The organism is Olsenella massiliensis (assembly GCF_001457795.1).
Lineage (GTDB): Bacteria > Actinomycetota > Coriobacteriia > Coriobacteriales > Atopobiaceae > Olsenella_F > Olsenella_F massiliensis.
This window is the reverse complement of record NZ_LN898211.1, coordinates 519,045-575,580: the sequence shown is the minus strand read 5'-3', so window position 1 is coordinate 575,580 and position 56,536 is coordinate 519,045. Positions and strand designations below refer to the sequence as shown.

Here is a 56,536-nt window from a genome sequence, read left to right as displayed (position 1 = left end):
ACCAGACGTTTTTGTACGTAACGCCCTTCTTCGACAGGACGTCCTTGGCATCCGATATCTCGCCCTGGTTGCCGTCGAGCGTAAAGGAGTTAACTCCCACGACCTGGCCGCCCTTTTCGGCAAGCTTCTTGTTAAGCGCCTCCAGCTCCCCAAGCTCCTCCACGCACGGCTTGCAGCTCGTGAACCAGAAGTTCATCACGGTCACCTTGCTCTTTGAGAAAAGCTCGTCGCTGCTCACGTCGTTGCCATCAAGATCCTTGCCCTTGAAGCTGGGAAACTTGGTGGACTTGCCTGCGTCGCCCGTCATGCCCGCGCTCGCGGCGTCAACGCTCTCGCCCGCGCCGGACGTGCTTGCGCAGTCGGGAAACTCCTTCTTGAGCGCCGCGAGCTTGTCCTCGATCTTCTTGATCTTCTCGGCCCCTGTCTTGAGCACGTTGAACTCGTCGGCCGAGAACGTATCCTTGGCGCCCTCCACGGTGGCAAGCAGGAAGTCGCCGTAGTTCGAGCCGTCCCCTATCATCGAGGAGTCCTTGTTTGCCCCAGCAAACACCTTTTCCCATAGGCTCTTGTCGCTTGAAAGAATGTCGTTCTCCTTCTGCATGAGCCTGTTGTACAGGTCGGTCGCCTCCTCGGCGTTCTTGGGCTGCTCCGCAATCAAGGCCTCGATGCTCGCATCGTCTGGTGCCGGCTTTTCCTTGTCGCCCCCGGGCGTCGAACAGGCCGCGAGGCAGAGCACCAGCGCGGACATCATCAGCGCGGCCACAATCTTCATAATCTTCGGTAGCTTCGTAACGCTCATACCATTCCTCCGTTTTCCTGAATCCTGAATCCTCGCTCTTACGTGCTACTTGTCCTCACACGGCTGAGAAGGCTGCTTGCTCGGCAGACTAAAGCCGTAGCGGAACCTGACGGCGTCAACGGGACAGACGCTTATGCACTTGCCGCAGCGAATGCACTCGGCATGGTCGGGCGAGCGCGTGACGTCGACGTCCATCTCGCACGCCCTCGCGCACCTGCCGCACGAGACGCACGTGCGCCGGTCAACCTGCATTCCCAGCAGAGACACCTTGTTCATGAGCGCGTACCATGCACCAAGCGGGCAGATCCATTTGCAGAAGGGGCGATAGAAGAGCACGCTCAGCACGACCACCGTCACCAAGATAATGAGCTTCCAGGTAAACAGCCGGCCGAGGGCGGAGCGTATGCCGGTGTTGACGACGGCCAGCGGAATCGCGCCCTCAAGCACCCCCTGCGGGCAAACGTACTTGCAAAAGAAGGGATCGCCCATTCCCGTGTCGCTTACGACCAGCGCGGGAAGCAATACGACGGCAAGCAACAGCACGGCATACTTCACATACCTGAGCGGCTTGAGCTGTTTCGTCGACAGCTTCTTGCCGGGGATCTTGTGCAGCAGCTCCTGCAGCCAGCCAAACGGGCACAAAAACCCGCACACGAAGCGCCCCAGCAACACGCCGATCAGGATCAGCGTTCCGGTCACGTAATAGGAAAAATTGAACTTTGAGGAGCCCACCACCGCCTGGAACGAGCCTATGGGGCACGCGCCCGAGGCCGCCGGGCACGAATAGCAGTTGAGGCCAGGCACGCAGACCGTTTTTCCCGCACCTTGATAGATGCCGCCTTTGACGAAGTTGGGCAGATGGACATTGGTGAGCAGCGTCGCCGCCGCCTGCACCCAACCACGAAGGCGGCTCAAACGATGTGAGGCAGGGTTTTTTCTCTTATCCAATTCCGATACACTCCAAGCAAAGTCTGATCGCCTTGGCCAGCACGGCGTCTGCCTCGCCGCGCATGGCGCCAAAGCACACCATGGTTATCCCGACGACCAGCAGGGCAGACTGGGCTATGGGTTTTATCGCTTTGATCAATGTGCTCGCTCCTTTCATCTCGCGTCCCATTGGACCACACCGGCCATAAAATCCGTGTTAAGCGTGAGAGGGCCCGCACGAGGAGGGTGCCATGCGTATTTTGGTTGTCGAAGACGAGCGGGCGCTGTGCGATGCGATCGCGCGCAGTCTGCGAAAGCTTGCCTATAGCGTTGACTGCAGCCACGATGGGCGCCAGGCCCTGGACATGCTCGCCGTCGATAGCTTTGACCTCGTCGTGCTCGACCTCAACCTTCCCCATGCCGACGGCATGACGGTGCTCAAGGCCCTCAGGAAGGACGACCGAGAGACCAAGGTGCTCATCTTGTCGGCCCGCTGCGAGGTTGCCGACAAGGTGGCGGGCCTGGACGCGGGGGCAAACGACTATCTGACCAAGCCGTTTCATCTGGACGAGCTCGCGGCGCGGGTCCGCAGTCTGACGCTCAGACGCTTTACGCAAGACGATGTCGTGCTGACCTGCGGAAGTCTTAGCTTCAACACCAAGTTGCGCACGGCGGCCGTCGGCGATGCGGTCCTGTCTCTGACCCGCAAGGAAACGGGAATCCTGGAGTACCTCATGCTCAACCAAGGGCGCCCGATAAGTCAGGAGGAGCTCATCGAGCATGTGTGGGACAGCAGCGTGAACAGCTTCAGCAATTCGGCGAGGGTGCACATCTCGTCGCTCAGAAAGAAGCTGCGCGGCGCCTTGGGGCACGACCCCATCCGCAACCGCATCGGAGAGGGCTATGTAATGGAGGAGGCCTAAGTGAGGCGACTCTCGCTGCAATGGCGCATCACGCTTATGACGGCGCTGCTTCTGTGCCTGACCTGCGTGCTCATGAACTGCCTGATCGGCTACTTGGGCATGCGCTCCATGGAGTCGATCGGCACCGGCCTGGCGGCCCACGGCGACGTCAACGGGGGCGACCCCACGTCGTTTGACCCGGCGAGCGAGGAGATAGACCACGAGCTCACGATCGTCGTGAGCGATGCGCAGGAGTCCTTTGGCACGGCCAGCTGGTATATAACGGCGGCGATGACGCTGCTCGGGGGCGTCCTGGCGTATTTCGTGAGCGGGTGTGCGCTCAGGCCGCTGAGGTCCTTTGCGGCCCAGGTCGAAAACGTGCGGCCCGACAACCTGGCTGACATGAAGATCACCGAGGACGTGCCGTTGGAGCTTGCGCGTTGCAGCGCATCGTTCAACGACATGATCGACCGCCTTGACGAGGGCTTTGCCGCGCAGCGGCAGTTCACGGGCAACGCCGCGCACGAGCTGCGGACGCCGCTGGCGCTGATGCAGGCACAGATAGAACTGTTTTGCTCCGAGCATCCCGACGCGCAGCCCGACACGGCCGACCTGCTTGGCCTGCTGCAGGAGCAGACCGAGCGAATGTCTCAGATGACACGGACGCTGCTCGAGATGAGCGAGCTTCGCAGCGTCCCCTGCAACGACATCATCGAGCTTGCGCCCATGGTCGAGGAGGTTCTCGCCGACCTCGCGCCCCTTGCCGAGCAGAGGGGCATCGCCCTCGCGTGCGACGGAGATGCCCAGGTACTTGGCAGCGACACCCTGCTGTATCGCATGCTGTTCAACCTGACCGAAAACGCCATACGATACAGCCGCGCCGACACCACCGTCAGCGTCTCCGTCAGCGCAGAGGACGATCGCGCTTGCGTGCGGGTGAAAGACAGCGGCCCCGGGATACCCAGCCAGTACCAAAAGAGCGTCTTTCAGCCCTTCTTCCGTATTGACACGTCGCGCAGCAGGGCATATGGCGGCGTCGGCCTTGGCCTTTCGCTGGTCTGGGAGATCGTCTCCCTTCATGGCGGCACGATAGAGGTTGAAAGGAGCTCCGAGGACGGGACCACCATGCTTGTGACGCTCCCGCGCGGGTAAGGGCCGCTGCGTGGGGCCATTGCGTGAGGCCACGCTCGCGACCTCGCCCGGGCATTCGACACCGACGACCGCGACATCGGGAGAAGGCCGTGTCGGCGCGTGCCGCGCAGGCGGTCCCATGGGCTCGGACGCCGCGACGTGTCGCGCCTATAGGTTTGAGGGCTACGGCATACCGCGCGTATAAGTTTGAGAGCCGCATCACCATTCACCTATAGGTTTGAGAGGCCGAAGGACACAGACTGATAGGTTTGAGGAAGCCGGTGGCGCGTACCAATAGGTTTGAGAGCCCAAAAAGAACGAACTAATAAGTTTGCGAAATTGCTGCGGCGTTTGCCCAGGTAGAAGCTCCCCCTTTTTCTCAAACTTATAGCTCTGCTTGGGAGAGACCCTCAAACCCATAGGAATCCGCGTGCGTCGCCACCGATGCGCGAGACCTTCCACAGACACTATCGACAGCCCGCATCCTTGCTTGCGGTGGGCTCAGCCCGCGCCCCCTACCGACGCCGGGTCAGCCGTCGTGCGCCGACGGCTGCCTGCCCCGAGACGGCCTGGCAGCTAGCATCCTCCTGGTGGGTCGCCCCGGCGACGCCGGTACCTGACCTCATGCGAGACGAGCTCGTGTTCATGCTGAAGAGTCGCAGGCGAAAAACCTGCCAACCTACGGGGTGACAGTCCCGGCGCCATTTCGAGGCTCTGCATAGGTGGGCGGGTCTACGTCATGCCCTGAGTCTGCGCCCCGTCGAGCCGCTCTTCGACCGTCGCCCCCCTGATCACACCATCCATTGGACCACCTTTCGTCTACGCAGAGTGACGCGAAAAGAAAAACACCCGTCTAGATTTTTCATACGAAAAATCTATGCTTGCGTCACAAACGCCATTTCCGATGGGCTGGTACGTGCACCTCTCGGCTTGCAATCTTGTCGGACCTCTGTCGAACCTTGTCGGACCTCAGGTACCGGGGTCACTCGAAATGCTCATCTTGGTCCGTAGGGTTGTCGAACCTCCACCAGACCTTGTCAGACCCGAACGACCAGTCACACGGAGCCCAAATTCGGAGCCATCCCAACAGCCTGTAAATTCCCAAGCAGCGAACTGCACCAGGGTGATCATGCAAATAACATTCAGGCGTCTTCCGCCATCACCGTGAGACAGCCGCCCTCGAGCAGAACGGGCGCGCCGAGACCCGCCGCAGCTCAAAGAGCTCGGCGACCGAGGCGACCGTGACCCTCCACTCCTCGACCCAGACTTGGGCTCGATCATCTCGATCCCTCCGAACGCCCTAGAAGCAAGCCGCCTTTCGCAACCTGCGATGTCCACGTCCCATGCGATAATGACCGCGAGACGCGGTGCGCGTGAAATCCAAGGCCGCGCGACCAGATGCGATGCTTGCCGTGGGCGGAGTGTCCGGCTTCGACCCGACGAGCTCGACTTCCGATCAGCTACAGCATCATCCAAGAAAGGCGGAAAGAGGGTGGACGACGAGGCGCTTGGCCTGCCTAGGCCAAAGAAATGCGAAGGCGAGCAATTCACCGTCCTCGATTATGAAACGGAAGAATACGCGAATGCTCGGACGCTCGAGGAGGCCATCGCCATCCGGAGCGCCAGGGCGTTCCTCAGGGACGTGGCCCCGGACGATTTCTCCGACGACCTGCCGGGTGTCAAAAAAAATTGGAATCGCGGAGCTTTGGGCTCTTGGCAGAGGCTCAAGATAGGTAGTGACTATAATGACCAGCGCACAATTCGCTTGGATTAACTTTTATGAAGAGTTGGCCGACAAGCTGTTGGCCTGTCGAAGCAGGCGCGACGTCCTGATAAACAAGCTGACATCAGTCTACGAATCGATTGGAATGAGTCTTCCCAAGCTTGAGGCGGATGAGCTACACGACATCGACCCATTCACCGTCTTCGGCCTCTTCAACAAGGGCATCACGGACGCAAACCGGCAAAAGATCATCGCTGGCATCGCCGGGGTTTTCGGCGTCGGGGCAGACCAGCCCACGGATTTCGAGGGTATTCCCGTGCTCAACAACCTCAACGCGACCTTCTATGCCTTCGCCGAAGACGACCGGCGCGGCGAGCACGACATCGACAACCTCTGGTGCGTGTTCGAGGCCGAGGTTGCACTGACCGCCGACGACAACGAGGAGAACCGGAGGGCCTTCGTAGAGGCATTCGATGCCGCCGTCACCCAGTTCACGCTTGGCTGGAAGCTCACCATGGGCCTCTACTGGGCGAGGCCCTACAACTTTATCAGCTTGGACTCGCGCAACCGCTGGTTCATGGCCGATGTTGCAAAGGCTGGCACCGCCATCGCCGATATTGTCCCGAAGGAGAAGGATGCACCTATTCATGATGGCGAACGCTACCTCGCCATATGTGATGCCATCAAGTCAAGGCTCGGAAGCGACGAGTGCCCGTATGCAGACTTCCCCTCGCTGACGGCTGCCGCTTTTGTGGAGTCCGAGCGCGTCAATCAGGAGAGGAAGGCTGCCGAGAAGGCCGCTTCCGAAAGGGCGGAGGAGAACGCCCTCGGAGACGGGGGAATCGAGACTACGCACTACTGGACCTACTCTCCGGGAGATGGCGCTGCGAAGTGGGACGACTTCTACGCACGTGGCGTGATGGCCCTTGGCTGGAGCAAGCTAGGCGATGCCGAACGATACGCCAGCAAGGAAGACATCCGGAAGAGTCTGCGTACCCTGTACAGCGGCAAGACCTCACAGAAGAACTCCGCGCTCGCGCTCTGGCAGTTTTCACGCGAGCTGAAGCCGGGCGACATCATCTTCGCGAAGCGAGGGTGGGACGAGATCCTTGGGCGTGGCATTGTTGAAGGGGACTACGAGTTCGATGAGAGCGACGACTCCTATCCGAACATACGTAGGGTGCGCTGGACGCACAGTGGTAAGTGGCGCAGCGAGTACCACGTCGCCACGAAACCTCTAACGGATATCACGGCGTATCCCAATCTCGTTGCGCAGCTCAATTCGCTCTTCGAGGACGAGGACAGTGAAACCGAGGAAGACTCAGGCGTAGTCGAATACCCGGCGTACACGCCCGAGGACTTCCTCTCGGAGGTCTACATGGACGCCAAGCGCTACAGGACCCTCGTCAACGTCCTGCGCGCGAAGAAGAACATCATCCTGCAGGGCGCCCCGGGCGTGGGCAAGACCTTCGCCGCCAAGCGCCTGGCCTACTCCATGATGGGCGTGAAGGACGCCGAGCGCGTGATGATGGTGCAGTTCCATCAGAGCTACAGCTACGAGGACTTCATAGAGGGTTTCCGCCCGAACGCGCAAGGTTTCGACCTCGAGAAGGGCGCGTTCTACAACTTCTGCAAGAGGGCCCAGGACGACTCGGACAACGACTACTTCTTCATCATCGACGAGATCAACCGCGGCAACCTCTCAAAGATCTTTGGGGAGCTGTTCATGCTCATCGAGAACGACAAGCGCGGGCCCAGAAACACGCTGCAGCTCCTCTACTCGCACGAGTTGTTCTACGTCCCAGGCAACGTCTACCTCATAGGCATGATGAACACGGCTGACCGCTCGCTCGCCATGCTCGACTACGCCCTGCGCCGCCGCTTTGCGTTCTTCGAGCTCCGACCAGCTTTCGACACGGAGAGCTTCACCGCATACCAAGAAGCGCTGAACAGCGAGAAATTCGACAGGCTCATCGCCTGTGTCGTGAGACTGAACGAGGCGATCGCGTCCGACGAATCGCTCGGCAACGACTTCTGCATCGGTCACAGCTACTTCTGTCGCATGTCCCCGGACGACGTGACGGACGAAAGGCTCTCGGCAACCGTCGACTACGAGCTCGTGCCGATGCTGCGCGAGTACTGGTTCGACGAGCCTTCTAAGGTCGATGAGTGGGCGGGCAAGTTGCGCAGGTCCATCCAGTGATTCGGATTCAGAACATCTACCACATGCTCGCCTATGCGTTCCAGACGCTGCAGGGGCAGGGCTACCGCGACATCGGCACAGAGGAGTTCGGAAACACCGCCGACCTTCTCGCCGAGATACTGGCGCGGGGCGTGAGCCTGCAGCTCAAGCGCGGCCTTGGCCGGGAATACGTCGACCGAGAGGAGGCGCTCTCCTCCCCGAGGGGAAAGATAGAGCTGTCCGAGTCCCTTAAGACGCGCTCGATTCTTCGCAGACAGCTGGTCTGCAGCTATGACGAGTTCAGCACGGACACGCGCATGAACCGCATCCTCAAGGCGACGATCATGCTCTTGATTCGCTCGGACATCGACAAGGCGCGCAAGAAGGCACTCAGGCGGCTGCTCCCGTACTTCGCGGATGTGGACGACGTAGACCTTGTGCATGAGGACTGGCACATGCGCTTCGACCGGAACAACCAGACCTACCGCATGCTCATTAACGTGTGCTGGCTGGTCGTGAAGGGCCTTCTCCAGACACAGGAGGACGGGAGCCTCCGTATGGTGGACTTCCTCGACGAGCAGCGCATGAGCCACCTATACGAGAAGTTCATCCTCGAGTACTACAGGCGCGAGCATCCTGAGCTTTCCGCAGGGGCGCCGTACATTAGCTGGGCGCTCGATGACGGCTTCGATGACATGCTCCCCACCATGCACACCGACATAACGCTCGCACAAGGCAGAACTGTTCTCATCATCGACGCAAAGTACTACAGCCGCACAATGCAACAGCAGTTCGACAAGCGAAGCGCCCACTCGGGCAACCTGTACCAGATCTTCACCTATGTGAAGAACAAGGAAGCGGGGCTGGCTGACACGACTGAGCCGCATGGCGTGTCAGGCATGCTGCTCTATGCCAAGACGGATGAAGAAATCCAGCCGGACGGCGTGTACCAGATGAGTGGCAACCAGATAAGCGTACGGACGCTGGATCTGAACCAGCCCTTTGAGACGATATGTTCGCAACTCGATGAAATTGCCGAGGCGCATTTCTCGAAAGAGGCAGCTCATGTTTGAGAGCCTGACGAAACATCTGTCCGCAATTGAGAATACCGAGGAATTTGGCAACTGGGTCGTAGACCGAGAGAGCAAGGGCACCATGGATGACCCAATCAAGATGCCCTACGTGAACTACGGAACGATGGTTACCGACACTGAGCAGGCAATTTACGACTTCGTCGACAAGCATCCCGAATACGGACTCACGCATTACCGCGACATACTCGAGCGCAACGGGCTCGAGTGGGGTAGCCAAGCAATGTCCGAGGCCGATGTGTCGGAGCTCGACGGCCAGGTGGTGATGGCGCTTCTACTGGAGGCCGTAAGGGCAGAACGCTTCTGTGAGGGAGCTCTGCTCGCCCTCTTTGAAGACGGCAGCATGAGACGCTGGCTTCTGCGGCTGCGCGAGATTGACAGTGGAGGCCGTAATGAGTGATAACTTGAGCTTCACTATAGAGATACCTAGCGATGAAGACGGGTTCGTTTTGCTGCAATGCCCGCAATGCGGCGAGCTCTTCAAGCTGAGGCCGGGCGATTACGAGTCGGATGACGTATTGGAAGTCTGCTGCCCTGCCTGTGGTATCGCATCCGAAAACTATCTGACCGAGGACGTCATAGACCTTGCGGCGGCTATATGCAAGAACAAGACGTTCGATGCAATACATAAAGAGATGAAGAAGCTCGAGAGACAGACCAGGGGAAAGGCCATGTCGTTCAAGGCAGGCAAACAACCAAGACCAGACAACGAGCCCGTCTTACAGCCTTCTATAGATGCACTTGCTATTACGACCTGCAAGCACTGCGGAAAGCAGTCGAAAGTATCGCGGCTCCTTTCAATGTCGAAGTACGTATGTCCGTTATGTGGGGTGAGCAATTTCAATGACCGATAAGACCGCCTTTAAGAAGACCCTCTACCGCTTCAGCCATGAGGCGAACGTACTTTTGCGCTCGAGTTGGGAGGAATCACCAGCGCCTTTCAAGCGTTTTCTTGACCGCATTGAAGCAGAGCCGGACATAAAGGCGTATCTCGACGATTGCATTGATAACCATATCCCTGAAGGTTTCAATGCAGGAGAAGACGTCCGGGAGGTAGCGGGGGACCTCGGAACCACCTTCATTAATTTCAGTACCATACCCGAGGAAGAGAGCGCAGAAGTGTATCTCATCCTCAAGGAAATGATTGCCCAGAACATTCACGGTAGAAGCTATTTCTACTACACCTTTGCAAGCGGAAACAGATTCGAAGATATGTACAAAGGTTTCTTGGACAAAGTTGTGCGGCGTCTCGTCGCAAACATAACCGAGCATCTGACCATGATTGGAATCGAAATGGGACTCGATAGCGGAGATTCAGTGACAAACAATTTCGAGTCTGTGCACAACCTGCAAATGAACCAAGCAACTGACAACTCAACTATCAATGCAACTCAAAACATCGGCATAGACGAGCACGCCTCGAATAAATTGATTGATGCGATTCTTAGCGCTGCAGAGACAGAGATTGATGATGCTGAAACGATTGAAGACGTGCGCGATAACGCTGAAATTGTCCGTACACAGATAGAGAGCGGCGAACCCAAGCGGGGAGTTCTCAAGAGTACGCTTGGTTTCTTGCGAGGAGTCAACGGTGGAGCCCAGTTCGCAGCTGCTGTTACTCAGCTTATCCAGTTCATGAATAACAGCGGCTTTCAATTCCCGTTACCTGGCTAAGGCGTGCACTCGTCAATTTAGCATTGTGAACGGTTGCGACCAGCGCCCCCGAGATCCGAAGCTCCCGGAGGTGCCCTGCGCTTAGAGCGTGCCGAGCGCGTTGAGGTGGCGGCGGAGAAGCGCCCGGCTCTCGCCGACGATGAGCATGCTCACGACGGCGAGCCTGACCAGGACGTCCTCGAAGTCCAGGTGCTCGGCAAGGTAGGCAGCTGCCAGCCGTTCGAGCGCCGCGCGGTCCGCATCCTCCTCGGGGAATCCCTCGCCGCCGTTCTGCGTGACTTGGCAGAAGACGAAGACCAGGTCGTCCACGTCACGGGTGAGGAATTCGGCTACGTCGCCACCGTGTGCCCAGCCCTCCTCCAGAATCTCGAAGCCCCTGCGCTCGAGATAGACCCTGACGCCCTTCTTGGCCCTGGTGTCGATGGCTTCCATAACGTCCTCCTTAGCTCCCGGCCCACCCCGGTGGCGCGCTTTGTGGCTCGCATGCCGGCGGGGTTCGCGCAGGTGCAAGGAGGAAAGCAAACCCGGAGGGCTTGAGTTTTCGCGAGGGCGTCCTGTGCCCAGCGAAAAGTTTTTGCGACCCTTGCGGCCGCAAGCGGTTCCCGGCGAGGCCGCAAGGGTCCAAGGAGAGCCCCTGGAGGCGGGCAAGGTGCAAGGAGGCATTGGATGCCCACACGGGGCGTAAAGGAGCGCCAGGGTACGTCGCGGCAGTGTCTCGAACTCTGGAGGATGCGCGAGCTAGCACCATTGTCTTCATCGCCACGGGGGCCGGCGTTTCTGCTCTCTGCCAGGTATGCAGGCCTATCGGCGGCTCATCTCGAGGATGTCGTGGCCCTCAGTGTTGACTGTGGCAACGTCCGCCTCCCCGCGCAGGTCGACGAACTCCTTGGTCAGGCGCTCCACCTCGGCGTGCAGCTACTCGTCGACGGCGCCGCCGGCGCGTATCCACGACAGCTCCTGCAGCAGCTCCAGCAAGCTCTCGCGCAAGGCATGGTACACCCGGATGTTTGGCACCACGGTGATTGCCTCGTCGTGCAGCCTTGCCATGGTGAAGTCCTGCTTGTTCATGCCGCTTTCGGCCGCCACCCGATAGAGCCAGAGCTTCTGCTCAGGCGTCATCCGGACACGTCACCAGATTTCCACCCTGGTCGCGGCGAGGGCGCGTACCATCTCTCCCTGCTTGTCGGGGAAGAGATGCGCGTAGCGGAAGGTAACGTCCGAGCTCTCGTAACCCAGCCGCTCGGCTATGGACACGGCGGAGAAGCCCATCTCTATGAGCAGCAAGACATGGCTGTGGCGCAGGTCAGTGAAACGGGTGCGCTTAACGTGAGGGCGCTTGCAGCCGCGGTCGAGCTCATGGTGGGGCTTGGCCTTAGCGAAGGTGAAGATACGTTCGTCTACGCCGATGGGAAGCGAGTCCACTCACTGCTCGAGCTCGTCGGCAAGGAACTGGGCATTACGATGGTGCGGACGGCCTTGTGCGTCTTGGGCGGCGTCACCACGTCGCGCCCATGCAGACGCTGGTAGGATTTCGTCACTTTGAGCTCTGAGTGGGAGAAGTCGAAGTCTTCTGGCGTGAGCGCCAGGAGCTTGCCTAGGTGCAGGCCGCACCAGTAGAGCAGCTCGAAGGCATAGTGGCTCTCCGGCTTGCCGGAGACCGCGTCGGCGAAGCGCCGGTACTCCTTGCGCGTCCAGAAGAGCATCTCGCCGCCCTTGGGCGCGCCCATGCGCGTGGTCCTTGCGCAGGGGTTGCTCTTGAGGCCGTAGTAGCGCACGGCGTGGTTGAAGATGGCGAAGAGCTGATTGTGCGCTAGGGCGTGAATCATTGGTAATGCGGTTACATGCACGCATGTTAAGACCCGTTGCTGGCGGCAACGGGGCTGTGCGGCATATAAAAAGGGCGCCGAACAGCTGGAAAGGAGGTCGTTCGCATGTTGAACGAGAACATCAAGGCTCTCAGGAGGGCAAAGGGCCTTTCCCAGGAAGAGCTCGCCATCAAGCTGAACGTCGTCCGTCAAACCGTATCCAAGTGGGAGCAGGGCAGGTCGGTGCCTGATGCCGACATGCTCATCGCCCTCTCGGAAACACTTGAAACTCCCGTGAGCGCCCTGCTTGGCGAAGCCATCGTTGAGGAAGCCCCTGACGGCGTCAAGGCGATTTCGGAAAGACTGGAGGCTATCAACTTGCGGCTGGCACGGGCGAAGGAGTCCAGGAGGAGGGCCCTGCACTGGTCCTTCGTGGCCCTGGGCGCGATCGTCGTCCTTGCGCTCGTCGCCCTGTCCCTCTGGGGAAGCCCCTATCTGGATTGGGGCTTCTCCGACCCTGAGATGGCGGTTGTTGGCACCTTCCTGCATGGCTTCGAGTTCGTTTTCGTCAGGCTTGCCCCCGTGGTCTTCGTTGGGGCGATGGCGGGCGCGTTCGCAACCAGAAGAAAAGGCTAAGCAGGCACACTGAGCGCATGCTTGCCCTGGAGGGGAGGCGGTGGCACAACTGGGACGATTTACTCCCTCGACAAACCTTTTACTCCCCGTCCGCAGAGTGTCGCCCTGTGCCGCTGCATACGGCAATTGGGGGTAAATCAGCACAAGCATACCCCTGAAATGTCGATTTCGGGGGTGTTGGCCATGCTTGGCGGCATACATGGCGACACGCCGCGATGTGCCACGGACGGCTTGGTCCGACAAGAGTCGGGGTCGGCTACTCCCACTCTTGCACGCGCGTTTACTGCCACGCTATTCCACCGGGTCGTCGGCTTAGACCGTCCTACCGCCAAATCCCGCCGCGTGTCGTCGCGTGGGCGTTTGAGACAAACCCCCGGGACGGGTCAAACCCGGAGAATACGCGGACTGGAAGACGTTGCTGTGGCGTCTTCGTTCCGCTTTGCAGGCGGCGCGATTGAATGGAGCGGAAACGCCCCCGCAACGGCCGGTGGCTTAAGGCTTAGGCCCAATAAATCGAATTGCCAGTCTCGACGGACGCCACAAGCAGGGATCTGATTCGCTCGGCAGTGTAGTAATGCCCCTCGTCCATAAACGGGGCTCCCCACTGTTCGACCCAGAACTCTCGCGCCACCTTGGGCGCCCCATAGGGCCCAATCGAGTCAAACACACGGATGCGCTCACCGGTCTCGGAGAGGACCACGTCCATAAGCTGACCGCCTCCATCCCTTGCGCACCCCACGGGCTCCTGCTTGAACCTCTTGCTCGTAAGCGTGCGCCCGTCAACGATGAAGTATACGGAGTCGGCATCCATGCCAATCACACAGCTCGTTCAACGACGCCATGGCACGCAACGTCATGACTATTTTAATGGCCCAAAACACGAAAGAAGCAGCCTTTTCGCCACACGGCAAGCGCGATCTGCGCACAGAGAACGATGGGGGCATCAACACCGGCACAGCGATAATCGGAGCGTGACTGCTTTCGTATGCATCTCTACCTAGCTTCCTTCTTGCCAAATCGGAATACCGCCAGAAAGAGGAAGACCACAAGAAGCAGCGCTGCGCACAGGACGAAGGGGAAGGGTCGAAATGAGGTCGATGTCGCCCCGGCGGTGAAGTCGTGAAGCGAGCAGGAGACGAGGTAGCCGCTATAGCAGTATGGATAGGCTATCCATGCCGGGGTGTTCGCGACGAGGACGCCTGGGATGACGAGCAGAAGATTGAGCCCGATGGCAGAGAGGGGCTTCTCGAACGTCACCGTTATTGCCCACATGGCGGCGACGGAGGGGAGCATCGTGAGGAAAAGCCCGGCGCATGACTTCAACAGGTACGCAAAGGGCAGCGTTTCGCGGACCCCCGTCGCCTGAGTGACGGCAAGGCCGGCAAGCACGAAGACGGCAAAGAAGACGGCGACTTCCATCAGCAGGAAGAAGACGACCACCAGGAACTTCGCCACGGAGAGCTTGTGGCGACTGACGGGGAGCGCGAGCATTTTCAATATGCCGTTGTGCGACGTCTCGCAGCCCGCAATCATCACGCACACGACGATCATGCTGAGCGGGAGCAGATAGTATGCGTACACGAGCGCGCTTTGGACGAACATGGCAGACCACGCGTTCGTGTACTCAGGCGTGAGATAGCGGCCCAGGCTCGCCACGCCCGAGATGATCACGAGGATTGGCGCAATGAAGATGAGGGGCACTATCTTCGATCTCCGCACTTTAACAAGCTCGATTCCGATAAGGCCCAAAAGGCTCATGACCGCCTCCTACTCATAGTGACCACGCCCAGAGAGCCAGACGCCAGCCGCGAGAAAAACGGCCGTATGAGCCGCCGATGCCGCAAGGACCGCGATGTCCGGCTGAGCGCTCATGGCGATTGCCGGCTTCAGCATCACGACGAAGGGGTGCACCAGCGTCAGCGGAAGATCGACGCCGGCGAGCGCCACGGCGCTCAGAAAGCCCGCCACGCCCATTCCGAGGGGAATCCACATGTTCTCAAACCGTGACGACACGAGCAGCATGAACGTGAGCACGGGCATGGAGGTGGCGAGGGAGTATCCGGCGAACACAAGCACCTGGCCCATATCACAAGAGGAGGGGGGCAGGCTGCTCGAGCCGATCAGGGCGAGCGCCCCGTTCTGCATCGCGACGGCGAGAAGAAGGCCTACCGCGAGGACGAGGAGCTTGCTCGCATATATCTTGGCCATGCTCAGGGGCATCACGAGCATTTTTTTGATGGCCCCACCTCTGAACTCCAGGCCATAGACCGTGCACGTTGCGACGATGGCGCCAAACATGTTGAGAACGACTATCATTCCATAGAGCTGCGTAAGCAGGATATCCATGGGGTCAAGTGGCAGGCTGAGCAGCGTCTCCCCGCGCACGAGAAAATTGGCGAATGCGTACAGGCTCCCCATGAGACCGACGGCCGGCAGCACGATGGCGGCCCCTGTCCTGCGCTCCTTGCGCAGCTCGATCGATATCGCGCTCATAGGAGGGCCTTCTGCTTCCTCGCGAGGTTGTCCTGCTCGATTATCGCGAGAAAGAGCTCCTCCAGATTGTCGGCCGCGTAACCCGAGGAGAGCGCTTGGGACCGCAGATTGTCAAGACTTCCCTCGTAGAGCATCCTCCCGTGATTGAGGATGCCGATGTCGTCAGCCATGAGCTCTATCTCGGACAGCATGTGGGACGAGACAAGAATCGTGCAGTCGTACGTCGTCGGAAGGGACTTTATGAGGTTTCGTATCTCGTGGATGCCAACCGGGTCCAGCCCGTTCGTCGGCTCGTCGAGGATGAGGATCGGGGGCCTTCCAAGAAGCGCGCCGGCAAGCCCCAGCCGCTGCTTCATTCCAAGAGAGTACTTTTTTGCAAGACGGCCTCCAAACTCTGCCAACCCGACAAGTTCCAAGGCCTCGTCAATCGAGCTTTGGGGTAGGCCCAGTATCCTTCGAATGACGTCGAGATTCTCCCTGCCCGTCAGGTTCGCGTAGAAGGAAGGTGACTCGATGAAGGAGCCTGTCTTCTTGAGGATTGCCGTCTTGTCGCCTGGAAAGCGCATGCCGTCAATTTTGAACTCTCCCGCCGTAGGGGCGGTGAGCCCAAGGAGCATCTTCATGGTTGTTGACTTTCCCGCTCCGTTGGGTCCGAGGAACCCGTAGACGCTTCCCTTCCTCACATGCATGGAGACGCCGTCTACGGCGACGAAATCCTTATAGCGCTTCGTCAGGTCGCGCGTCTCGATGATGAGGGGAGGATGATGTGCCTGCTTGAAATGCGCGCGCTTCATCGCGGCTCCTTTCGTCATAAAAACAAGGTATCCGCCCCATCTGACATTCTGCGGTCGGACGCGTGACTTTTTCCTTACTTTTGCCGACAGCCCTAACGAGGGCCTGTATCCTGTTCGAAGGGAGGCTTTGCATGGACAACTCTCCTTGGCATGGAAAAAGGCTGCTGCTCGTCGACGACGAGCCAGAGCTGCTAGCATTTGTTTCTGACATACTGACCGACGCCGGGTTCACGCACGTGTTTGTCGCCTCCAATGTGGCAGATGCGCTCGACCGCTTTGGTGAAGCACGGCCGGACCTGCTGCTTCTGGATGTGATGCTCCCCGACGGCGACGGCTTTTCGCTCATGCGGAAGGTGCGCAAGACGTCGGATGTTCCGGTGATATTTCTCACGGCAAAGGACGAGCCTATCGACAGGGTCTCAGGGCTTGGGCTGGGAGCCGATGACTATATCCCCAAGCCCTTTCTTCCCCAAGAGCTTTTGCTGCGCCTCTATGCGGTGCTCAGAAGGACGTATCCTGCAGGTGCCGCCCGGGTCCGGCTGGACTTTTGTGTGATCGACTTCGACAAGGCCGAGGTTGTCAGGGATGACGGGCCGGTTGCGCTGACGGCAAAGGAGTACGCCCTGCTGGAAGTCCTTGCTCGAAACCAGGGCAACGTGGTTACGACTGACGTGATCTGCGAGGCGTTATGGGGAGGCAACGCCTTCGGATACGAGAACCCCCTCAACGCTCACGTTCGACGCGTGCGCGAGAAGATCGAGCGCGACCCCTCGCGTCCGGTATCGCTCGTTACCTTCAAGGGCCTCGGATACAAGCTGAATACGTGCGGGTGACGCCATGAAGACCCTCCATTCGTATATCGCGAGGAACCTCGCCTCGTTCGCCGCCCTCATAGTCGGCCTGGTCGTGATGAACGCCCTGGTTTTTGGGCTCTTCTTCTTTGATGCGATCGCAGGCAAGACGAGAGAGGCATCGCCGATAACCCTGCTCGATTCCGTCGAGGGCGCCTCCGATGCTTCGGGGATATCCTCAGAGGCCGAGCGGGAGCTGCGGAGCCGGAGGATATGGGCGATGTTCATCGAGGCGGGTGGGGACTGCGCATGGTCGGTGGACTTGCCCGAAGAGGTCCCCCGTCATTACGGCCTGCAAGACGTGGCGCGCTTCTCCAAGGGGTATATCGCCGATTACCCTGTCTTTGTGCGCACTACCGGCGATGGTCTGTTGGTCGTGGGCTATCCCCAAGACAGCTTCATGAAAATCATTAGTAACTACATCCCCATCTGGGCCGTAAGGGCGCTTCCTGCCTTTGCGACAACGATGGTCGTCCTCGATGTGACCTGCCTCTTCCTTGTCTTTTGGTTCTCTAAGAGGCGCATCTTGTCCGGCCTGGAACCCATCGCGGATGCGGTCGAGGCGTTAGGGACGGGCAAGGCGGCGGGCCCCCTGCCGAAAGGGGTGCTTACCAGCCTGTCTGAGAGCGTCGCTCGCGCGTCCGAGCTCATCGTCAAACAGAACGAGGCACGAGTCGACTGGATAGCCGGAATATCCCATGACATTCGGACGCCGCTCACCCTCATCATGGGGAATGCGCAGATCATCGCCCAGGACGGCTCCATCGCCCCTGAGACGGCCGATCGCGCCTCCGTCATCAGCGCTCAGAGCGCGAAGATCGACGGCCTCGTCAACGACCTCAACTTGGCCTCACGGCTGGAATATGACGCACAGCCTTTCCACATGGCGCAATCGAGACTGGCGGAGGTCATCCGAAAGACGGCCGCCGACGCAATCAACGCATCCAAGGGAAGGGATTTCGCGATAGAGATAGAGGCAGACGGAGCGGCCGAGGGAGCGATCGTCGAGTGCGATGAGCGCTTGATCGGACGGGCAATGGGCAATGTCATCCAGAACAGCATCGTGCACAACCCGCAGGGTTGCCGGGTGCGCATCAATCTGAGCACGACCGATACAGATGCTCGTATCATCATCGAGGACGACGGGGTCGGGATGGCGGCACGCGAGCTGCAGGCCCTTTCTGAAAGACAGAAGCGCTCAAGCAGAGTGGACGAGAGCCTCGACCGTAGGCACGGGCTGGGCTTGCAGATTGCCTCACGGGTGGTGAGAGCCCATGGCGGAAGGATATCCTTTTCCTCTGCTGCCGGCGGTGGTTTCAAGACGACGATAACGCTTCCCCTCCGTTGAGGAGACGTACGAGCGTGGGGCCTGATGCGGTCGTCGTTACGTAACGGACCATGGGCAAAAGCTGGGGCAGGGCCGCTTTCGCAGTCCCGCCGTCGACCTCAATATCGTTGGTGAGAACTATGTCCGCAAAATCCACTTCTACAAAGGAGAGAGCTGATGGTTGACCACAACTACCTCATCCCTAACGAGGACAGGGCTATCCTCGGGACCCTTCGCGGGAAGACGCTCGAGAGCATCGAGGGCTACAGATACGACCTCGCCCTCTCCCCAGAAAAGACGACGTTCTATTCCGTGGCCCGGCTTCATATGGAGGACGGAAGCGCATACTGCAAGGAGGCTCCTGCTCACCTTGCCCGTCGCCCTGTGGCGGCGGGCTTTCCTTTGCTGATGACGCCGCTTGGTTTGTGACCACTCGCGAAGATGTACGGCGTTACTTTCTTGCAACCAGATGCGCGCGGAACCCCTTCTGGGCAACGAGCTTCTCGATCGCGAAGCCCGCTGCCTCCACGAGCTCTCGGTATTCTCCCATCTTCAGAATGCGCACGTCGCCGTGGCCCACCAGACGCGCAAGTGGCATCTCGAAGGTGTTCATGAGCCAAACCACAACATCGTTTGAGGTATAGTCGCGCAGGATGAGCTTGCCGCCGGGGCGCAGCACGCGATGGGCCTCGCGCAGAAAGGCGCCCGGATTGGGATAGTGGTGGAAGCTGTTGGAGCATAAGACCGCATCGAAGCCCTCGTCTCCGAAGGGCAGGCTCTCGGCGTCGCCCACCACGAACTCTGCGTTTGAAAGCCCTTTCGACCGGGCGGCCTCAATCATCGCCGGCGTGATATCGAGGCCTACGAAGTGTTTTTCGGGGTACTTCTTGGCGAGTAGCTCGATAACAGGGCCCGTGCCGCAGCCTACGTCGAGCACGTTATCGAACGGATCAGTCTCGAGTTCCGCCAGCATGGGTGGGTAGTCATCCCTGCACATCTCATAGATGCCCGCATGATCGGTCTCATAGGCTTTTGCCGCTTTGGTGAACTCCCTGATAGAGAGTCGCTTGTACTGTTCGGGCGTCATAGAGCGTCTCCCTCAGTAAAAAAGTTAGCCTGTCATAACATTATAGAAGAGCGTGCGGACAATGTCGCTGGCTCTGTTCTCTGCCCTAGGCAACGCAGGTCGGCTCCATTGCCCGGAGCCACTCGAGAGCGCGCGGCATGGATGTCGGGAAGGCCCCAAGTCACACAGGCCAAGGCGACGAACCTCACCCCGGCTGCGGTAAGCAGGTACGTCAACGGCAAACGAGTGCCGAGGGCGATCACGATTGCCGCTTTGGCCAAGGCCCTGGGAGTGAAGCCCGCGGACATCACCGGGACCGCCAATGAGCAGGAAACGGACGAGGCCATCCGTCTCATCGCCCGCAATGCGAGCAGCCTCACGGAAACACAGCGCGCCGAGCTCATCGCGGCGCTTGCGAAGCGTTAAGAGAACGGTTGGTCGCTCGGGAAAGGAAAATTGAAATCGACGCGTCCATACCGCCAAACGTTACCAAGGTCCGCGCCCCACCCAAAGTGCGGACCTTTTCCTGCCCGCCGTCAAATGCCCCGCAGCCCCACCAGAACCTCGGGGCTGCTCTCGCAATCGTCCAGCGATTGCCACGCGCGCTCCGTCAGATTGGGCCTGTCCGAATGCGTCTCCAAGAACATGTTCACGATGTCCTTTCTCGACCTAGGGCACAGCGGCAGATCCACGACCGGCACCTCGGCCATGCCAGAGCCCCTAAACGCCCGCTGAAGGCTTAGCGCCTTCGGCTCCGTTAGCGCCTTCGGCTCCGCCGCATCCAGTTGCTGTGGCGCAGCTTCGTCGGGGACTTCGGCCCCCATGCGGCCGGCAAGGGCTCGCGCACACATCAAATTGCCCACACGGAAACCGCCTGGACTTCCCGAGTGATGAAATATGAATCCGGGGTCTGACAGACCACATGCCCAAAACCGACTTCGTAGCCAGACGGGCTGTCGAGGCAGGAGAAGTTCCTCACGGCATCCTCCCCCACCGTCGCGGACGTTTTCACTTCGACAGGATGCAAGACGTGACCCTCTTGAATGAGCAGGTCTATCTCACGCTTTTTTGAGTCGCGGTAAAACCACACGTCACGCAGGCTTCTCTTGGGGAAACTCAAAAGGAGTGTCTCAGCCGTTTGCGGTGCCTCCCTCATTACTTCTGTGCAAACTCGCAATGCTTTTGGGATAGTTCAATTTGTGGGCGCTCCAGACGGCGACACCGCCACTGCGTGGGGGAGCAGCCGAACATTCGGCGAAATGCCTCGTCGAACGCCGAGGTGCGCGCGTATCCCACCGCGCGCGCTACGCGCGCCACGTCCGTCTCCCCGGAGCCGAGCAGGCTGCAGGCGGCGCTCATGCGCTCCGCCCGAAGGCGCTCTGCCACGCCCGTCCCGCGTACACTCCTGAAAGCGTCGTAGAGGCGCGAGCGGCTCACGAAAAGCTCATCTGCAATCGCCTTTGCGGTAAGCCCCTCGGAAAACCGCGCCGAGATGATCTCCTCCGCCCGCTCCACGATCGCGCGATTCGTCCATCCCGCTTCGTCTTTGGCTCCAGTGTGGGAACAGGCCGAGAGGGCGGTTGCCGCCTCGAGCGCTTTTGCGTGAAAATACGGCGACGCCCCTGGCAACGAGGCCCGTTCGGGGTTAAATGACCTAAGAATGGCGCGAATCTCGGCGGAAGGGCTTGCGGATCCAAACGCGCGCATTGTCGCCTCCGCATCCCCAAAATCGTCGGGGAACCTCTTCCTCAGACCTTCAAAATAGCCGGGCGTGTAGGTGATGCTCGTCGACTTGTAAAGGTTTCCCGCCTGCATCAGGAAGCGCGTAGTCCCGCCCGCTTGGGAGAACGAAATGACGTTCTCGCGTTCCGCAGTCACTTCGGTGCGCGCGTTCGGCAGCAACCGAAGCGTCGCCGACGACCCCGAGAAGATGCAGAAGAAATCCGTCGGGCGCTCCTCGAGGATGAGCGGCTTCTTCAGGCGAATCGAGTGCATGCTGACGAGGCAGTCCTCTCCGAGCGCCGCCGTCCAGAGAAATCCTTCCCCGAGCGATTCCGGAAGCGTCGCGTACAGGCCGCTGCGAACGGATTCCATCCTGAGGGACAGTTGCTCTATCTGCGGTTCCACGAACGTTCGTAAATGCTGTGGGATGGCTGCTCGTAGTGCGCTCATGCTCGATCTCCTGCGGTTTCGCGATTGTCTTACTTCGTTTCGCGAACGTCCCCGTTTCCAGGCCGTGGAAATGGAGAACCCATGCATGATGGTATGTTAACTGCAACTAACTATCAAGTGCATCGAAGACGCCGCCTTCATCGGGGCGTCGCACGAGATCAAGATCGGAGGTTTCGTATGGACAAAAAGGAGGGGCCATCCTGCAGACGCAGCGCCGTGTCGCGGCTGCTCGATTTCGCCGGGCCGCGCAAAGCACTCACCTACCTGGGCTGCACACTCTCCGCGATCTCCATGGTCGTGGGGTTCGGGCCCTACGTATGCATCTGGCTGGTGGCGCGCGACCTCATTGCCGTAGCTCCCTACTGGAGCGCGGCTACGGGTATCGCAGTGTACGGCTGGTGGGCTTTTGGGCTTTCCATCGCGTCTATCCTGCTGTACTTCGTAGGGCTCATGTGTACGCATCTTGCGGCGTTCCGTTGCGCGGCGAACATGCGCAAGAGGGCGACTGAGCATCTTATGCACGCGAGCCTGGGGTATTTCGACACGCATGCGAGCGGTGCGCTGCGACGCGTAGTGGACGGCTGCGCCGCAGAGACGGAGGGGATGCTTGCCCACAAGCTGCCCGATACTGCTGGTTCGGTGGCGATGATCGTGGGCATGCTGGTGCTGTTTTTCGTGTTCGACTGGCGGCTGGGTCTTGCATGCCTGGTGCCGGTGATTCTCTCGCTCGTCTGCATCTTCTACATGATGGGCGGACGCGGCATGGAATTCATGACGAGGTACATGGAATCGCTCGTCAAGATGAACAAGACGGGCACCGAATACGTGCGCGGCATCCCTGTGGTGAAGGTGTTCCAGCAGACGGTGCACTCGTTCAAGGCGTTCCATGACGCCATCGAGGAGTTCACCCGTCTTGCGCAGGACTATGCGGTGAAATGGTGCCGCACGCCGCAGTCGTTGTCGCTGACCATCATCAACGGCGTGGCGCTGCTCTTGGTGCCGGTGGCCATCCTTCTGGCGCCGGGCGAGGGCAATTTCGACACGTTCCTGGCTAACTTCGCGTTCTACGCCATCTTTTCGGCGGTCATCCCCACTGCCATGACGCGCGTGATGTTCATGTCGGATGCGCTGCAGTCGGCCACCGATGCGGTAAGGCGCGTGGAAGAGGTGCTGGCGGCTCCGATGATAAAGGCACCCACCGCGCCGAAGGAGCCGGCCGATACCTCCATCGTGTTCGACGACGTTAGCTTCACGTACGAGGGAGCCGACGAGCCCGCGCTGTCCCATGTGAGCTTCAGCGTGCCGGCTGGGTCGACCGTGGCGCTGGTGGGGCCGTCCGGCGGAGGCAAGACCACGGCGGCCAGCCTGGTGCCTCGTTTTTGGGACGTATGCGCGGGGCGCGTGCTGGTGGGCGGTGTGGATGTGCAAGGCATGGACCCGCACAGGCTGATGGAGCACGTGGCGTTCGTGTTTCAGGCAAACCGCCTGTTCAAGCAGAGCGTGCTTGAGAATGTGCGCGCGGTGCGGCCCGATGCCACACGCGAAGAGGTCGCCCGTGCGCTTTCCGCCGCCCAATGCGACGACATTATAGAGAAGCTGCCTGACGGCGTAGATACCATATACGGTGCGTCGGGCGCTCATTTCTCCGGCGGCGAGGTGCAGCGGCTCATGCTGGCGCGCGCCATCATGAAAGATGCGCCCATTGTGGTGCTGGACGAGGCAACGGCCTTCGCCGATCCGGAAAACGAGGTCAAGATACAAAGGGCATTCTCCGAGCTGGCGAGTGAGCGCGGTGGCAAGAAGCGCACCGTGTTGATGGTGGCGCATCGACTTTCCACCGTACGCAAGGCCGACAAGATCGTGGTGCTGGACGCCGGACGCGTGGCGGAACAGGGGACCCACGACGAGCTGCTGGCGGCGGGTGGCCTGTACGCACGTATGTGGGCGGACTACGAGCGCGCCGTCAGCTGGAAAATCACGTCCGAGGAGGTGGCGTAGATGTCCATCAAAGAGAAATACGGCCTCACCGACGAGGGCGTGCGCAATGTCAAGCTGGGTGCCACGTGGACGGCGGTATCGAACATTGCGGTGTTTGCGGGCGTGGGAATCCTATTCCTCGCGATGGGGGCATTTGTCGACCATGCGATAAGTGGCGCACCGCTGCCCGATCTTCTGCCGTATCTGACGGGGCTTGTCGTGTTCATAGTGGTGTTGTTCGTCACCGAGTACTTCGCCTACTACTACCAGTACGGCGTCATATACAACGAGAGCGGCCGACAGCGCATCGGGCTGGCCGAACGTCTGCGGAAACTCCCGCTGTCGTTTTTCGGGCGGCGTGATTTGGCCGACCTCACCGAGACCATCATGGGCGACGTGAAGACCATCGAGCATGCCTACAGCCATGTACTGCCCGAGCTGTACGGCGCCTACATCATGCTGGGCGTGGCGGCGGCGGGGTTGCTGGTGTTCGACTGGCGACTGACCATCGCGGCGCTGTGGAGCGCGCCGGTGGCGCTGGGGCTGCTGTTTGGCGCACGGGGCATCCTGGCGCCGCTCATGCGCGAGACGCGTATGAAGAACATTGCCGTGTCCGACGACATCCAGGAAGCGCTTGAATGCGTGCGCGAAGTGCGCGCCACCAACCAGGAGGAACGCTACCTTGAGCATATCCGCGCCGACGTGGACGCCGCCGAAAAGCAGACCATCAAAGGCGAGCTGATGATGGGCATCTTCGTGAACGGCGCGCAGATCATGCTGCGCCTGGGGCTTGCTACCACAATCTTGGCGGGTGCAGCGTTCGTGCTTGACGGCACGTGCGGCTTCATGACGCTGTTCTGCTTCTTGCTGGTGGTGTCGCGCATCTACGCACCGTTCGACCAGTGTCTCATGCTCATCGCCGAGCTGTTCGCGGCCAAAACGGCGAGCCTTCGTATGAAGAGCTTCTTCGAGGAGCCTCTGGCGCAAGGAGGCAATGACTACGCGCCGCAGGGCCATGACGTCGTATTCGACGGCGTGTCGTTTTCCTATGAGGGCGGCGAGCGGGTTCTCGCGCACGTGGGATTCACGGCGCGCGAGGGCGAGGTCACCGCTCTCGTAGGACCCAGCGGAAGCGGCAAGTCAACGTGCGCGAAGCTCGCGTGCCGCTTCTGGGACGCAACGTCCGGTCGCGTGACCGTGGGCGGCGTCGACGTGGCTACGGTCAACCCCGAGGTGCTGCTGGGAGACTTTTCTATGGTGTTCCAGGACGTCGTGCTGTTCGACGACACCGTGATGGGCAACATCCGCCTGGGCAGACGCGGCGCATCCGACGAGGAGGTGCTCGCCGCAGCGCGGGCTGCCAACTGCGACGGGTTCGTCTCCCGCATGCCGCAGGGCTACGCCACGATGATCGGCGAGAACGGAGCGCGCCTTTCCGGCGGAGAGCGCCAGCGGATTTCAATTGCGCGAGCGCTGCTCAAGGGTGCGCCTATCGTCTTGCTCGACGAGGCGACCGCGTCGCTTGACGTGGAAAACGAGACGGAGATACAGCAGGCGCTCTCGAGGCTGCTCGCTGGCAAGACCGTCATCGTAATAGCCCATCGCATGCGCACGGTGGCGAATGCTGACAAGGTGGTGGTGCTCGACTCCGGACGTGTTGCCGAGCAGGGCGCCCCGGCCGGGCTTATGGAGCGGGACGGCCTGTTTGCCCGCATGGTCCGTCTGCAGCGGGAAAGCGCCCAATGGACGCTGTAGGAAATCGTCGGGGCGCTAACGAGGGTTGCCCGTCCCCGCGTCCGAGAGTCATACGAAGACTAGCTTAAGGCCATCCTCGTCGTCCGCACCGAGCGGGGATGGTGCCGAAACGTCGACATCGCCGAGCGCCCAGGCATCACGAAACCGAGCGTCACCAAGGTGCCGAGGAGGCCTGCCGCATGGAGCACGGCCACGACGGCGGGCCGTTCGAGAAGCTCTCATCCCAACGTAAAGCGGGTCCGTTCCTCGGGCCCGCTTCTCTCACAACTTGCTAACTTCTTTTGACAAGTTTGGCAAGTTGTTTGATACGTTGGCAAGTTGATTGTGCTGCGGCGGCAAGAACTCGGGCACAGGTTCGCTTCGCGAAGCCCAAAAGCCAGGCGAAATCGCCTGAACGAATCCGCCTTGCAAAATCCAGATCACGACTCACAGAGCAAACTTGGCATAAGAGTCATCGTAGCTACTCCAAAGTAGGAAATAGCGTCATAGTTCGCTCGCACCAACGGCGACGCCCAAAGCGTCTCATAGTTCCCATCATCTTCGCCCTCGCCGAATAAGTGCAGGGACTCATCCCCCATCTCAGCACCGAGAGATGCGATTTTTGTTACAATGCGCCTATCATTTACCTGAAAAGGAGCAACAATGAAACTCAAACGTCGCATCTCAATGCTCACCATGGTGATGATGACACTGCTCGTGAGCGCAGTGTCCATCGTGCTGCCAAACTACGCACGCGCTGCCGGCTCTCAAGATAAAACGGCACTTATCAGCCCCACGCTAAAGGGTGTGGTCTCGCAAAACGGTCAGCCGGTCACTGACACCGTGGACCCCAAACAGCCCTTTGATGTGGAGGTCACCTTCAGCTTCCCCATTATCAAAGACACTATGATTGGCACACCTGCGGCAGGAGGCATCACCGATGCATCCCAGCAGGTCAACGATGGTGACTATGCAGAATTCAGCTTGGGTGAGAACTTTAAAGCGACCGATGCGTCCGGCAACTCCGTTCCCGTCTACCTGCAGGCGCCAGGCAGCCCTGATGACGGCAAGCAGGTTGGCACCATCACGCTCACTCAGGATGGGGACGGCCCTGTCACAGCTCGCATGACCTTCCATGACCCCAACGGGCAGTTCGAGTTCGAAAGTGATGGCAGAAGGGACCTCACGGTTCACTTTACCGGCCATTACCAAGCTTCCGAACAGTCCTCGCAAACGCCCGGCAGCAACAACCGGTTCGTCAAAGTGCTCGACAAGACCTACCCCTTCCCCACCGTAGAAGAGAAGATCCAGTACAGCCTCACTAAAGCGGGCGCCCTGGATGATGCGTCCACCAAAGAGACCATCACCTGGATAAGTACTGTGAAAAAGACATCCAGCGCCGGAGCCACCAATCTCGGCGGAGAGACGTTTACCGACGACCTCTCGACTGTTGGCGAGTACGTCGCGGGTAGCTTTACCGTGAATAACCAGGCCATTGATGATGCCCTGGTCTATGACGCAGCGACCAAGACCGTGACGTACGTCTTCCCCAATGACTTCCAAGGTTCAACCGCCAAGATTAGCTTTCAAACCAAGGTGCCCAACCCTGCAACCACCGCCTCGGTGACCAACGAGGCCACGCTCAAGATTCCAAATACCGAAGAAAAGCGGGACAAGACCACGGTTGTCGTGCATCCCCCGCTCGAACTCAAGAAAAACCTGCAGAAGATTGACGTCAACAAGGACACCGGCGAGCGTGAGCTCATCTGGACCATCATTGCCGGTAACCCATATGAGAGCTACGGACCGGCCTGGGTCGGGGACATCCTCAGTGGGTCGCTTGACGGCCAGGCGGCGCCCAAGCGCGTGGACGTCACCTATGAGCACAGCATGACCGGGGAAGACGGCAGCTGGACGCAGGTCACCGATGTGCAGACGCCCGCTGACGCCACGTCATTTCCCACCTTCCCAGATGGGGAAAACAAGAAGTGTCCAGACCTATCTGCCTACAACGCAGAACTCTATGATCTCGGCACCGGGTGGCATGAGCCCACCAAGCCAGTACAAGCAAACGATGGGTACAAGCCCGTCGAGAACCGTTGGTTCTTCATCAAGAGTCTCAGTGGCCAGTACCGCATCGCCGTCAAGCAGATATATGATGCAAACACTGAGATCGGACCGCTCAAGAATGATGCCGAAATACACACCTGTGCCGAGGTGGTCTATCCCAAGAACCCGCCCGTCTACAGCGGTCTGGCAACCATCGAAAAGCACGCCCTGAAAAGCTATAAACCCACGGTGCTAAACCAGGGGTTGCTGCCGTGGTCGGTGACGGTGGACTTCACCAACGTCTTTCCGTCTGACGAGCGCTTTGCCTATGAATGCTTCTATTACGGAAGCGAAGACGCCTTCAATGCGGAGAAGAACGCCCTCCAGGTGCAGGGCTCATTTGACCAGGACCTGCTAAACAAGCTGATTGCAGGCGAGCGGAACGAGACCTTCTTCAACTTCAATCAGGCGTATGTGCCGGGCTCGCTGAGCTACAAGGACGAGGGCGCCACAGCAGGCCAGCCGGGCACACAGCTTTCCGAGACGGTGCTTCCCATCGTGAATGCCAGCGGCACCAAGGTGGGTGAAATCGTCAAAATCAGCGGGTTCTCGCACATCAAGAAATACACCTTTACCCTCAACACGCGGGCACAAAACATCGTCGAGCATCTGCAAAAGACGCCGAGTGGGTCTTTTGAACTCAGGTATAAGAACACCGCCGTGCTTGCCGTGGGCAGCGGCGCGACCCTCAAGACCCTCTCCGCTGTCGACAGATACGAACTGCCGGGCAATCTCCTCGACAAGTTCGCCATGGAATATGACGCTAACCTTGACAATATGGACGATGTCAGCAAGAACGGCTGGAAGAGCTCGTGGCGGGATTTCATCACCGGGATACCTGAGGTGGAGCCCACCAAGACCTTCAACCACAAGGACCGCACCATCCTCTTTCGCATCGACGTGAACCCACAGGGGCTCAACCTAAGCGATTACCTCGCCCAGCTTGGAGGCACCAAGCCTGCGGGCGACTTCACCAAGCTCACGATTCAAGACTCCCTGCAAGACGGCCTCACGCTAGTGCCTGTCGAGGATGGCGGGCCTGACTACTACCTCTATCAGGCCGAGCCGGGCACGCCTGGCTTCATCGACTACGGAGGCGTCGTTATCCCGGGCAGTGCGCCGTTTGCCTCGTTCATGCCTCCAGGAAAGGCTATTAAGAAGCTGACGCCTGACCAGGCCAAGCTTACGTTCGACAAGGCGAACATGACCTGGACGTTCAAGCAGTACGACGGAACGCCCTACTTCATCGTCATACGCGCCAAGGTGTCGGAAGACGTCTTTGAGAAGCTCATGAAGAGCACACCTCAGGGCGAGGAAGTTACCTTCAAAAACAACGTAACCCTCACCGCAGGCGACCAAAAGCTCGCCTCGGCAACAGGCTCTGCCTCGGTCACCTCCACCATGCTTTCCAAGCAGGCGCCAAAGGTGGTGGGAGACCGCCTTGCGTGGAGCTTCGATTACAAGCCGTTCGACATCACGCTTCACAATGTGGTGCTTAAGGACACGCTGGACAAGAACATCGGCATCCCTATTGACGAAAAGGGCAATGCCGTCTTGGAGAATTTCACCATTCAGCGATCCAACAAGCTGGCCGCAAGTGGCGAGTATGAAAACTACACCCCGGTCACCGTGGTGACCGGTACCCCGCAAGACGGCGAGGTTGGGCTTCGCTATGACGTGCACGAGCATGCCATCACCTTCACGCTGCCCGAGACGCCCGAGGGTGCGCTGCCCTATGCCTACCGATTCGAGTATGCGACCATCCTCAAGCCGGTCGATTTGACCGCCGATGTAATTAACAACCACGTTGAGCTCAGCGCCGAGCAGGAAAAGCCCGGCGCCAGCGGTCATGCGGAACTGAAGACACAGAAATACGCCGCCTTCGCCACCATTCAGAATTATCCCTACGCCGTCATCAAGAAGGTCGATGAGCGGGGCAACCCGCTCGCAGGGGCCGTCTTCCAGTACACCGATAACACCGGCCAGACCGTCACCTCGTTGAGCGATGCCAACGGCGTGCTCTATGTGATCAAACTTGCCGAGGGTACCACCACCGTGACCGAAACGACGGCTCCCGACGGGTACCTCAAGCTCAAGGAGCCGCTGCAGCTTGAGGTGACCGGCAACGACGTCAAGGTGACGAAGGCGCCCGATGACGCCGAAGGCACGGGAAGCTTCGAACGTCCGCTGCTGGTGAAGAACAAGAAGGTCGAGACGACCGCCATCGCCGTCACCAAGCAGTGGCAGAACGACACCCCCGCAGAGCGCCCCTCCTCTATCACCATCACCCTGATTCGCAATGGCCAGCCCACGGATAAGACGCTGGTTTTGGATGCCGAGCACGGATGGACGGGAAGCTTCGAGCAGCTCCCGGCGCTCGATGAGGACGGAAACCCCGTGGTCTATACGGTGGACGAGATTGCCGTCGAAGGGTACGAATCCACCATCGCCGGCAACCAGGGGGCGGGCTTTACCATCACCAATACCAAGCCGGACAAACCGCGTGAGCCCGGCACGCCTGAGCAGCCCAAGAAGTCTGAGAAGTCGCCCCTCCCCAAGACGGGCGATACCACCAGCACCTATGGTCTGGCAGGATTGGCGCTCGCCGCCGCGCTGGGCGCGCTCTTCCTGGGGCATCGTCTTAGCTCAAAGCGCATCAGATAGGCTCAAGACACCCGGCGCCACACGGCTCGGGCGCCACAGATAAGCAGGACCGGGAGGGCCCCAAGGGCCCTCCTTTTTACTACGAGCAGGACATTGTCAGGAGGCAAAATCGGGCCCGGCCCCTACCCTCTCGACTTCAACCCCGCCAGGACTGTCATTTTCTCAACGACCGCCAACGTCAGCACGATGTGAGAGAGGTCATCTCACTCCCAGGGGCGTCTCTCGAAAAGCATCTGGTCCTCCGTGGGACGCAGCATACCCGTGATCAGAGACGGGCCTTTGGCTCACTTCCCATCTTTCATGCCATTTTATGGACGTAACTTCATATCCCCTCCAGGCAGGGTGCCAAAAGCCACGGTCTACTTCACTTTTTTAGCCAAAAGCCACGTTCTCTTTCACGCGAAAAAAATCTACCTGCACAAACGTCAGACCCTTTGAAACGGAACGTGGCTTTTGACATTTTTTCCGAAACGAAACGTGGCTTTTGGCAGGCAGGGCTGGTCTGCTTGAAATGATCCGTGGCGTTTGGCAAGCAAAACCGCAACGAGGGAGACCGCATCCGACCTCCCCCGCAAAGAGTACGTACCTATTCCCACTCAATCGTTGCATGGCACGTTTTGATGTAGTCAGCGGGGCGGGTGAGCTGGGATTCCCTCTACTCTCCCATCTCGAAAACCGTGTAGTCACCCTGTAGTCAGCAGTGACTACACGCTCTGTAGTCACCCGAGGAGAGTATTTTCGGGCGATACGCGAATAGTGCCTTCGAACTGCGGAAACGGAATACGATTGCGTGCAACTGACTACATGGCCTGATCCGCGCTAAACCGCGTTCGGTGGCTTTCGATAAGAGAATAGAGATTTCCGATAGAAGAGTAATGCCGTTGAGCTGCAAAAATGTGGTTTTAAGAATTGTAGGTGACTACACGCAAGCGTTATTACCTTCTGAATCTGTTTTGTTGCCTTCAAGTCTCAAATTGCGATTGCTATTCCGACCGACCTCTGTTTTCGGAAGTATCAATGTTCCAAGACCTGCCAAACAGCTCGTGCCCGCGGCTCAGCTCTATAACCTTCGATTTTTCAATTACTTCAGGGATGCCATCGTCGGAATATGAGCTTGTCCGTCTGTACGATGAACAGGGGTATGCCGAGCTCGGCGGCGATCACCGAAGCCGTCATAGTCTTGCCCGTGCCCGCGTCCCCCTCGAGCAGGAGCTTGCGACGGCAGCTTAGACCGAACGAGGCGAGCCTCTTCCTTTGGCGATACTCGTCTAGCATACGGTCGATCTTCTCGGCGATTTCTGGCGAGACAACCAAATCGTCCAGTCAAACCTCCGGGAATGAGACAAGGAACAGATTGTCCTTATTCGCAAGACTAATGACATTGTCCTTTGCACGAGTGGATGCATCAATCATGGCAGTGATTTCCCTACCCAAAGTGGTGTGGCCAACGCGTGTTTCTGATGCGGCTATGCGCAATGCCGCAGTCTTGAAACGTTCCTTATCTTGGTCGTAATGTGCTTTGATAAGGGCTTTTATCTGGTCGCCGGTTGCCATGGGACACCCCCTCTCGAATCTTAAAAATTCTACCGACCATCATAGCGACGCGGAAGAGACTTCTCTGCCGAATTTGATAATTGACCGCAAACAACTTGTTTGTTTTTTCATTCGGTTATGACGTAACAAGACTTAGCGTGATTCAGCATCCCGTTAGGCTTTGCATGCACGCCTCCAACAAGCACATCCCTGCTTGTCCGTCCAAGAACGCAACTCCTTGAGAATAGATGAAACCCGAGGGCGCCATGAGCCCCACCAATCGAGCCCGGCTCACGGCACCCATGGGAGAATGCGGGAGAATGCTCGAAATTAAAATCGTGAAAGGCCGCACATCTCGGGCTGCTTTCACGTTGTAGTGGGTAGAGGAGGTGATTTGGCTTGCCTAGACGGGAAACCGGCGGCCTGGATACGAACCGGGCGCGCGAGATTGCCGAGGAGTGCTACGACGACGTGCTGGCGTACTGCAGGCGCCACGCGCCCGCCGGGCACGAGGCGGCCGACCTCGCGCAGGAGACGTTCCTGCGCTTCGTTCGCGCCCAGGGCTACCGCGAGCGCGGCAAGCCCATCGCCTACCTCATGAGGGTGGCGAGGAGCGTATGCGTCGATGCTAGCCGCAAGAGGCGGCTGGAGACGGTGAGCCTCGACTTCGAGGTTGCCGCCGATGAGAGCAACGTGCGCGATGCGGACCTCGGCCCTGCGTTGATGCGGCTGTCAGACGAGCTGCGAGAGGCCGTGGAACTGCGCTTCGGCATGGGGCTCGGGATGAACGAGGTGGCCCAGGCGCTCGGCATTAGCCGTTTCGCAGTGCGCAGGCGGATAAAAGCGGCATTGAAGGCACTCGAAGAGGACTTGAAGGAGGGTGGTCTTGATGGGTGAGGCGGAACGAGCGAGGCTCACGATCGAGCTTTCCCGGCATTATTCTGCCCAACGCGAAGAAACGGACGCGAGTACCATCGATTCGCTCGCCCTGGCCATGGTTGCCGAAGACGCGCGGATGAGCAGGGTTCGAGGCTGCAGGATGGGGTTCGCCCCGTTCGTCGCGTCCCAGGTGCGCTACGTCCCTTCATGGACCTGGGTCGCGCAGCTGGGAATCGTCGCGCTCATGCTCGCCGCGGCGAGCAGCGCCGCGGACGCGAGCCTCGCGAAGCTCGTCGTCGGCGTCCTCTCTGCCGCGGCCGTGCTCGTCGGCGTCCCCACCCTGCATGCGAGCAAGCTGAACGGTGTTGCCGAGCTGGAGTACTCGTGCCCCAACAACGCTGCGAGCGTGATGGTGGCCCGCCTGATCGTGCTGGGCTGTTCGTCGGCGTTGACGGTCGCCCTCATGGTGGGAGCGGTCGCGTCCTCTCTGGACATCGGCGCGCTCTCGGTCGCGCTTTACGCCTGCCCGCCGTTCTTCTGCTCCTGCGCAGGCTCGCTGGTGGTGCTGAGAAGGGCGGCGCCCTCTTCTGCCACGGTGCTCTGCTGGGCGTGGGCGGCCACATGCTGCGCCGTGCTCATGGCCCTTGCGAGCATGTGGCCGGACATGTACGGGACGGCCTCTCTCGCCTCGTGGATCGCCGCGGCCGCCGCGGCGCTCGCGTGGCTCGTGCGCGAGGTCGCGATGCTCGTGCACGCGGCCTCTGTGGGGCTGGACGCGTTCTCACCGCATATGGCGAAAACCTACCACTAGATAAGGATTGCAGTATGGAGCTCACATTGGATCGGCTGACCAAGCAGTTCGAGGCGAGGATAGCCGTGGACCGCGTGTCGGCCACGCTTTCCCCGGGCGTGACGGGGCTTCTGGGCGCGAACGGCGCGGGCAAGACCACGCTCATGCGCATGGTCTGCGACGTGATGCGCCCCACCAGCGGTCAGGTGCTGCTCGACGGGCGCGATGCCCTTTCGATGGGAGACGAGTATCGGGCGCTGCTCGGCTACCTCCCGCAGGATTTCGGCTACTACCCCGACTTCTCGGCGCTCGAGTTCATGCGCTACATGGCCACGCTCAAGGGCTTCTCCAGCCGAGACGGCCGCGCCCGCAGTGTGCAGCTGCTCGATGAGGTCGGGCTTGCCGACGACGCGCGGCGCAAGGTGAAGACCTTCTCCGGCGGCATGAAGCAGCGCCTCGGAATCGCCCAGGCCATGCTCAACGACCCCGCCATCCTGGTGCTCGACGAGCCCACGGCCGGCCTCGACCCCAAGGAGCGCGTGCGCTTCCGCAACCTCATCGCCGGCTTCGCGCAGGACAAGATCGTCATCCTCTCAACCCACATCGTGAGCGACGTGGAGTTCATCGCCAATCGAATCCTGGTGATGCGCGACGGCGGCTTCATCATGGACGGCACGCCGGAGCAGGTGGTCGCGCAGGCGGCGGACAAGGTGTGGGAGTGCCACGTGGAGGCGCATCGCGCCGAGGAGATGGCCACACGGATGCAGGTGGCCAACGTCCGCTATGCCCCCGACGGTCACGCGGTGGTGCGCGTGGTGGCGGACGGTTGCCCGATGGAGGGCGCCGCGCCGGTCGAGCCGACGTTGGAAGACCTGTACCTGCTCGCGTTCCGCGACGCGGGCATGCGTTAGGAGCATGCTATGGGAACACTAATAAAATTCGAGATCAGGAAGATACTCGGCAACCGCGCGGGCATGGCGGCGTGCCTGGCCGCGCTCGCCCTGCTGGCGGGCATGGCCTTCATGAACCTGGCGACCATGTCCACACGCGACTTTGCAACAGGAGAGGTCGTCGAGGGGCTTGCCGCCCAACAAACATACCTCCAAAAGGAGGAATCGCATGCGGGCCTGCTCGACGATGCCCAGGTTGCTGAGGATGCCGCCACACTCGATCGCGCCAACCAGCTCGCAAAAGGAACCCCTGGCTTTTACGATCTGTCGAGCGACGAGATAATCGCCCAGTATGGTCTCGGGTTCTGGCAGCAGACGAGGGCCGTCGCCTCCGACGACTACTACAACGAGATTGTGGGCACGCTCGATAGCGCAAGCCCGCGCTCGACGAGCCTGCGAGAGGGCTCGCTCGCAAGGGTGGACGCCTCATTGTCCGACGGCTTCGAGCACTATTTTCCCTACAGCGATGCCGAGGTGTCCTACTGGCACGACAAGTTCGACCAGATCAAGTGGCCAGTTGAATTCGGCTACGCCGGCGCATGGAAGAACGCCTTGGATTGGGCGAGCTCCCAAGCTTTCGCGATTGTGGCGCTATGCATCGCCCTCTCGGGCGTGTACGCGGGAGAGTACCAGAACCGCACCGCCGCCGTGGCGCTGCCGACGAGACGCGGGAAGAGGGCTCTTCCCGCCGCCAAAGCCGTCGCGGCGCTAGCGTTCGCCACGGCATACTGGTGGCTTTGCGCGGCGGTCGTCGTGGGGATCAACGTGGCAGTGTGCGGCGCCGGAGGGTGGGATCTGCCGGCGCAGGTGGTCTTCGGATTCAACAACCCGTACCCGCTCACCGTCGGGCAGGCCATGCTCGCCGTCTACGGCCTCGGCTATCTCATCGCGATCGGCATGGCGGCGCTTACGCTGCTCCTGTCTTCGAAGATGCGCTCCACGATGCCGGTGGCCGTGATTCCGATGGCGGTGGCCTTCCTCGGGATGTTCGCCCTCTTCATCTCTCCACTCGCGAAGCTTGGGGCCCTCACGCCCATGGCGGGAATGAACTTCGCATTCAGCCGCATGGTCAGCTTCGCGGCGGGGACGGCGGTAATCGACCTTCCCACTGCGCTGGCGATACTCTACGCAGTCCTCCTAGCGGCTTGCACACCGCTTGCGATGCGCGTTTTCGCAAGGCATCAGGTAGCCTAGAGAAAGGGGAAGGGCGGGTGCCTACGTACCCGCCTGCTGCGCATACGCATCCGAGAACCGGCGAAGCGGCGGCTCTGATGGTATGTAGATTGTTTTGCCGGGCGGCAAGGGGCCGTGCCGCAGTAAAGCCCATCCTCTCGTTAAGAATTCGCTATCGCAGAAGGAAGAGAGGCACCGTAGGCGAATCTGGAGCCGCGCGGGGCCCTACGGATGGAAACGAGTCGGTTCGGCTACAGCTCCCGCACCTCGTAGAGCCTTGCCGCGATTGCGGCAGAAGCTGCATAGAGGCCGACGACTGACTGCTGAGCCAGGTAATTGCGCATGATGATGAGGTCGGAAAGAGTCATCGTCTTCATCGGATTTCTCCCTTCAACACGAGGTTCATGTAGCCGTCTATGTCGGCACGGTCAAGCGCGATTCTGGGGAACCGTTCCCCGAACGCGAACCGATCGGGAACGAGAATCGCCGTACTGTACGGCTGCCTGATGAAGCGCACCTCGCCAGGGGCGAAGAACGAGCTTTCCGCGACGGAATCGAACTCCGCCGCATGACATTGTGCGACGCCCGCCACGTCGGTAATGGCGTCCTTTATGACAGAAAACGCGATACGGCCCACTTCGATGCAGACTATGTAGTCAGCAATCTTCTCGAGGTCGCTCGTGATGTGGCTCGACATGATATGTGGCCGAGTTCAGACTGAGGCAATCTTACATAAAATAGCTGGACATCAATAAGGAAGAGTGTCTACCCCACTACGAGTTCATAGCCACCCCCCAAAGGCCTTATCCTCCAAACCACACTGGTGGCCGCCTTCACCATGGCTGCGTCGTGGGAAACCAAGAGAAGCGCGCCGGGATAGACGGCCAGCACGCGCTCCAGAGCCTCGATGGATCCTATGTCGAGGTGGTTAGTGGGCTCGTCCATGATGACGAGCTGAGGGCGTTCGACAATCCCAAGGGCCAGCATGAGCTTGCGCATCTCCCCCGGACTGACGGCATCTCCCTCGAGCATGCGGTTCGGATCGGAGTTGAGCTGCGCCACGACGGAGAGGACACGACCGCGCCGACTGGCCGGAAGATCGTGCAATACACCCAAGGCAGCCCGCTCCTGGGCCCGATCGGGCTCCTGGGGGATGTAGAGAAATCTCGTCGTTTCGGCAAGGCCCTCCACGACTCGCCTGACAAGGGTCGTCTTGCCGGAACCGTTGTCCCCGACGAGCCCTATGTGATCGGTGTTTCCGATGTGCAGAGCGGGAACGACCAGGGAGGCGTCACCGAGGGGGATGCTGCAGGGCCCCATCCTGAAAAGGAGCCTGCGCCTGCTGGGCTCGGCATCGAGCCACACGTCCGCCTCGTAGCGCTTCTCGACCCGCGTCGCCACAAGCCTCGCCTCCGCGTCCTCCAGCCTTCCGGCCATACGTGACGAGAGCCTGCCTGCCTGCCCGTCCTTGCCGGTCAACACCGCGACACGCACCCTGCGGCGCGCGTCCGCATCGTGCTTGTCTATGCCCCTAAGGCTCCTCTTGCCAGCGGCACGCGACGCCTCCTCACGACGACGCCTGACTTCCCGCTCGATGCGGGCCTTCTCCTTGCGGGCCTCGTCGCGCGCGTGGACGGCGCCTGAACGCTCCAGGGCCGCCTGCGAAGATGCCCGCGAGTATCCGCCTGACCTCATGACGACGGCACCCCTAGAGACGAACAGACACTGCGCGCAGAGGGCATCGAGCAGCTCCCGGTCGTGCGAGACGAGAAGGCCGATCCCATCGAAGCGCGACAGCGCATCGGATATGGCACGGCGAGTCGACGCATCGACGTGGTTGGTGGGCTCGTCCATGGCAAGGACGTCCGGAGCGGCCCACAGGGCGCAGGCCACCTGCAGTCGCTTCTGCTGCCCGCCCGAGAGCGTGGCATAGCGCCAGAGCCAGTCGTCCTCGATGGCGAGCTCGCGACGGAGCCTCACGGCTAGGCCGTCATGGGCAAGTGCGAAATCGACCGCGTTTTCCGGCGGCTCCTTCGCATCTTGGGCGCAGTAGGCGGAGAAGAGGGATGGAGAGACCGTGCCAGCGTCGGGCCGCAAAAGCCCGCAAGCCACCAGCGCCAACGTGGTTTTGCCCCCGCCGTTGTCACCGACGATGCCGGTCCACCCACGGGGAAACGTAGCGGTCACGGCGCGTAGGGCGGGCCCTGCCGTCAACGGATAGGTGTATTCGATGTTGGAGAGGTTGAGCTGCATGTCGCCTCCGGTCCTGCGGGAGGCCATGGGGGCAGCTCTGCGCTTTGTCAGTTTGGGTATGTGGCTTTAGAACGATGCTCGAACATGCGATGCTGCACCCGCAGGCATGGCCACCAGCGATTTCGCTTGGCTTTCAGGTGGATATGAACATCGCTAGTTCTTCATGCACTGGGGCCTTTCTCGTGCCGACGCTTGCCAAAGGCACCGGCGGATTGCTTGGAATCATTATAGTCACTCGGGTGACAGCGAACAATCGGGCAGATTGGCCCAACCCGGTCAAGTTGACAACAGAATTTCGCCATTTGGACCTTAGGGTGGCTTACTGTGGCTTAGTGCCGCGTACTGCGGTATCGCAGGCGAGGACAAGACCATCTACCATGCCTGGTACGAGGGGTCCGATACAGGCAACTGCCGCTTCGACCACATGTGGAAAATCAACGGCGGGCACGGCAAGACGTATGCGAGCTTTAAGGTGTACTGGAGCCTCGCCGAGGGCGGATACGGCACGCTCGACAAGTCGTCCGGCGATGTCAAGGTGACCAAGGGCAACTCCCAGTACTCGCTGGCTGGTACCGTGTATGGAGTCTACAAAGACGGCTCTCTCGTAACCAAGCTCGAGACGGACGCAAGCGGGCACGGAAGCACTGCAGACAAGCTCCCAAACGGTACGTACACCGTGAAGGAAATCTCCGCACCAACGGGCTACGAGCTGTCTGACGAGGCGTTCACCATCACCGTCAAGGGCGCGGATGCCAGCGTCAATGCGACCGACCAGCCCATCACCGTGAAGCTCACCATCGTTAAGCAAGACAGCGAAACCCTGGAGGCCACGCCCCAAGGCAGGGCATCACTTGACGGCGCGACCCACGAGGCTACGTGCACATACAACGGAACCACCAAGACCGTCGAGGGAACCACCGAAGGCCCGCAAATCGTGTTCGACGGAATTCCCCTGGGCAAGATCACGGTGAAGGAAACCAGCGCTCCTGAAGGCTATCCCCCAACACCAAGACCCATGTGTTCACGGTGACGATCGTTACCGACGCTAACGGCTATGCCTCGACAGCTTCTAGCTGGAACGCGCACGCATTCAACACCAACGCAGGCACTTCTGAATCGGGAATCTGATTCGGTTCCTCCGAACCCAACAACAACAAGGGCTCACTCATTTACGACACCTACACTATTGAAGAGCAACGATGCGATTCCAACGCAGACAGGGACCTGATCCCAGCGTTCGACGTCACTGTCTACAAGGACTCTGTAAAGATCGACTTCGGAACGCTCGTAAACTCCGGGAGGCCCAAGATCGGCACTACCGCAACCGGTGCGGATGACGATGATCACGAGGCTGTCGCCGACGAGGATGTAATCGCACGATTCTCGACCCTTAATCGAGTTTTGGGAAGGTTTGTCACTCTTCGCTCTGAACGGGCGCAACGCGAGTTTTCCCCTTCCCAAAAACCGGGTGAATACACGATGACTACATGGAAAGCGGTTGCGATACGAGGCGGCTAAAGAGCTCTATGGAAGCACTCCAACGATGTTTGGTACGTATTCGCAACGAGGAGCAGATTCTTTCTCATCTAATAGCAACGCTTACCGCGACATGAGCGGAACGAAGAATATAAATGCATATCAACACCTATAAGAGAAGCTCTGAAATCGTTTGATTTCAGAGCTTCTGGGTTATTTCCACTCATCGAAAGTTCCGGTGGCTTTGTCCTATTCCTACCACTAGATGCTAACCACCGCCATTAGATGGGCGGCTTGCAACTAGATGGAACGAAGCCCCAGCTCACCCCCACTCGATCGTCGCATAGCCCGTTTCGATGTAGCCAGCGGGGCAGGTGAGCTGGGACTTTCTCTACTCTCTCATTGCGAAAACCGTGTAGTCACCCTGTAGTCAGCACTGACTACATGCGATGTAGTCACTTGATGAGAGTGTTTTCATCCGACCGAAGAGTGACACGTTTGACCTGCGGAAACGCAGTTCGGTTGCGTGCAACTGACTACATGGGCGGAAGCGGCGCCAGCGGGGTGGGGCGCACTCGGACTCGAGAGTAACAAATCCCGAGTGAAGAGTGACAGCCCTGAGCTGGGGAAATAGCTTTTCCGCATGTAACTGACTACATTGCAGCCAAGCTATCTTTGAAACCCTGTTGAATTTTTCTCATTGGAAGCCTTGTAATCCATGCTTGCTTTCAATTCACTAATGATGTTTTCGCTGCCGATTAAATTATCTGAATATCGATGAGCAATGTCATCTAGGCGCGAAAATATATTTTCAAGCTCTTTCACGCTCGACTCACGCCATTCTCCCCAAACGCCCATCACCTTTTTGTCGCTATCAGGTGCACGGGACGAAACCATTTCATCGACCTCTGCTATGCAATTATGTAAACGCTTGCACGTTTCCAAAGAGGCTTGAAAAGCAATGACGGCCTTTTCAAGTCCGTTGATATTGCTTTCGCTGAATGCGAGCTCTGCAGGTGAAATTGCCTCTAAGGTATCAGGATCATTCATGTGATTCATAAGAGTGCTAAGCTGATAAGTCTTTTTTATCAGACTGCAGCCATTGGAAACGAACACTACCTCAATGCGCTTGACCGGTCCATTGTACAGAAGCCACCATTCTATAAGGTGCTCATCTGATTCTAAATCGCACTTCATGAGATCTCGAATACAGCTTGCAGCCACTTCTGAGAATGGAACGCCCGATGATGCTTTGTAGGTAGTTTTGAATAGATCACCGCAAATCACTGCGGTCTCTACATCCGGTTCTGTACTGAATCTATTTACAAGAAGAGGCTTGAGCTTCTGTAATACCTTGGCTCTATAGGCTTGTCTGAAGAGTGTCTTCTCCTGCTTCTTGTCTTTCCTGCACCATAAATAGTTCCAGTAAACGGCATGCTGAAACAGTTTTTCTTCCTGCTTCTCACTTATTAAGCACCTTCCTCCGAAAAGGTTCGTAAATTCGGCATCGCAGATTTCGGATTTAGCGCAAGCCTGTGCAATGTTACTTACAGCTACTGTCGACGGGCGTTTGTCACAGTTAAGCGCATATAAGATCATGTCATTAATACTATTAAAGTGGTTTTGCAGGTTTAATAGGAATCTTCTCGTGTCACTCAAGACAGGATTCGTCTCTCTCGTCAATCCAAAAGCGGGTGCTTTTTCTGTTGCGCTGCCATCATTCCTATCTGTATCAAATGCTTTTGCTTGCCCAGAATTGAATGCGTAGGTGTCCAACGCACAGATTGGTAGGTTCACGTCAACAACGTCTAATTCCTCTTTTGCCTTTGTAGCTTCATCATTAAATCGTTCCTGCAACTTTCCAACAGCCTTCTTGTCTCCACTAAGTAAGGCGTCTACTAGATGTGAACAAGTATCCAAAGCTCTAATCGAGTCAGAAACAGTATTTTTCAAAGACTCTTCCAGTTCTTTCCAATCTTTCGCGATGCCGTCGTCGAGCTTGCACATTCCGATGTAATACCGATTAATAAGCTTCAGCCAGTTAAGTGGAAGATTTTTCTCAGGGATATGTTTTTCGCAATCGGGAATTTCTACACCACCGGCCAACGGTTTGATTCCAGCATATTGCACGCAGTACCTTCCGCATTGCGGAAACAGCCGCCTTAAATCGCATACAGCTTTCATGACCACATCATTTGGCTGGTAGCTACTGTCAAGGGCAGATGGGTTCCCGCTCTCAAGGTTGCTACTTATCCTCGGAGCGATTATTGCGCTAACTTGGTGCACTAAACCATCAGCATTAAGGCATCCGGAGGGTATTTCTTCGTAGCTTTCGCCACTTTCCTCCAGCACCTCTTTTGGTACCAGCTCCGACGAGTCGAGCCAAACTATGCCATCTCTTTGACAGGTCTTAAGTAAGATTGCTTGGCGGTCTTCGCTGCTAATGTCTATGTCAATGATGCTGTAGCCAACGAGTAGGTCTAGAACGTGATTTACATCTACTGATGCTAGATTATCAACGTGAGCTAGAGCGTCGGTTTTGCTATCAGAAATTAAATGTCCGAAGCCCCTGCTTCCCACATACGCAAGAACGAAACCGGCTTCGGATGCTTGACTGGGAAGTAAGTCGACTGCTGGAAGGCGTTGTGCTAATTTCGAAAGAAATCGATCGGTTGCTCTATATTCGGCTTTTCGACAAGCTAACTGAGCGACTAAAGCACAAGCAGACTCTTTAATAGCGCTATCTGGAAATAATTCCAGTATAGGTTGCCAATTCTGTTGATTTTTCGCACTCGTTATATCTCCAGCCATCATACTTAACAGGAATACGGGTAGCTTTTCATTAATCATTTGTTGCCGCAAATCAGCGGTAGAACAATAGAAACGTCGTGCATCCTTCCAAACCATTACGCGTAATGCCTGAGCTGAAGACTTCCAGGATGCTTGGGAAATATCAAGCAAGGTATCCAGGCCGTCTTTGCTAAATGATTTTTTCGAAAGATAGGGAATAAGTATGCAGCCAAAATCGCCGGAGGCACATTTGGCTGCATTCAGAACGAGTTCTTCTTCATCCTGGTAGAGCATGGGAGCAATGATTTCGACGAGTAGCTTTGAACGGTATGGGTGCATGGGGAACACCAGACCATGCTCTGCATCCGATCGCAAGAGCATCTCGTTCTCTAGAATCTCGAGTATGTTCTGTACGTCGTTTAGTTTCGACGCGCTTTTGAGCCTTGAAATGGACGAAGGGAGCCCGTATTCACCAGCGGCACTTGCAAGGTAAAGGAAAGTCAGCCAGTTATCGCATCCTGTTATACGCAACTGTCTTACCTGCCCCTCAAGCTTCTGGCGAAGAGAGACATCATGGCTGAGGGAGTAAATGAACTCCATCAGGGGTCCCTTTCCTCCGAATGATTTCCACGCACTCTCAAACGATGGAAACAGTGAACTATTGAGATGTTTGTATAAATGTTCAGCTTCATGTTTATCGAATAGCAGAAAGACATCAGAGCTTCCGATTTTTGATGTATCGTAGCAGGCTCTGGCGGCATCATCCTCGCGGACGCTGACGAGTAGTTTCAAATTAGGGCGATTGAGGCGATTGATCTCAGTGCATAAATCCACCCATCCTGCATCAGCCCCAGCTTCAATGTATGCATAGACTTTACCTTGATTAGCCGCAAGCCCTCTAAGTGCGGCGGCAATTCCCGAAGCATTTGCAGGCGACACTCCATTAAGCAAATAAATATCTGAAATGGCGTTGCGACTCATCAGCCAGCGATAGCAGAGTGTTGATTTTCCTTGCCCGGAAGCAGCGCGGACGACAACTATATTTTTAGACTCAAAGGCTTCGCTAATTTTCGATTGCCAGGTTGAGCGCTCTACATCTAGGTTCAAGGCAATATGTTCCGGCATTGCGCTTGCGCCGGACCGATATGCGGCTTCCAGCTCTGAAACGTTATGCTCACTGCCAGCAAGATATTGAGACAAAGGAACAATCGTGTGGCCGTAGTTTTCAAGATAGCCGCGGGCTGAAGACGCCTGCAATGCAAAGTTTGCTAGTTTTGTCTGCCACTCTCGATCGGTAATTCTTATTCGGCATCGACAGCAGGAGTATATGTAGCTCATGACGTAGTCGCGTGCCAACCCAACAGCGGCTCCTGTTTCAATACGATTACTGAGCTGCTGCTCAAGCAGTGATATAAGAGACTGCTCATCAGCCTGCTCAACGCTTAAGTGCCCTTGGAGCCATTCGCAAAAATCGTCTGGGTATCCATATTTCTCAATCATTTTCTGGCTGATGGAACCTTCTGCTTGCAAGCCCCCAGTGACATCACTCATTTCGTGATCGAGACTTCCGAAAATAATTACGCGAGCCCTGATATCCAGGTCTTGTTTCCAGAATGCGTATATATGGCCGAAGAAAGAGTCGTCTTTCTCCAGGTCGGTGTCTTTAGCTTTAGGATTCAGATTGCTGAGGTGGAAAGCATTGGATTTACAGCTCTTGACTTGAATTAATTCTATGCACTCTTTATATGTTCCACCTCCTGTTACCACCGTCAAATCCTCTATGGTCTCGGGGAGGAAGATGAGGCCATCATTTTTGCGTTGGGCCACTCTTGCGCCTATATAAAGCGCTTGAAGCCAGTACCCTCGCCATGCGCTTTCTGCTCCGCGAGCTGATCGCAAAGCTAGTCTGTGAACATTATCGAGAGCGATTTGCAGCTCGTCTGTAATTGCATCGTCTTTCATGGCCTTCCTTGCTTGTGCTTGTAACTAAGTGAGCTCATTCCACGTGTTGTCATACGAGTAAGAAAGTGTGAGCTATTCAAATGTGGCTAGAACTTCTTTTGCCATCTCACAGCACTGCGCTAGCTCAATGCCTGCTGCATAGGGATTCTTCTTCGCGTACTTGTCCCACAGCACAAGCATCGCCTTGTCGGTTGCTACCTTGTCGAGAATCCTCTGCCAGTGTGCCATCATCTCCGTGCTCCCGCGTTTGGCACACGTGCGCTCTAGGGCTTCCCGCAACGTGGGGATCTCGCACTTGTCGCCCCTGGTTCTCCAGAGAAGGAGTATGTCGTAGAAGTCGCGCAGTCTCGTGTTGGTCACGCCGCGCGAGACAACGGTCTCGAGCTTCTCGGCGAACACGGTCTCGAGCGGATAGGACATCAGCCTGACGCTTCCCCCGTCGAACAGGAGCGGGTAGTCGTAGGCGACGGGGCCGGGCGTGATGCTGTCGCCCGTGGTGACGTCGATCCTGAGGGGCACCGCCATAGGCGGATGCACCGCCTTGAGGTACACGCGTATGCCCGGGTAATCGTCGGTCTCTCTGATGTCCTCGGTACGGTCGAACTCGAAGGCCCAGTCATCGTCGGCGTCGATGGCTGCCACCTCGCGAAAAACCTTTTCGGCGGATTCACGCGTCAGCGTGAAGCCGGTGATCGTCGTGTCGAGGTCCATCGTCGTCCTAGACGCCACACCCACGAGAGAGGAGATGAGCATTCCGCCCTTGATGACAACGTTGTCGCGCCATTTGGATTTCGAGAGGCGCTCGAGGAGCCTCTCGAAGAGGTAGCTCTGCATCAGGGACTGCGCGGGGATGCCCGCTTCCTTCGCTCTGGCGTTGATGCGCGCCTTGAGCTGCATCGCGTTCTTGGTCCTCACAGCAGCACCTCTAGGTAGTTGCGGATTTTGGTCTCCACTCCGAGGTTGCGAGCATAGGCAACTAGCTTTATGGGATCCCGGTCCTTTTTCTTCACGTAAGATTGCATCGCCGGAACCACCAGCTGGGAGTCAGGCGTGCCCTGGCCGCGAACGATGTCGCAGAGCGTCCTCTCGACGTCATACGCCCTGACTATGTTGCCGTATTCCGTCTGGATATCGCAGAGACCGAGGCCTAGGACGTCGTCGGCGCAGGTGCGGCATGCGATGCCGGCCGCCTTGGCCGCGGTCGCGTTGTAGCTCCTGGGGAAGGTCATCGTCAGGGCGAAGGGCGCGCGATCGGTCATGCCGTGGAGGAAGAGCGCCGTGTCGTCCGAGAAAATGCCGCGCGAGAAGCGGTGCTGAGCTATGTAGAGGGGATCCTCCCACACGTCGGGAAGCGCATAGAGACCACGGTCCACCTGGACGAGCTCACCGGCGCGCACGGCTTCTGTGAGCTTGCGTCTGGGAATTCCGGCGTCCGTCACCTGAGCGCTGGTGATGTAGCCGTTGCAGTTCGTGGCTATGTCCGACAGAGCGTCCGTCTCTTCTCCTCTCACATGCGTACTAACGCGCTTAATATTATCTAATATTCAGCACAAATGTACAACTGGCAAGTGAGAAGCAGTAAGACACGCTCACATCGCTGTATGAAGAGCATTTCCGCAGGTTAACGCTCATGAAATAGCCCCGATATCCGAAAATTTCGACGTTTTCTCGCGTTTGTCACTCCTCAAAAGTCCCGGTGGCTTTATCCTATTCCCACCACTAGATGCTAACCACCGCCACTAGACGGGAGGCTTGCAACTAGATGGAACGAAGCCCCAGCTCACTCCCACTCAATTGTTGATATTCAGGCGTCCGTGAACTCACTATCTGCACTGACCTGCGATTGCATTTACTCCCGGCAGCTCGAAATCGTTCCGAAAACGGAACTAAACTGGAACTCAGCACCGAGTTCCACGAAAGCACGCGAAAGCGCTGGGATGGTAGCAGGTTGCTGGGGAGCAAATCCCTGACCTGCTAGAATGTGGGAAGGTTGTGCACAACTGAGTTCACATCGGCATCGCGGCTTCCTTACACGTCCCGGCTTTGCCCGGGAGTAAACGACCTGAACGGGTAAAACGGCGCCTGGGTCGATGCAACCCGGTTCACGTAAGTCGGTTCGCGGCAGGCCCGTCCTGGCTTTCCGCCCCCGTCGTTTTCAGCCAGCAGGCCACGCCCAGGATGAACAGCGGGATGCCTGCGACGTACCCGTAGATGGATGGCCCTGCCAAGGCCTGCCCGCCCGCGCAGAACATGAGGCCGATGTTGGCCGTGGCGTTGAACGCCCCATGCGCCAGGGCGCATGGCCAGACGCTCCCCGCGCGCGTTCTCAGCAAGCTCAGGAAGGAGCCCATTGCAGTGCAGGTCGCGACCATCACGAGGACCCCCGTCCACGGGAAGCCGGCGTAGCCCATCCCGAAGTGATGGCCCATGGCGATGATCGGGGCATGCCATATCCCCCATGCGAGGCCGGACGCGAGGACGGCGGCTCGCGGGGGCATGAGCTCGCAGAGCGAGGGGAAGAGCAGGCCGCGCCAGCCGGCCTCCTCCCCGAAGGCCGGCAGCATGTTGACGAACGGAGCGACCGTGAGGGCGAAGATGACTGAAACGGCGATGATGGACATCTCTGCGCCGACAGCCATTCCGCCGGCATCTTGTGCGGGAGCCGACATGGACTGCAAGAGGCTTTGCGGCATCGGGTCGAACAAATCGGGAAACGTCGCGAAGAATGCGAGGAGGCCCAGCGAGGCAACCGCCGCCGGAACGAGCCACGCGGCCAGGTACGCGCGAAGGTTCCCCTTCACGCGCGGACGAAGGCGCAGGTCAATCCTGCCCCCGGAACCGCAGCACCGATTGGCCGCGAGCGCGCCGACGAGGGGGAAGAACATGCTGACGGTGATGGGCAGGACCACCGCAGGCGCACCGAGCTCGCCCACGGAGAAGGAGTCGAGCGCCAATCCCGCCGCGATGACGAGACCCCAGGTGAGCGCGAAGGTGACGAGCAGGAACACGGCGATCCGCCTCTTCGCGACCGCCCTGCGGAAGGAGACGTCTCGATTGGCGCTATCCATGTGCGACCTCCTCTAGGCTCGCCACGATGCGCTCGAAGCGCGGGTCGTCGGACAGGGAAGCGAACGCCGGGTTCGCGGCAACCCCCTCCAGCAGGCTCGCCCTCACCCTCTTCTCGTCGCGCGGCATGTCGGCTCCGACGGCGCTCGCGCGCTCGAACCAATCGCCCAGCTTGTCGAAGAAGGCGTCCCCGTGGAACGCCCCGTCGAACCTCATGGCTCGACACGAGCGCACGTAGTCCTCGAGGCAGCTGATGGCCCCGTCTGCGTCGCCTGCGATGCTGAAGGCGGCCGCGAAGGAGAGGTGCACCGACGCCACGTTCCCGAACGCCTTTTCCAAGTCGAACGAGTCGATGATATGGAGTGCGCGCACGTGGGCGCTTTCGAGCCTGCCCGGTTCCGAGGCGTGAAGCATCGCGAGGTCGGCTAGCCGGCTCAGGCTCAAAACGAGCGCCTGGTAGAGCATCGACTGCAGGGCCGTGTCGGCCTCTTCCGTCATCCCGAGCGCGGAGTAGGCCCTGGCAAGGATGATGTCTGCGCCCATGTCGGGTGACACGGAGTCTTCCAGAAGCTCCGCCGCCTCCTTCGCCCCTCCCTTCATCAGCAGCAGGATCGCCTCGACCGACTCGGCCTGCCTTACGCAGCCCGAGCTCTTGGCGCCTCGGCGCACTCGGCCGCACAAACCGATGGCCTCCTCAATGAGCGGGCCGCGCGCGCCAGGGTCGGCGAGGTCAACGTGGTTCGCGTAGAGCGTCGCTATCTGCACGAGCAGTGGGTAGCAGGAGAAGTAGTCGCGCGCCAGAGCCCGGCACATGTCGTGCGCCCGGTCGAACGGACCTTCGGCGAAGGCCGCGCGCAGGCGGGCGCATTCCATGCGGATTGCCTGGTCGCTCATCTGCGGCCTGTATCCCACGAGCTCGTCTATGCTGATGCCGAAGTACGTTGCGATGCGCGGCAGCAGCGCTATGTCGGGATAGCTCTGCCCGGTCTCCCACTTGGAGACCGACGCCTTCGTGACCCCGAGGAACGCTGCCAGCTCCTCCTGCGTCAGCCCGCGTTCCCTGCGGTTGCTCGCGATGTTGCTCCCAACCGAGATTTCGACATCCATGGGCGCCCTGTCTCAAGTCCTTCAATCTCCTAAAAGGTTAAGGGGTCAGCTTCGGATGGGCAATCGAGCCGTCGCCCATTTTGATTGAGTTAATCAACCGAAGGTTGATTCGTCCTGGACTGAGCTGCGCGATTCCTCGGGGTTCCAGGCGATGTCGCCGACTGGTGGGGCGCGCGTCCGGTCGAAACTCGTTCCCCGCAGGTTCCTTTTGCCTTTCCAATTGCCACTGCGCCTGATTCTCCGGTAGCCATGCAGCCGCAAGCGCTCCTTGGAGTGAAATGACCGTTTTAGAGAAGCGGACCTTACAGTGGCTTAGCGTGTCCTAACTCCCCGCGCCACATTGCAGGGTCTCGGCAGAGCTAGTACACCTCTCAATACCGTCCAAGGAAAAGGTCTTCTTGGCATGAAAGGGCATTCGATTCGAGTAAATGCCAAACGAGAGGTGACGCATGGCAGACGAGATGTTCAAACTGGAGCGGACCACAGTGCAAGGGGCTGATGCCGCGGATGCCGACTTGTCCGACAATGGTTGCGTAAACCGCGAGAATGCCGAGGCGGAGAATCGGGGATTTGCTGCCTTCTCGACCTCAGACGCGAGCGACCAGGTGGACACTCTGCTCGACGTCTCTCAGGTTGCCGAGTACCTGCGCATTTCGCGGTCATCGGTTTACAAGCTCATAGAACGGCAGCAGATTCCCGCAATCAGGATCGGGAGGCTTCTGCGCGTCAGGAAAAACCAGCTCGACGATACGCTTCGCGCCATGGTTCACCGGCTCAATCTGCTCGTCCCCGTTGGCTCAGAACACATGTGGAACGCGGCCATGGAAAGCGGCGGATGCAGGCTGACCATGCTCGGTGAGCACTACAGGCGCCTTGTGCTTAAAAAGGCCCTCTAGGTTTCATTTGTAGAAACGGGCTTGCTTAACATGAGCTGCCCAGTCTGTCGGAAGAACGTCGGATTCTCGGAGGCCCCTTCGATGAAAGCGGCTGGTATCCCGTCTTCCGGCGGCCATTTGCATGGTTCATCATGCGAGAAGCCTAGATGCCAGTTTATGGACCTGTCGCATCTCTTTTGAATCCAGTTTCCATGAGGCCAGCTCTGCGGCAATCAGGTCCGGATGCTTCTTGCTGATGTCCCTCAGGGCGTTGCCGACGGACTTCCTGACGTACTCGCTCGCGTCCTCCCTGAGCGCGGACAGCCTGCGAACGGCCTCCTCGGGGTGCTCCCTGAAGTAGTCCCTGCCCGTCCAGATCCTCAAGCCCTCCGTTACCGCCCTCCTCACGTTGGGCTCGTCCGAGGACAGCCACTCATCGATTATGGGGAGGGCCTCTTCATATCCTCTGTCGCGGCAGCATCGGTCAAAGGACTTGGCGAGGATCTCCTGGACCCTCCAATCCTCATCACAAGAGACAACGTCCTTGAGGATGCGCAGGGCGCGCCCATCATGTGCCGCGAGGTAGCCGAGCAGGAACGCCCCGTACATCCTCACCTGGATGGTTTCCGATTCTCTCGCCGCCCGCGCCAGCTCGGCGACATCCCGGGCGTCTCTGGACGCGAAGTCGGCGGAGGCGCACCCCTCGATTTCCTTGAAGCCGTGTTCAACTCTTGCGAGAGTGGTTGAGAGCTCTTCGATTCTGCGGTTCATTCGATTTCACGCCCCTTGTGCAGCGATATCGGCCGGTGCAACACGCCCATCAATTCCCTGGAATACTTTATACTTGCGGTCCATCTCGTTTGGGAGAAGGCGACCGCAACGGCAGCACGATGCGGGCCCGGGCGCCGAGCACGCTCCCCTCCGCGTCCTCGCGGTTTGAGAGTTCGAGCCTGCCGCCATGCGCCTCGGCTACATCCGACGCAATCGACAGGCCCAGCCCAAAGTGAGCCGCGCCGCCCGCGCCTCCTGCGTTGGTGCGCGATGCGTCGCCGCGGAAGAACCGCTCTGCCCCGTGCGCGAGGGCCTCGGGCGAGAAGCCATCGCCGTCGTCCTCGACGGCGATGGAGAGAACCTGCGCGCTGCCGTCGAAGGAGAACACAAGCGCCACGTGGCCGCCACCCGCGTGGTCGCAGGCGTTTCCCGCCAAGTTGAGCACCGCACGCTCAAGGGCGCCTGCGTCCCAGAGCGGCAACGCCGCCTTCGCGGCGGCCGCGTTGCAGGCGTCCTCGAACGCGGTAGTGCGCGATGCCTCGAGAACGAGCCCGCGCGCCGCGACAAGCCTTCCCACCGCGCCCTCCAGCCCGTCGGCGAGAACTCCGGGGTCCACCGGCGCAAAACTCATCTCCTCCGTCTGCCCGCGGGAGGCCTCGACGATCCGGTCCACGAAGGCGTCCATGGAGAGCGCCGCGTCCCGCATCGCCCGGGCGGAAGCGGCCTGGTCCGCGCCGAGCGCGCCCGAGGCGGCGTCCTCGGCGAGCAGGTCAGCGTTGCCGAGTGCCACCGTGAGGGGCGTCTTGAGATCGTGCGCGAGCGCGGCGACCTGCTCGCGGCCTCGCCGTTCGGCCGCCCGCTGCGCCTCCAGCGAGTCCTTCAGCGCGGCCCGCATCGCCTCCATCGCGCGCAGCACGTCGTCGATCTCGGTCACGTCGCTGCCCCCAACGGGCGTGTCCAGCTCCTGCCTGCCGACGGCCTCTGCCGCAGACGTCAGGGGCTCCATCCTGCGTGTTATCACGCGTCCGGCGCGCATGGCGACGAGGGCGACGACAAGAACCAGCGCGATCAGCGCGGCCCACACGAACAGGTCCTGGGGGTTGGGAAGGGTGTCGCGCGTCACCTTGTCGGCCCACTGCGGCATGATCTCGTAGCGAAGCACGCAGCGTCCACCGTCGGCCAGCCTCACTGCGAAGTAGAAGGATGACGAGGCGGCCTCGACGATGCGAGGGCCGTCCCCATCGGGTGGGACCGCGACATCCTGCGCAGCTGCAAGCTGCGCATCGGGCATGTCGGACGCAAGGAGGGAGCCGTCCGCCCCGAAGCGGGCAAAGCGGTACGCCGAGGGGATGGCGCCGTCGTCGAAGGAGGCCTGGCCGGCCAGAACGCCTTCGACCTCTTCCAGATGGGCCTCGCCGTAGTTCGCGAGCAGGACGGCGCCGGACCCTATCTGCCAGGCGAAGGCGCCGGCGGGGATGCCCACGGCGAAAAGCGCGCCGACGAGCACGTACAGGAAGTAGCGGCCCACCACCAGGGCCAGGGGGATGCGCATGCGCCGGCGCGCGGCTTCTACGCCCGCCACCTGTACCCCATCCCGCGCGCCGTCTCGATAGGGTCCACGCCTGCGCGGCGGAGCTTCGCGCGGGCGTTGCTCACGTGCATGGAAACGGCGTCGTCGCCCGCGTCCGAAGCCCACCCGAGGGCTTCCTCGTGAATCTGCGGCCGCGAGAGCACCCGGCCGCGATGCTGCGCGAGGCACTCGCACAGGGCGTACTCGGTGGGCGTGAGGGGCACCACCTTGCCGCTTACAAAGAGCTCACGCGCGTCGAGGTCGATGCGCACATCGCCCAGGACGAGCGCATGCGTGCGCACCCGGCCCTCTCGGCGCAGATGGGCGGCCACCTTGGCCCGCAGCTCCGCGATGCCGAACGGCTTGCGCACGTAGTCGTCGGCACCCAGAGACAGGCCGCGCACAGCGTCCTCCTCGGCAACCTTCGCGGTGAGGAAGAGGATGGGCGCGTCCACGCGGTCCCGGATGCGCTCCACCAGCTCGAAGCCGCCCATGCCGGGCATCATCACATCGCACAGGACGAGGTCGTAGCGGGACAGGTCGAGGTCGAGCGCGGACACTGAATCGTTCGCGACGTCGACGACGTGACCGTCGCGAGCAAGCACGCGAAAGAGCAGGTCGGTGATCGCCCCGTCATCGTCGATTGCGAGAATTCGCGCCACGCGTCCCCACCTCCTTGCGCGCCCTGCAGGGTCCCTGCGGGGGCTTTGCCCTATCAGCCAATTTTATAATGATACACCACGTTCGCGGGCAGGCCCCGCTCGCCGAGGGCTCATCCGCCGCTCAGGGCGGCGCGCACGGCCTGCGGGACCTCGTCCTCCGCGACGCTCTGATAGTGCACGCCGGAGGTCCCCCTGGCGTCGATCTCGAGCCATCCCTCCCCGGAGGCCTCCCGTCCGAAGAGGATGATGGTCACGGTGATGCGCCTGCCGTCCTCGGTGACTCCCTCCACGTCATATACGTAGTTCGTACTCGAGCCGGACGCATCCTGGTACGAGTCCGAATGGGTGCCCGGAGCCGGGCAGCGGGCCCAAACCGTGCGCCGTGGCGTGGGCAGCAATCTGTCGGCCATGCTCTTGGCCACCGGTCCCGCGCCAGCGCAGCCGGTACATCCCCGCAGGACTGCGACGGCAAGCACGATTGCGGCGGCCAGCGCGAGGAAGATGAGCCCGCGCTTACGCGTTCTTTCCATCATGTCAGCACCTCCTCATTCTCCGCGCAAGGCGGGCTCGAAGCGAGAGATCCATGCAGCCGAGGCGCATGAGAGCAGGACGATCGCGGCGGCGCACAGGCCTGCAGCAGGCCCGATTGCGGAGGCGACGTGGGCCGCGGCGCCTGCCGAGCCCGCCAGCCCGCTCGCGATAGCCAGCTCGACGGGAAGGGAACCCAGGAGCGCCGCCCAACTGGTCGGCAGGTACGAGAGCGCATTCGCCCCGGCGGCGGTGAGCTCGCCGGTCATGAGGCCGTGCGCGAGCCCTCCCATCGAGAAGAACGCGAGCATGAGGCCCGCCGCGCCCGTCGCTATCGCGGCGTTGCGGCCCCAGCGCAGCGCGACGGCGTAGAGGACGAGGTAGAGCGGGGCGCTCCCCAGGGAGAGCCCGAGGGCGGCGCATGCCAAGGTGCCCGGTCCCAACGCCTCGCGCCCGGCTAGGACGAGGGGAACGGCGAACACGACCACAGCGAGAAGGAGGGCAAGCGAGCCCATCAGCCAGAGCGCGAGGAGCCTCGCAAAGAGCGCCACCCGCCTCGACGGGACGGCAAGCAGGCCCGAGAGACCCGTGGCCTCTCCCTCCGCATCCGCGTCCAGCCCGCAGACGATGCCCGCCATGAGCGGCATCAGGGAGCCGAGCAGCTGCACGAAGGCGTCCGCCCCCATGGACGCGTCCCAGGGGGCGAGGGCGAAATACGCCCCGCACGCCACACCCGCCGCCAGGGAGCATGCCGGGTGTAGCGGCACCAGGGGAGACCGGCGCAGGCGCAGCGCCTCGGCACGCAGGGCGCGCGGAAGCGTCATGCGCGGCATCGACGCACGCGAGACCCCGTCTCCACTCGCACCACAGTCTCCATTCGCATGATTCGCCATCACCCTCGTCATCGCAGCTCCTCCGATCTAGCAATCCACACCGCGCCGGCGGCCGTGAGCGCGGCAGCGAGTGCGCAGGAGACGGCGAGCGCAAGCACGACGTCCCCCTGAGACATCGACTCCACGAGGGCCATGCCGGCACTTGCTGGCTCGCCACTCGGCAGGACGGGCAGAAACGCCGTCGGCAGCACCATGGTGGCCGTGGGCGGGCAGGCGGGCCAGAACGGCACGGCCGACCAGCCGAAGCCCAGGGCCAGCTGCACTGCCAGCGGGACGAAGACGCCCGCGAGCATCCCGGCGCGCATCGTGAGGAAGAGCGTCGCCGGGACCATCCACGCGCTCGTGACGGTCAGCGCGAGCGCAACGGCCATCATCGCCGGCATGCTCGCCGCGCCCTGCGGCACCGCGAGCGACGTCGCGGCGTACACGGCGAGGACGACGAGGTTCGACAGCAGCGAGAGCGCCAGGCACCAGGCGACCTTCGCGCCCCAGGCCAGAGGCAGCGGCACGCCGACCGAGAGCAAGGCGCGGTTGCCCAGGCGCACGTCGGCGTTGGCCACCGTAGCAGCCACGAGCGCGATCGAGACCGGCATCAGCAGCGCGTACCAGTAGTTCCAAGGGGCGTACTGCAGTCCCAGTTGCGGTATGCGCAGGGCGATGAAGGCCGCCAGCAGCGGGAAGGGCAGGGCCAGGGCGACGGCCAGGCGCACCGGCGCAGCGTGTCTCGACTTCAGGGCCTCTGAGCGCAGGGCGCGCGCGAAGGAGCCGCGCGCGGGCAGGCCTCTCTCCGTCCTCATCGGGTCGCCCCCTTTCGGCACACGTCCATGAAGAGAGCTTCCAGGTCCTCGCCCTCATTCAGGGCGTCCTCGTAGGCAAGCCTGCCGCCGACGATGATGCCAACAGTGTCGGCCGTGTGCTGCACCTCGCCGAGGATGTGGCTCGACAGCAGCACCGTGATGCCGTGCTCGGGGAAGCTCCGAATGAGGCCGCGCAGCTCCTCGATACCGATGGGGTCGAGCCCGTTGGTCGGCTCGTCCAGGATCAGCAGGCGCGGGCTCGCGAGCAGCGCGAGCGCTATCCCCAGACGCTGCTTCATTCCCGTCGAGAACCTTCCAGCGCGCTTGCCCCCCGTGTCAGCGAGCCCCACCGTCTGCAGCACCTCGCCGACCCTCTCTTCCGGCAGGCCCAGCAACGTCGTGCGCACGCGCAGATTCTCTTTCGCGGTCAGGTTCGGATAGAGGGGCGCCTGTTCAACAAGCGAGCCGATGCGGTAAAGGTCGTCTCGTTCCCAGGGGTGCCCCTCGAAGAGCATCTGGCCCCCCGTGGGGCGCAGCATGCCCGTGATCATCTTGAGCGTGGTCGACTTGCCTGCGCCGTTGGGACCGAGCAGCCCGTAGACCTTTCCCTCATCGACGTGCAGGGACACGTGGTCCACCGCCGTCTGGGCGCCGCCTCCCCGCCCGAACCGCTTGGAAAGCTCGCGCGTTTCCAGAACGTATCTTGTCATGTCGTCTCCTGTCTTGCCGGCTGACCTTTCATATCCCAGTTTGGGCGGGCTTTCTAAAGGAACGCTAAAGGTCATGGAAACGGCTGTAGGAGTCTCCAGGACGCGCCCAGCGGGAGAAAACCTGCACTTTTGCGAAAATCGAGCTTCAAAAGATGCGCTGAGTTCAAACTGAGTTTCAGTTTTGGGAATCGGGGCGGCTTGGATGTGATGTCGTAGCACACGCGGTTAGCGCTGGGAACCTCGGCCTCCATGTAGCCGATAAGAGCTCACGCACATATCTAATTGCTTATACGGAAACCGCCTGTACTTCATGAGTGATGAAATATGAATCCGGAGTCTGACGGACCACATGCCCAAAACCGACTTCGTAGCCAGACAGGCTGTCGAGGCAGGAGAAGTTCCTCACGGCATCCTTCCCCATCGTTTCGGACACCTTCGCTTCTCTAACTCAAATCGAATTCCTGAGGACCGCCGGATTGGCCAGAAACTATCAGACAAAAGTTTCAGCCTAAACTTCTGAACTACATTTTCAAAACTTGAACCGTTTAAAACTATTGAACTGCCTCCCAAACTTGGACATCAAGAAATGGGAGCAGCTCAAACATGTCAGGCGGTCCCTGCAAGCAAGCAGCCAGGGGCCATTGAAAATCTCACAGAGCATGAGCGCCGCCATGGTGTGGTCACTTGCGTAGGCACAAGCGGCCTCATCGTCTCGGCGTCCCTCGCACGTGCGGAAAGGAGTCCTGATGCTCGCCATCAAAATCATGAACGAGCTCCTGCATGAGCCAGTTTGGACCTGCATAGAGGACGCCGGTGTAGAGACAGACAGCCTTCCCTTGGTTCACGACGATTCAGTCGTAGTGTCTTTAAACGGAAAGATTGGCAAGCTGTACGATTTCTACTACGAGTTCGGCTCGCACGGTATGGCGTGTTGGTTCAACGAGGGGCAAGAAAATGTGGACAAAGCTCGTACGCCCAAGCTTTTTGACAAGCTAAACGCACGCCTCGCTGAGATCAGCGACGGGCCATTTCATCGTCGACCATAGGGAGACGCCGCGCATCAGAGCGTTGTAGCCCCTAGCCTCCATACAGACACCTTTACTGCATAGATTGCTCTAGCGGAGCGGTCATATCATGGAAGATCGACGGGAAGGTAAAGCCGGGTTTGACTGTTTCGACGATTTCCTCTTGTCCAAATATTCAGACGCAATTAAGAACTTGTAAGCAAACACAGCGATAACCCGGCAGGCGCAGGAGGCTGTATCAAAAGCCCCTTCTTTTTTCATCATCTCACGTGGAAGAAGTTTGCCGTTATCATCTCATCAAATAAGGCAAACGCCCGCACTCGCACCACTAAAGACTACTCTGCATGAGAAGCGCTGGCAGTGAGACTAACAGGCGCTGCATGAGAAGCACTAAGCGCATGAGGGCTGTCGGTAGTTATGGCTGCGCTGGGAAAGTGAAGCGTCACTGAAAACAGATCTGCATCTATTGCAAGTTTCAAACTCCCACCTTGAAGCTCCATCAGACTCTGAGCAATCGAAAGACCCAAACCCGAACCTTCGGTCGTGCGTGAAGCGTCTCCCCGCACAAAGCGCTCTAGCAGTTCTTCCGCACTGATATTCAACTGCGTTGCAGAGATATTCTTGCAGCTAATGTCTACTCCCCCCTCAGCTGAGGGCTGAGCGCTGAAA

Annotated in this window: 56 protein-coding genes (2 of these 56 only partly in view); 23 read left to right on the top strand and 33 right to left on the bottom strand. The window is 59.6% G+C overall.

Annotation, left to right across the window (positions count from 1 at the left end; all coding sequences use genetic code 11):
- The 3 genes in view from BN3001_RS06585 to BN3001_RS08755 are tightly spaced (at most 45 nt apart) and all read right to left on the bottom strand, a layout consistent with a single transcriptional unit that may run on beyond the window.
- Nucleotides 1–799: the 5' portion of a TlpA family protein disulfide reductase gene (locus BN3001_RS06585; protein WP_058270964.1), read on the bottom strand. 182 nt of this gene lie to the left of the window's left edge; 799 of the gene's 981 nt are visible here — the first part of the coding sequence; its start codon is at nt 797–799; the stop codon falls past the left edge of the window.
- Between the two features lie 45 nt (nt 800–844).
- Complete coding sequence (locus tag BN3001_RS06580) at nt 845–1,747, bottom strand: 4Fe-4S binding protein (RefSeq protein WP_058270963.1); 903 nt, start codon at nt 1,745–1,747, stop codon at nt 845–847.
- A complete protein-coding gene (locus BN3001_RS08755; RefSeq protein ID WP_254179316.1) occupies nt 1,740–1,811 on the bottom strand; it encodes a CD1871A family CXXC motif-containing protein in 72 nt (23 codons plus the stop codon). Before BN3001_RS08755 ends, BN3001_RS06580 begins: the two co-directional genes overlap by 8 nt.
- A 166-nt stretch (nt 1,812–1,977) precedes the next feature.
- Between BN3001_RS08755 and BN3001_RS06570 the strand changes: the two genes are divergently transcribed.
- From BN3001_RS06570 to BN3001_RS06535, 8 genes are all read left to right on the top strand, one after another.
- Nucleotides 1,978–2,649, top strand: a complete 672-nt coding sequence (locus tag BN3001_RS06570; RefSeq protein ID WP_058270961.1) for a response regulator transcription factor — start codon at nt 1,978–1,980, stop codon at nt 2,647–2,649.
- Complete coding sequence (locus tag BN3001_RS06565; RefSeq protein ID WP_058270960.1) at nt 2,650–3,780, top strand: HAMP domain-containing sensor histidine kinase; 1,131 nt, start codon at nt 2,650–2,652, stop codon at nt 3,778–3,780.
- Nucleotides 3,781–5,251: 1,471 nt separating this feature from the next.
- Entirely contained in the window at nt 5,252–5,533 is a 282-nt protein-coding gene (locus tag BN3001_RS06560; RefSeq protein WP_058270959.1) for a hypothetical protein, read from the top strand.
- Complete coding sequence (locus tag BN3001_RS06555) at nt 5,505–7,685, top strand: AAA family ATPase (RefSeq protein ID WP_058270958.1); 2,181 nt, start codon at nt 5,505–5,507, stop codon at nt 7,683–7,685. The genes BN3001_RS06560 and BN3001_RS06555 overlap by 29 nt, the downstream gene beginning before the upstream one ends.
- Nucleotides 7,682–8,737 (top strand): 5-methylcytosine-specific restriction endonuclease system specificity protein McrC, encoded by a 1,056-nt coding sequence (gene mcrC, locus BN3001_RS06550; protein WP_058271278.1) that lies wholly within the window; start codon nt 7,682–7,684, stop codon nt 8,735–8,737. Before BN3001_RS06555 ends, mcrC begins: the two co-directional genes overlap by 4 nt.
- Complete coding sequence (locus BN3001_RS06545) at nt 8,730–9,155, top strand: DUF6508 domain-containing protein (protein WP_058270957.1); 426 nt, start codon at nt 8,730–8,732, stop codon at nt 9,153–9,155. Before mcrC ends, BN3001_RS06545 begins: the two co-directional genes overlap by 8 nt.
- Complete coding sequence (locus BN3001_RS06540; RefSeq protein ID WP_058270956.1) at nt 9,148–9,609, top strand: hypothetical protein; 462 nt, start codon at nt 9,148–9,150, stop codon at nt 9,607–9,609. The genes BN3001_RS06545 and BN3001_RS06540 overlap by 8 nt, the downstream gene beginning before the upstream one ends.
- Nucleotides 9,599–10,429 (top strand): hypothetical protein, encoded by an 831-nt coding sequence (locus tag BN3001_RS06535; RefSeq protein ID WP_058270955.1) that lies wholly within the window; start codon nt 9,599–9,601, stop codon nt 10,427–10,429. The genes BN3001_RS06540 and BN3001_RS06535 overlap by 11 nt, the downstream gene beginning before the upstream one ends.
- Before the next feature lie 81 nt (nt 10,430–10,510).
- Here BN3001_RS06535 and BN3001_RS06530 read toward each other — a convergent pair whose 3' ends face one another.
- From BN3001_RS06530 to BN3001_RS08475, 4 genes are all read right to left on the bottom strand, one after another.
- Nucleotides 10,511–10,861: a hypothetical protein gene (locus BN3001_RS06530; protein ID WP_058270954.1), complete on the bottom strand. Its 351-nt coding sequence runs from the start codon at nt 10,859–10,861 to the stop codon at nt 10,511–10,513.
- 483 nt (nt 10,862–11,344) lie between these two features.
- The gene (locus BN3001_RS06525) at nt 11,345–11,548 is read right to left on the bottom strand and encodes a hypothetical protein (protein WP_058270953.1); all 204 of its coding nucleotides are present in this window, start codon (nt 11,546–11,548) and stop codon (nt 11,345–11,347) included.
- Nucleotides 11,549–11,557: 9 nt separating this feature from the next.
- A complete protein-coding gene (locus BN3001_RS08480) occupies nt 11,558–11,851 on the bottom strand; it encodes a site-specific integrase (protein ID WP_058270952.1) in 294 nt (97 codons plus the stop codon).
- A complete protein-coding gene (locus BN3001_RS08475) occupies nt 11,827–12,255 on the bottom strand; it encodes a site-specific integrase (protein WP_058270951.1) in 429 nt (142 codons plus the stop codon). The genes BN3001_RS08480 and BN3001_RS08475 overlap by 25 nt, the downstream gene beginning before the upstream one ends.
- A 105-nt stretch (nt 12,256–12,360) precedes the next feature.
- Here BN3001_RS08475 and BN3001_RS06510 point away from each other — a divergent pair, with 105 nt between their 5' ends.
- Nucleotides 12,361–12,870, top strand: a complete 510-nt coding sequence (locus BN3001_RS06510) for a helix-turn-helix domain-containing protein (protein ID WP_058270950.1) — start codon at nt 12,361–12,363, stop codon at nt 12,868–12,870.
- 499 nt (nt 12,871–13,369) lie between these two features.
- Here BN3001_RS06510 and BN3001_RS06505 read toward each other — a convergent pair whose 3' ends face one another.
- The 4 genes from BN3001_RS06505 to BN3001_RS06490 form a co-directional block, all read right to left on the bottom strand.
- Nucleotides 13,370–13,690 (bottom strand): hypothetical protein, encoded by a 321-nt coding sequence (locus BN3001_RS06505; protein WP_148362964.1) that lies wholly within the window; start codon nt 13,688–13,690, stop codon nt 13,370–13,372.
- 173 nt (nt 13,691–13,863) lie between these two features.
- Nucleotides 13,864–14,628: an ABC transporter permease gene (locus BN3001_RS06500; RefSeq protein ID WP_058270948.1), complete on the bottom strand. Its 765-nt coding sequence runs from the start codon at nt 14,626–14,628 to the stop codon at nt 13,864–13,866.
- Nucleotides 14,629–14,637: 9 nt separating this feature from the next.
- Entirely contained in the window at nt 14,638–15,363 is a 726-nt protein-coding gene (locus BN3001_RS06495) for an ABC transporter permease (RefSeq protein ID WP_058270947.1), read from the bottom strand.
- The gene (locus BN3001_RS06490) at nt 15,360–16,157 is read right to left on the bottom strand and encodes an ABC transporter ATP-binding protein (RefSeq protein WP_058270946.1); all 798 of its coding nucleotides are present in this window, start codon (nt 16,155–16,157) and stop codon (nt 15,360–15,362) included. The genes BN3001_RS06495 and BN3001_RS06490 overlap by 4 nt, the downstream gene beginning before the upstream one ends.
- 131 nt (nt 16,158–16,288) lie before the next feature.
- Here BN3001_RS06490 and BN3001_RS06485 point away from each other — a divergent pair, with 131 nt between their 5' ends.
- From BN3001_RS06485 to BN3001_RS06475, 3 genes are all read left to right on the top strand, one after another.
- A complete protein-coding gene (locus BN3001_RS06485; RefSeq protein WP_058270945.1) occupies nt 16,289–16,990 on the top strand; it encodes a response regulator transcription factor in 702 nt (233 codons plus the stop codon).
- 4 nt (nt 16,991–16,994) lie between these two features.
- Complete coding sequence (locus BN3001_RS06480; protein ID WP_058270944.1) at nt 16,995–18,356, top strand: sensor histidine kinase; 1,362 nt, start codon at nt 16,995–16,997, stop codon at nt 18,354–18,356.
- A 156-nt stretch (nt 18,357–18,512) separates the two neighbouring features.
- On the top strand, nt 18,513–18,764 hold the full coding sequence (locus BN3001_RS06475; RefSeq protein WP_058270943.1) for a hypothetical protein: 252 nt from the start codon (nt 18,513–18,515) through the stop codon (nt 18,762–18,764).
- Nucleotides 18,765–18,786: 22 nt separating this feature from the next.
- On the opposite strand, the gene BN3001_RS06470 is transcribed toward BN3001_RS06475, so the two are convergent.
- Complete coding sequence (locus BN3001_RS06470) at nt 18,787–19,422, bottom strand: class I SAM-dependent methyltransferase (protein ID WP_058270942.1); 636 nt, start codon at nt 19,420–19,422, stop codon at nt 18,787–18,789.
- Between BN3001_RS06470 and BN3001_RS08640 the strand changes: the two genes are divergently transcribed.
- The gene (locus BN3001_RS08640) at nt 19,348–19,827 is read left to right on the top strand and encodes a helix-turn-helix domain-containing protein (protein ID WP_268872528.1); all 480 of its coding nucleotides are present in this window, start codon (nt 19,348–19,350) and stop codon (nt 19,825–19,827) included. The genes BN3001_RS06470 and BN3001_RS08640 overlap by 75 nt on opposite strands.
- Before the next feature lie 110 nt (nt 19,828–19,937).
- Here BN3001_RS08640 and BN3001_RS08395 read toward each other — a convergent pair whose 3' ends face one another.
- The 3 genes from BN3001_RS08395 to BN3001_RS06450 form a co-directional block, all read right to left on the bottom strand.
- A complete protein-coding gene (locus BN3001_RS08395; RefSeq protein ID WP_156410039.1) occupies nt 19,938–20,111 on the bottom strand; it encodes a hypothetical protein in 174 nt (57 codons plus the stop codon).
- A gap of 140 nt (nt 20,112–20,251) precedes the next feature.
- Nucleotides 20,252–20,557: a DUF4143 domain-containing protein gene (locus BN3001_RS08685; protein WP_058270939.1), complete on the bottom strand. Its 306-nt coding sequence runs from the start codon at nt 20,555–20,557 to the stop codon at nt 20,252–20,254.
- Complete coding sequence (locus BN3001_RS06450; RefSeq protein WP_058270938.1) at nt 20,557–21,573, bottom strand: helix-turn-helix transcriptional regulator; 1,017 nt, start codon at nt 21,571–21,573, stop codon at nt 20,557–20,559. Before BN3001_RS06450 ends, BN3001_RS08685 begins: the two co-directional genes overlap by 1 nt.
- Nucleotides 21,574–21,750: 177 nt before the next feature.
- Between BN3001_RS06450 and BN3001_RS06445 the strand changes: the two genes are divergently transcribed.
- From BN3001_RS06445 to BN3001_RS06435, 3 genes are all read left to right on the top strand, one after another.
- Nucleotides 21,751–23,571, top strand: coding sequence for an ABC transporter ATP-binding protein (locus BN3001_RS06445; RefSeq protein ID WP_058270937.1), 1,821 nt, complete (start codon nt 21,751–21,753; stop codon nt 23,569–23,571).
- A complete protein-coding gene (locus BN3001_RS06440) occupies nt 23,572–25,305 on the top strand; it encodes an ABC transporter ATP-binding protein (RefSeq protein WP_058270936.1) in 1,734 nt (577 codons plus the stop codon).
- A gap of 642 nt (nt 25,306–25,947) precedes the next feature.
- The gene (locus tag BN3001_RS06435; RefSeq protein WP_058270935.1) at nt 25,948–30,057 is read left to right on the top strand and encodes a Cna B-type domain-containing protein; all 4,110 of its coding nucleotides are present in this window, start codon (nt 25,948–25,950) and stop codon (nt 30,055–30,057) included.
- Nucleotides 30,058–31,143: 1,086 nt separating this feature from the next.
- Here BN3001_RS06435 and BN3001_RS06430 read toward each other — a convergent pair.
- Both BN3001_RS06430 and BN3001_RS06425 read right to left on the bottom strand, forming a co-directional pair.
- Entirely contained in the window at nt 31,144–31,332 is a 189-nt protein-coding gene (locus tag BN3001_RS06430) for an AAA family ATPase (RefSeq protein WP_058270934.1), read from the bottom strand.
- Nucleotides 31,333–31,380: 48 nt separating this feature from the next.
- Nucleotides 31,381–31,611, bottom strand: coding sequence for a hypothetical protein (locus BN3001_RS06425; protein ID WP_058270933.1), 231 nt, complete (start codon nt 31,609–31,611; stop codon nt 31,381–31,383).
- Nucleotides 31,612–31,989: 378 nt separating this feature from the next.
- Between BN3001_RS06425 and BN3001_RS06420 the strand changes: the two genes are divergently transcribed.
- The 4 genes from BN3001_RS06420 (at nt 31,990) to BN3001_RS06405 (ending at nt 35,403) form a co-directional block, all read left to right on the top strand.
- Nucleotides 31,990–32,487, top strand: coding sequence for an RNA polymerase sigma factor (locus tag BN3001_RS06420; RefSeq protein WP_058270932.1), 498 nt, complete (start codon nt 31,990–31,992; stop codon nt 32,485–32,487).
- A 118-nt stretch (nt 32,488–32,605) separates the two neighbouring features.
- The gene (locus tag BN3001_RS06415; protein ID WP_197407466.1) at nt 32,606–33,280 is read left to right on the top strand and encodes a hypothetical protein; all 675 of its coding nucleotides are present in this window, start codon (nt 32,606–32,608) and stop codon (nt 33,278–33,280) included.
- A 14-nt stretch (nt 33,281–33,294) separates the two neighbouring features.
- On the top strand, nt 33,295–34,170 hold the full coding sequence (locus tag BN3001_RS06410) for an ABC transporter ATP-binding protein (RefSeq protein WP_058270930.1): 876 nt from the start codon (nt 33,295–33,297) through the stop codon (nt 34,168–34,170).
- 9 nt (nt 34,171–34,179) lie between these two features.
- Nucleotides 34,180–35,403, top strand: coding sequence for an ABC-2 family transporter permease (locus tag BN3001_RS06405; protein ID WP_058270929.1), 1,224 nt, complete (start codon nt 34,180–34,182; stop codon nt 35,401–35,403).
- 230 nt (nt 35,404–35,633) lie between these two features.
- Here BN3001_RS06405 and BN3001_RS08635 read toward each other — a convergent pair whose 3' ends face one another.
- The 3 genes from BN3001_RS08635 to BN3001_RS06395 form a co-directional block, all read right to left on the bottom strand.
- Nucleotides 35,634–35,759, bottom strand: coding sequence for a hypothetical protein (locus tag BN3001_RS08635; protein ID WP_268872527.1), 126 nt, complete (start codon nt 35,757–35,759; stop codon nt 35,634–35,636).
- The gene (locus BN3001_RS06400) at nt 35,756–36,079 is read right to left on the bottom strand and encodes a hypothetical protein (RefSeq protein ID WP_058270928.1); all 324 of its coding nucleotides are present in this window, start codon (nt 36,077–36,079) and stop codon (nt 35,756–35,758) included. The genes BN3001_RS08635 and BN3001_RS06400 overlap by 4 nt, the downstream gene beginning before the upstream one ends.
- A gap of 68 nt (nt 36,080–36,147) precedes the next feature.
- The gene (locus BN3001_RS06395; protein ID WP_235815069.1) at nt 36,148–37,662 is read right to left on the bottom strand and encodes an ATP-binding cassette domain-containing protein; all 1,515 of its coding nucleotides are present in this window, start codon (nt 37,660–37,662) and stop codon (nt 36,148–36,150) included.
- Nucleotides 37,663–38,059: 397 nt separating this feature from the next.
- Between BN3001_RS06395 and BN3001_RS06390 the strand changes: the two genes are divergently transcribed.
- On the top strand, nt 38,060–38,665 hold the full coding sequence (locus tag BN3001_RS06390; RefSeq protein WP_058270926.1) for an MSCRAMM family protein: 606 nt from the start codon (nt 38,060–38,062) through the stop codon (nt 38,663–38,665).
- 1,115 nt (nt 38,666–39,780) lie between these two features.
- Here BN3001_RS06390 and BN3001_RS08390 read toward each other — a convergent pair.
- The 5 genes from BN3001_RS08390 to BN3001_RS06365 all read right to left on the bottom strand — a co-directional run bounded on the left by BN3001_RS08390 (nt 39,781) and on the right by BN3001_RS06365 (nt 48,036).
- Nucleotides 39,781–43,863, bottom strand: a complete 4,083-nt coding sequence (locus tag BN3001_RS08390; protein WP_148362963.1) for a hypothetical protein — start codon at nt 43,861–43,863, stop codon at nt 39,781–39,783.
- 72 nt (nt 43,864–43,935) lie between these two features.
- Entirely contained in the window at nt 43,936–44,778 is an 843-nt protein-coding gene (locus BN3001_RS06380; RefSeq protein WP_058270924.1) for a nucleotidyl transferase AbiEii/AbiGii toxin family protein, read from the bottom strand.
- Nucleotides 44,775–45,374 carry a type IV toxin-antitoxin system AbiEi family antitoxin domain-containing protein gene (locus tag BN3001_RS06375; protein WP_058270923.1) on the bottom strand — a complete coding sequence of 200 codons (600 nt, stop codon included), beginning with the start codon at nt 45,372–45,374 and terminating at the stop codon, nt 44,775–44,777. The genes BN3001_RS06380 and BN3001_RS06375 overlap by 4 nt, the downstream gene beginning before the upstream one ends.
- A 591-nt stretch (nt 45,375–45,965) precedes the next feature.
- Nucleotides 45,966–46,931, bottom strand: coding sequence for a CPBP family intramembrane glutamic endopeptidase (locus BN3001_RS06370; protein WP_058270922.1), 966 nt, complete (start codon nt 46,929–46,931; stop codon nt 45,966–45,968).
- Nucleotides 46,924–48,036: a helix-turn-helix domain-containing protein gene (locus tag BN3001_RS06365; RefSeq protein ID WP_058270921.1), complete on the bottom strand. Its 1,113-nt coding sequence runs from the start codon at nt 48,034–48,036 to the stop codon at nt 46,924–46,926. The genes BN3001_RS06370 and BN3001_RS06365 overlap by 8 nt, the downstream gene beginning before the upstream one ends.
- Nucleotides 48,037–48,485: 449 nt before the next feature.
- Here BN3001_RS06365 and BN3001_RS06360 point away from each other — a divergent pair, with 449 nt between their 5' ends.
- A complete protein-coding gene (locus BN3001_RS06360) occupies nt 48,486–48,932 on the top strand; it encodes a helix-turn-helix domain-containing protein (protein WP_058270920.1) in 447 nt (148 codons plus the stop codon).
- A gap of 129 nt (nt 48,933–49,061) precedes the next feature.
- On the opposite strand, the gene BN3001_RS06355 is transcribed toward BN3001_RS06360, so the two are convergent.
- The 7 genes from BN3001_RS06355 to BN3001_RS06325 form a co-directional block, all read right to left on the bottom strand.
- Complete coding sequence (locus tag BN3001_RS06355) at nt 49,062–49,682, bottom strand: DNA alkylation repair protein (RefSeq protein WP_058270919.1); 621 nt, start codon at nt 49,680–49,682, stop codon at nt 49,062–49,064.
- Nucleotides 49,683–49,749: 67 nt separating this feature from the next.
- The gene (locus tag BN3001_RS06350) at nt 49,750–51,264 is read right to left on the bottom strand and encodes a HAMP domain-containing sensor histidine kinase (RefSeq protein WP_235815068.1); all 1,515 of its coding nucleotides are present in this window, start codon (nt 51,262–51,264) and stop codon (nt 49,750–49,752) included.
- A complete protein-coding gene (locus tag BN3001_RS06345) occupies nt 51,252–51,914 on the bottom strand; it encodes a response regulator transcription factor (protein ID WP_058270918.1) in 663 nt (220 codons plus the stop codon). Before BN3001_RS06345 ends, BN3001_RS06350 begins: the two co-directional genes overlap by 13 nt.
- A gap of 110 nt (nt 51,915–52,024) precedes the next feature.
- Nucleotides 52,025–52,447, bottom strand: coding sequence for a YxeA family protein (locus BN3001_RS06340; protein WP_058270917.1), 423 nt, complete (start codon nt 52,445–52,447; stop codon nt 52,025–52,027).
- Nucleotides 52,448–52,459: 12 nt separating this feature from the next.
- Complete coding sequence (locus BN3001_RS06335; RefSeq protein ID WP_235815067.1) at nt 52,460–53,266, bottom strand: ABC transporter permease; 807 nt, start codon at nt 53,264–53,266, stop codon at nt 52,460–52,462.
- 77 nt (nt 53,267–53,343) lie between these two features.
- Nucleotides 53,344–54,132 carry an ABC-2 family transporter permease gene (locus BN3001_RS06330; protein WP_058270915.1) on the bottom strand — a complete coding sequence of 263 codons (789 nt, stop codon included), beginning with the start codon at nt 54,130–54,132 and terminating at the stop codon, nt 53,344–53,346.
- On the bottom strand, nt 54,129–54,842 hold the full coding sequence (locus BN3001_RS06325) for a lantibiotic protection ABC transporter ATP-binding protein (protein WP_058270914.1): 714 nt from the start codon (nt 54,840–54,842) through the stop codon (nt 54,129–54,131). The genes BN3001_RS06330 and BN3001_RS06325 overlap by 4 nt, the downstream gene beginning before the upstream one ends.
- Before the next feature lie 746 nt (nt 54,843–55,588).
- On the opposite strand from BN3001_RS06325, the gene BN3001_RS06315 reads away from it, so the two are divergent.
- Complete coding sequence (locus tag BN3001_RS06315) at nt 55,589–55,888, top strand: hypothetical protein (RefSeq protein ID WP_148362962.1); 300 nt, start codon at nt 55,589–55,591, stop codon at nt 55,886–55,888.
- A gap of 314 nt (nt 55,889–56,202) precedes the next feature.
- Here the strand turns inward: BN3001_RS06315 and BN3001_RS06310 are convergent, their stop codons facing one another.
- Nucleotides 56,203–56,536, bottom strand: partial view of a sensor histidine kinase gene (locus BN3001_RS06310; protein WP_058270911.1) — the 3' portion only. The gene runs 1,043 nt beyond the window's last position; the window shows 334 of its 1,377 coding nt (coding positions 1,044–1,377); the start codon falls outside the window, past its right edge; the stop codon is at nt 56,203–56,205.

What these genes read in the sequence shown, in the direction of transcription:
- BN3001_RS06570 (WP_058270961.1), top strand. Translation starts at nt 1,978, where the DNA reads ATGCGTATTTTGGTTGTCGAAGACGAGCGGGCGCTGTGCGATGCGATC.
- BN3001_RS06555 (WP_058270958.1), top strand. Translation starts at nt 5,505, where the DNA reads ATGACCAGCGCACAATTCGCTTGGATTAACTTTTATGAAGAGTTGGCC.
- BN3001_RS06545 (WP_058270957.1), top strand. Translation starts at nt 8,730, where the DNA reads ATGTTTGAGAGCCTGACGAAACATCTGTCCGCAATTGAGAATACCGAG.
- BN3001_RS06540 (WP_058270956.1), top strand. Translation starts at nt 9,148, where the DNA reads ATGAGTGATAACTTGAGCTTCACTATAGAGATACCTAGCGATGAAGAC.
- BN3001_RS06535 (WP_058270955.1), top strand. Translation starts at nt 9,599, where the DNA reads ATGACCGATAAGACCGCCTTTAAGAAGACCCTCTACCGCTTCAGCCAT.
- BN3001_RS06530 (WP_058270954.1), bottom strand. Translation starts at nt 10,861, where the DNA reads ATGGAAGCCATCGACACCAGGGCCAAGAAGGGCGTCAGGGTCTATCTC.
- BN3001_RS06525 (WP_058270953.1), bottom strand. Translation starts at nt 11,548, where the DNA reads ATGACGCCTGAGCAGAAGCTCTGGCTCTATCGGGTGGCGGCCGAAAGC.
- BN3001_RS08475 (WP_058270951.1), bottom strand. Translation starts at nt 12,255, where the DNA reads ATGATTCACGCCCTAGCGCACAATCAGCTCTTCGCCATCTTCAACCAC.
- BN3001_RS06510 (WP_058270950.1), top strand. Translation starts at nt 12,361, where the DNA reads ATGTTGAACGAGAACATCAAGGCTCTCAGGAGGGCAAAGGGCCTTTCC.
- BN3001_RS06500 (WP_058270948.1), bottom strand. Translation starts at nt 14,628, where the DNA reads ATGAGCCTTTTGGGCCTTATCGGAATCGAGCTTGTTAAAGTGCGGAGA.
- BN3001_RS06495 (WP_058270947.1), bottom strand. Translation starts at nt 15,363, where the DNA reads ATGAGCGCGATATCGATCGAGCTGCGCAAGGAGCGCAGGACAGGGGCC.
- BN3001_RS06490 (WP_058270946.1), bottom strand. Translation starts at nt 16,157, where the DNA reads ATGAAGCGCGCGCATTTCAAGCAGGCACATCATCCTCCCCTCATCATC.
- BN3001_RS06485 (WP_058270945.1), top strand. Translation starts at nt 16,289, where the DNA reads ATGGACAACTCTCCTTGGCATGGAAAAAGGCTGCTGCTCGTCGACGAC.
- BN3001_RS06480 (WP_058270944.1), top strand. Translation starts at nt 16,995, where the DNA reads ATGAAGACCCTCCATTCGTATATCGCGAGGAACCTCGCCTCGTTCGCC.
- BN3001_RS06475 (WP_058270943.1), top strand. Translation starts at nt 18,513, where the DNA reads ATGGTTGACCACAACTACCTCATCCCTAACGAGGACAGGGCTATCCTC.
- BN3001_RS08640 (WP_268872528.1), top strand. Translation starts at nt 19,348, where the DNA reads ATGATCGGTCTCATAGGCTTTTGCCGCTTTGGTGAACTCCCTGATAGA.
- BN3001_RS06470 (WP_058270942.1), bottom strand. Translation starts at nt 19,422, where the DNA reads ATGACGCCCGAACAGTACAAGCGACTCTCTATCAGGGAGTTCACCAAA.
- BN3001_RS08395 (WP_156410039.1), bottom strand. Translation starts at nt 20,111, where the DNA reads ATGGCCGAGGTGCCGGTCGTGGATCTGCCGCTGTGCCCTAGGTCGAGA.
- BN3001_RS08685 (WP_058270939.1), bottom strand. Translation starts at nt 20,557, where the DNA reads ATGAGGGAGGCACCGCAAACGGCTGAGACACTCCTTTTGAGTTTCCCC.
- BN3001_RS06450 (WP_058270938.1), bottom strand. Translation starts at nt 21,573, where the DNA reads ATGAGCGCACTACGAGCAGCCATCCCACAGCATTTACGAACGTTCGTG.
- BN3001_RS06445 (WP_058270937.1), top strand. Translation starts at nt 21,751, where the DNA reads ATGGACAAAAAGGAGGGGCCATCCTGCAGACGCAGCGCCGTGTCGCGG.
- BN3001_RS06440 (WP_058270936.1), top strand. Translation starts at nt 23,572, where the DNA reads ATGTCCATCAAAGAGAAATACGGCCTCACCGACGAGGGCGTGCGCAAT.
- BN3001_RS06435 (WP_058270935.1), top strand. Translation starts at nt 25,948, where the DNA reads ATGAAACTCAAACGTCGCATCTCAATGCTCACCATGGTGATGATGACA.
- BN3001_RS06430 (WP_058270934.1), bottom strand. Translation starts at nt 31,332, where the DNA reads ATGCTAGACGAGTATCGCCAAAGGAAGAGGCTCGCCTCGTTCGGTCTA.
- BN3001_RS06425 (WP_058270933.1), bottom strand. Translation starts at nt 31,611, where the DNA reads ATGGCAACCGGCGACCAGATAAAAGCCCTTATCAAAGCACATTACGAC.
- BN3001_RS06415 (WP_197407466.1), top strand. Translation starts at nt 32,606, where the DNA reads ATGAGCAGGGTTCGAGGCTGCAGGATGGGGTTCGCCCCGTTCGTCGCG.
- BN3001_RS06410 (WP_058270930.1), top strand. Translation starts at nt 33,295, where the DNA reads ATGGAGCTCACATTGGATCGGCTGACCAAGCAGTTCGAGGCGAGGATA.
- BN3001_RS06405 (WP_058270929.1), top strand. Translation starts at nt 34,180, where the DNA reads ATGGGAACACTAATAAAATTCGAGATCAGGAAGATACTCGGCAACCGC.
- BN3001_RS08635 (WP_268872527.1), bottom strand. Translation starts at nt 35,759, where the DNA reads ATGAAGACGATGACTCTTTCCGACCTCATCATCATGCGCAATTACCTG.
- BN3001_RS06400 (WP_058270928.1), bottom strand. Translation starts at nt 36,079, where the DNA reads ATGTCGAGCCACATCACGAGCGACCTCGAGAAGATTGCTGACTACATA.
- BN3001_RS06395 (WP_235815069.1), bottom strand. Translation starts at nt 37,662, where the DNA reads ATGGCCTCCCGCAGGACCGGAGGCGACATGCAGCTCAACCTCTCCAAC.
- BN3001_RS06390 (WP_058270926.1), top strand. Translation starts at nt 38,060, where the DNA reads ATGTGGAAAATCAACGGCGGGCACGGCAAGACGTATGCGAGCTTTAAG.
- BN3001_RS08390 (WP_148362963.1), bottom strand. Translation starts at nt 43,863, where the DNA reads ATGAAAGACGATGCAATTACAGACGAGCTGCAAATCGCTCTCGATAAT.
- BN3001_RS06370 (WP_058270922.1), bottom strand. Translation starts at nt 46,931, where the DNA reads ATGGATAGCGCCAATCGAGACGTCTCCTTCCGCAGGGCGGTCGCGAAG.
- BN3001_RS06365 (WP_058270921.1), bottom strand. Translation starts at nt 48,036, where the DNA reads ATGGATGTCGAAATCTCGGTTGGGAGCAACATCGCGAGCAACCGCAGG.
- BN3001_RS06360 (WP_058270920.1), top strand. Translation starts at nt 48,486, where the DNA reads ATGGCAGACGAGATGTTCAAACTGGAGCGGACCACAGTGCAAGGGGCT.
- BN3001_RS06355 (WP_058270919.1), bottom strand. Translation starts at nt 49,682, where the DNA reads ATGAACCGCAGAATCGAAGAGCTCTCAACCACTCTCGCAAGAGTTGAA.
- BN3001_RS06340 (WP_058270917.1), bottom strand. Translation starts at nt 52,447, where the DNA reads ATGATGGAAAGAACGCGTAAGCGCGGGCTCATCTTCCTCGCGCTGGCC.
- BN3001_RS06335 (WP_235815067.1), bottom strand. Translation starts at nt 53,266, where the DNA reads ATGACGCTTCCGCGCGCCCTGCGTGCCGAGGCGCTGCGCCTGCGCCGG.
- BN3001_RS06330 (WP_058270915.1), bottom strand. Translation starts at nt 54,132, where the DNA reads ATGAGGACGGAGAGAGGCCTGCCCGCGCGCGGCTCCTTCGCGCGCGCC.
- BN3001_RS06325 (WP_058270914.1), bottom strand. Translation starts at nt 54,842, where the DNA reads ATGACAAGATACGTTCTGGAAACGCGCGAGCTTTCCAAGCGGTTCGGG.
- BN3001_RS06315 (WP_148362962.1), top strand. Translation starts at nt 55,589, where the DNA reads ATGCTCGCCATCAAAATCATGAACGAGCTCCTGCATGAGCCAGTTTGG.